Consider the following 57,671-nt stretch of genomic DNA (forward strand, 5'->3'; position numbering starts at 1 on the left):
CGCCGGGCTTGCGGGTGTGATCCTTGCCTCCGGCTTTGGTGCGGGCCAGCCGCTCGAAGGGCTTGGCTGGGAGCTTTCTGCGATTGCATCCGTTGTGGTGGGCGGCACTTTGCTGACGGGCGGGGTCGGCTCGATCCCGGCAACGCTGGCAGGCGCAGTGCTGCTTGGGCTGATCTTCAACATCCTGAATTTTGAAAACGGCCTTGGGGTGATTTCCCTGTCGGCCTATTGGCAGTCGGTCATCCGTGGCGGCTTCCTTTTGATCGTTGTGATTTTGCAATCCCGAAGCGGCGGCGGCTTGGCCCGGCGGCGCGGCACGACCTGAGCTTAACCAGTTGACCCACGACGGAGCGTTCCGATGAAGATTACCAAACTGACCACCTATATTGTCCCGCCGCGCTGGTGCCTGCTCAAGATCGAAACGGATGAGGGGATCTCCGGCTGGGGTGAACCTGTGCTCGAAGGTCGCGCATTGGCGGTCGAGGCGATGGTGAACGAGCTGGCCGATTACCTGATTGGCAAAGACCCCTTGATGATCGAGGACCATTGGAACGTCCTTTATCGCGGCGGGTTCTATCGGGGCGGCGGCATTCACATGTCGGCCATTGCGGGTATTGATCAGGCGCTGTGGGACATCAAGGGCAAGGCCGCTGGCCTGCCGGTGCATGCGCTGTTGGGTGGCAAATGCCGCGACAAGATCAAGATCTATTCATGGATCGGAGGGGATCGCCCTGCGGATGTGGCCCAAAACGCGCGGGATGTGATGGCGCGGGGCTTTCAGGCAATCAAACTGAACGGCTGCGAAGAGATGCAGATCATCGATTCAAACGCCAAGATCGACGCGGCGGTGGCCACCATCGGCACAATCCGCGATGCGGTTGGCTATGATCTGGGCATCGGCATCGACTTTCACGGGCGGGTCCAGAAACCGATGGCCAAAGTGCTGGCTAAAGAGCTGGAACAATTCCGCCCGATGTTTCTGGAAGAGCCGATCCTGTCAGAAAACAGCGAGGCCCTGCGCGAGATCGTCAATCATGTCTCGACGCCCATCGCGGTGGGGGAACGGCTTTATTCTCGCTGGGATTTCAAGAAGATCCTGCAAGACGGCTATGTGGATATCATCCAGCCGGATCTGTCCCATGCGGGCGGCATCACAGAATGCCGCAAGATCGCCTCCATGGCGGAGGCATTCGACGTGGCATTGGCCCCGCATTGCCCCTTGGGGCCTGTCGCGCTGGCTGCCTGTCTGCAAATTGATGCGGTGTCGCACAACGCCTTTATTCAGGAACAATCGCTGGGCATCCATTACAACAAGTCCAACGATATCCTCGATTATCTGGTGAACAAGGATGTGTTTGCCTATGAGGACGGTTTTGTCAAAATCCCCGATGGCCCCGGATTGGGTGTCGAGATCGACGAGGATTACGTCAAAGACCGTGCCAAGGTGGGCCATCGCTGGCGCAATCCGATTTGGCGGCACGAAGACGGAAGTATCGCGGAATGGTAACCGGCACCGGCCCAGTATGCGATCCGGCCGCGTCTCTGGCCGGAAAATCCGTCTTGATCACCGGCGGCGGCAGCGGCATCGGCGCGGCCTTGACCCTTGGCTTTTTATCGGCGGGGGCCAAGGTGACAATTGTCCAGAACCAAGACGGCAGCGCCTTTTGTGATCAAGCAGAGCAACAAACCGGAACCCGCCCGCATTTCATCAACTGCGATCTGACAGATGTGCCCGCCCTCAAACGCAGCTTTGCGCAGACCCGCGAGGTGCAAGGGCCGCTTTCGGTGTTGATCAACAACGCCGCCAACGACCAGCGTCACAGCACCGAAGAGGTCTCCGAAGAGTTTTGGGACTGGTCCCAATCCATCAATCTCAAGGCACAGTTTTTTGCCTGTCAGGCCGCTGTTGCCGATATGCGCAGCATCGGCGGCGGCGCGATCATCAATCTGTCGTCCATTTCCTATATGATGGGCAATGCAGGCTATCCGGTCTATGTGGCGGCCAAGGCGGGCATCACCGGTATGACCCGTAGCCTCGCCCGTGAGTTTGGTCCAGATAACATCCGCATCAACGCCCTGATCCCCGGTTGGGTGATGACAGAGCGGCAAAAGACCCTTTGGGCGACCGAAGACGCCGTGGCAGCGCACATGGAGCGTCAAGCCATCAAACAGGTTCTGATGCCGCAAGATATGGTGGGTCCGGCGCTGTTTCTGGCATCAAACATGAGTTTCGGGATGACCGGGCAGGCGCTTGTTGTCGACGGCGGCGTGGTGGCCACTGGATGACCCGCAACCTCGCATCATCGCCCCTGCGCCAAATAAGAAAGAAAACCATTGGTTGATCACATCGCAACATCACCGGCCCTTTCAGGGGCGTTCGATCCCATCGAGATTTCGAAGGGGGGGCTGACCGCAACAATCCTGCCGTTCGGGGCCAGCCTACAGGATCTCAGGTTGGACGGCGTGGATCATCCTCTGGTGCTGGGTCTGGCTGATTCGACGGACTATCAAACCGGCGCGGCTTACTTGGGCGCAATCGTCGGGCGCTGCGCCAACCGCATTGCGCAGGGGCGCTATGATCTGGCGGGCCAGACCTTTCATACCGATCAGAACTTTCTGGGCCGGCACACGCTGCACGGCGGGGCTGGCAGCGTCGACAAAATGGTGTGGTCGGTGGTCTCCCGGACCAAGTCAGCGCTCGCTTTGCAACTGCATCTGCCGGACGGCCATCTGGGCTTTGGCGGGGCGCTGGACGTTCAGGTCCGCTACAGCGTTGAGGCACCGGCCACCCTGCGGCTTGAGATTTCGGCACAGGGGTCTGCCGCAACGCCATGCAATTTCGCGCCGCATTTCTATTTCAATCTCGATGGGGCAGGCACGGTGAAAAATCACACGCTTGCCATCGCGGCAGAGCAGTACTTGCCCGTGGATGGTGATTTGATCCCCACTGGCGAGATCGCGGCGGTTTCAGGCACGCCTTTTGATTTCCGCGCGGCGCGGCAGATCGGTGATCATCCGTTTGACCACAATTATTGTACCGCCAAGGGCCGTGCAAGCTGCCGCCCGATCTGTACACTGGCCGCACCGCAATCGGGAGTATCGATGACCCTGTCCTCGACCGAGCCGGGATTGCAGGTTTACAGCGGCGAATTTCTGGATGAACCCGCCGCCAAAACCCTCACGGGGCAAGCTTACTGCCCCTTCGAGGGATTGGCGCTGGAGCCGCAAGGCTGGCCCGACGCGCCGAACCAACCCGGCTTTCCAAACGTGATCTTACAGCCCGATGAAACCTATCTGCATGTATCGGAATATGACTTCAGTCGTGATTAGGCGTTGCCGCTAGACCGAGGCCTCTAACAATTGTTTGGAATAGGGATGCGCGGCTTCCATCGCTCGCAATGCCGCGACATCAAGCACTTCGACGATCTCGCCGTCTTTCATCACCGCCAGCCGGTCACACATATGACCCACCACAGACAGATCGTGCGACACCATCAGATAGGTCAAACCGCGATCCGCCCGCAGATCAGCAAGCAGGTTCAGGATCTCGGCCTGCACCGACACGTCCAGTGCCGAGGTCGGCTCATCCAGCAAAAGCAGCGCCGGTTCCGGGGCCAGAGCGCGGGCAATAGCAACCCGTTGCCGTTGACCACCCGACAGCTGGTGCGGATAGCGAAAGCGGAATTTTTGCCCCAACCCCACATCATCCAACAGTTTGACCACACGGCTGTCGATGTCTTTGAAACCATGCAAATGTAACGTTTCGCCCAGCACCTGATCCACCGAATGCCGCGGATGTAGGGACGCATAGGGATCTTGAAAAACCATCTGCACGGTTTTGAAGAACGTTTTGGGCCGGGCCTTGCCGATCTGCTGGCCATCGACCGTGATTGCGCCAGACCAATCGGGCGCTAATCCGGTGATCGCCCGCAGGATCGTCGATTTGCCCGAGCCGCTTTCGCCGACGAGGCCAAAACTTTCGCCGCGCGGGATCTCAAAACTGGCGCCGATGACGGCATCCACACGGTCGCGGTTGCTGCCGAACCAGACGTTGAGGTCTTGAACGGTTAACATGCTCATATCCGGCCACTCACACTTGGGGCAGTGGACCATTGCGGATCACGCTGCAACACTTCGAGCCGCTTGCGCGGTGCATCCAGACGGGGCAGGGAGTTCAGCAAACCACGCGTATAGGGATGCTGCGCCTCGTGCAGTTTGTCGGCATCGCAGACCTCCACAATCCGGCCCGCATACATGATCAACACCCGGTCACAGAAATCCGCAACAAGGTTCAGATCGTGACTGATAAAGATCAACCCCATCCCGCGCTCTTTCACCAGCCGGTCCATAATATCCAGCACCTGCCGCTGCACCGAGACATCCAGCGCCGAGGTCGGTTCATCCGCGATCAGGATCTCGGGGTTGGGGATCAGCATCATCGCGATCATGATCCGCTGCCCCATGCCGCCTGACATCTCATGCGGATAGGCCCGCATAACCCGTTCGGGATTGCGGATCGACACGGCCTCAAGCATCTCAAGCGATTTGGCATAGGCCTCCGATTTGGAGGCTTTGGAATGCAGGCGGTAGGCTTCCATGATCTGATCGCCGATGGTCATCACCGGATTGAGCGAGAATTTCGGGTCTTGCATCACCATTGAAATCCGCTGACCGCGCACGGCGCGCATGTCTTTCTCGGATTTCTGCATCAGGTCCACACCTTCCAGCTCAATCTGATCGGCCTCCACAATGCCGGGCGGGCGGATCAGCCGCAGGATGGCACGGCCAGTCATGGATTTGCCCGAGCCGCTTTCGCCGACAATGCCCAGCCGTTCACGGCCCAGAGTGAAGGACACCCCGCGCACCGCGTCAAAAACGCCCTGACGGGTGGGGAATTTGACCCAGAGGTTTTCAACATCAAGAAGGTTGGTCATCATTCGCCCGCCTTTGGATCAAGCACATCCCGCAGCCCGTCACCCAGAAGGTTAAAGGCGAGGGACACGGTGAAAATCGCCAGTCCCGGCATGGTGGCGACCCACCAGTGATCAAGGATAAACCGCCGTCCTTCGGAAATCATTGCGCCCCATTCCGGGCTGGGCGGCTGTGCGCCAAGGCCAAGGAAGCCAAGGCCCGCGGCGGCCAGGATGATGCCCGCCATGTCCAGTGTCACCCGCACGATCAGCGAGGAAATGCACAACGGCCAGATGTGCTTGGTGATGATCCGCAGGGCGCCCGCACCCTGCAATTTGATGGCGCTGATGTAATCGGACGACCGGATCGTCAGGGTCTCGGCCCGTGCAATCCGCGCATAGGGCGGCCAGGCAGTGAGCGAGATTGCCAGCACCGCGTTTTCGATGCCGGCCCCCAAAGCGGCGACAAAAGCCAGCGCCAGAACAAGCCGCGGAAAAGCGAGGAAGATGTCGGTGATCCGCATCAAAACGGTATCCGTCCAGCCGCCAACATAGCCTGACACCGTCCCAACCAGCAGCCCGGCTATGGGCGCAATTAGCGCCACCAAAGCCACGATATAAAGCGTAATCCGCGCCCCATAGATCAGCCGCGACAGGATATCCCGGCCCAGACTGTCTGTACCCAGAATATGCCCCTCTGCCCCAAGCGGGGCCAAGCGGTTGCTGAGTTCCTGCACAAAAGGATCATGGGGCGCGATCAGGGGCGCCCCGGCCGCAACAACCACGAGCGCGACCAAAATACCCAAGCCAATCATCGCCATGGTATTGGACCGGAACGAAAGCCAGCCCTGATACAGCGCCGACATCTTGGCGTGGCGGCGCGAGGTGGGTGTTTCCGTCAACAGCCATTCGCGCAACGTTTGTGTTTCAGCCATCTATTTCGCCCTCGGATCAAAGACCTTGTAAAGCAGGTCAGAGAAAATATTCAGCAAGATGAAGATCAGCCCAACCACCACAGTGCCGCCCAGAACGGCATTCATATCTGCGCTGAGAAGGGCCGTGGTGATATAGCTGCCAATGCCCGGCCAAGAGAAAATAATCTCGGTCAGAACCGACCCTTCGAGCAGGTTGGCATAGCTCAGTGCGATCACGGTGATCAGTTGCACGCGGATGTTCTTGAACGCGTGCTTCCAGATCACATCCCATTCCGACATGCCCTTGACCCGCGCTGTGGTCACATATTCGGCGCTCAGCTGTTCAAGCATGAAAGACCGCGTCATCCGGCTGACGTAGGCCAGTGAATAGTAACCCAGCAGAGAGGCGGGCAGGATGATGTGGGAAAAGGCATCTTTGAACACGTCCCAATTGCCATCGAGCGCCGCATCCACAAGGATCAGCCCCGTCACGCTTGGCACCACATCCACATAAAAAATGCCCACACGGCCCGGCCCGCCGACCCAGCCCAGAATACCGTAAAAGACCAAAAGCCCCATCAGACCCAGCCAGAAGATCGGCATCGAATAGCCAACAAGTGCGACAACGCGGGCGATCTGGTCGATCCATGATCCTTTGCGCACCGCGGCCAGAACGCCAAGCGGCACCCCAAGGATCACCCCAAAGAAAATGCCCAGCGTGGCCAGTTCCAAGGTTGCGGGAAACACCCGCGCGATGTCTTCCGAGACGGGTCTGGCATTGAGCAGCGATGTGCCAAAATCCAGATGCAGCACATCCCAGAGATAATATGCAAATTGCACCAGCAGCGGCTTGTCCAGCCCAAGCTGTTGGTAAACGGCGTCATAGGTCGATTGCGAGGCCCTTTCGCCCACAATCGCCAGCACAGGATCAATCGGCATGACGCGGCCGATGATAAAGGTGATGAACAAAAGGCCCAGCATCGTCACCGCGATGGAGCCCAGCGTCAGCAATGTGGCCTTGGCAAAAGGCAGAACATGGCTGGCAAGAGGCGCCCGCGATGGGCGCCTCCCGTTGTTGTCCTCAGAGAGGGCCATTTACTTTGTCACCTGCCAATAAGCGGCGGATGTCACAGCCTGACCTGTGGACCAGTTGGTCACATTGTCACGCAGTGCAGATTGTTCGATCTGCTGGAACATAACCACAAAAGGCGAGATTTCGCGGAATTCCTGTTGGATATCCAGATACATCTGAACCCGCTTGTCCCGGTCGTTCTCGGTCACTGCTGCGGCAACCTTTTCGGTCAGACCGCCCGCATCCCAACCGGTGCGCCATGCCAGAAGGCCGGTCGCATTGGCCGCGTCAGAGTTGTCAGGGTTGTAGGCAAAGGTGCCTGCGTTGGTCTGCGGATCAGGATAATCCGGACCCCATGCCCCAAGGTAGACATCCAGTTCCCGCGCGCGGTAACGGGCAAGAATCTGTTTGGCTGTTCCCACGGTGATGTTGACCTTGATCCCGGCCTGCGCTGCCGCGTTCTGGAACGATTGACCGATCTCAATACGCTCCTGCGCTTCGCGTACACCGATCTCAACTTCGAGGTTCTCTACACCGGCAGCGGCCAGCAGTTCTTTGGCTTTTTCGATGTTGTAAGAGAACGGGTTCTCGTCCGAGGCACCCAGATAGGTGGCAGGCAGGAAGTTCTGGTGAATGGTATACTGCCCCTTGAGGAAGCTGTCGCGCATACCTTCATAGTCGATCAGGTATTTGAATGCCTGACGGACTTCTGGCTTGGACAGCTCAGGATGCTTCTGGTTCAGTGCCAGATACATCAAACGGCCTTTCAGCTCGTCCACCACCTTGACGCCATCAGCGCCGGTTGCGCCTGCGATGTCTTCTGGGTTCAAGTTACGGGCAATGTCGATATCGCCGCGTTCCAGCAGCAAACGCTGCGAGGCGCTTTCAAGCACGTGACGTACGATCACACGCTGCATGGCAGGGGCGCCGCCGTAGTAATCGGCATTGGCTGACATTGTGACGCTCTCGTTTGGCTTCCAACCGTCCAGCTTGTAGGGGCCGGAACCTGCGGAATTTGTCTTGAGCCATGTGTTGCCCATGTCGCCGTCAACTTCGTTGGCCATGACCACTTCTTTGTCGACGATGCCGCCGATGGTCGCAGTCAGGCAGTTCAGCACAAAGGAAGTCGCATAGCGCTTGTCCGTCGTGATCATAAGCTTGTTGCCGTCTGCGCGGATGGTATCCGCCGCGTTCTCAGGCGTAAATCCGAACTGCGTCAGAATGAACGCAGGGGTCTTGTTCAGGATCACCGCACGTTGCAGCGAAAACGCCGCGTCCTCGGCCCGCACCGGATTGCCGGAATGGAACTTGACCCCCTCACGCATCGTAAAGGTGATGGTCATCCCGTCTTCGGAAACTTCCCAGCTTTCGGCGAGATCAGGCTTGTAGCCCGCGCCCAGATCCAGCGGATCAAGATTGACCAGACGGTTGTAGACGTTGCGGCTGATGTCGGAGCCTGCAAATTCAAAGCTTTCGGCCGGGTCAACGGTTGTCACATCGTCAATCCGGTGGGCAATCACCAGCATGTTGGCCGGTGTCTCGGCATGGGCCGCAAAGGACGAAACGCTGACCGCGATGCCAACCGCAGCGCTCGTCAATAATCGGTTAATAACATTCATTTTTAGAACCTCTCCCGTTCAGTTACGTTATCAAATGCACGTGGCTTGGGCTTATTGGCCCCAGGTTTTTTCAAGCACACGCATCCAGTTTCCGTGACAAAGTTTGGTCATCAACGCATCGTTGTAACCGTGATTTGTCATGGCCTGTCTCAATTGGGGCAGCCCTGCACAAGACGTAAGCGCCTCAGGAACAATGGCCCCGTCATAGTCAGAGCCAAGACCCACACGGTCTTCGCCCAGATGTTCAATCAGATGATCCAGATGGCGCAGCATCTGCGTTAGCGGCACCTCTGCCAACATGCGCCCGTCATCGCGCAAGAAGGCCACCGCAAAGTTAAGCCCGACCATACCATCGCTTTCGCGGATCGCGGCAAGTTGTCTGTCGGTCAGGTTGCGGCTGTGCGGGCAGATGGCATGGGCGTTGGAATGGGTGGCCACCAATGGCTTGGTCGAATGCCGCGCCACGTCCCAAAAGCCGGCCTCGTTCAAATGCGACAGATCGACCATGATGCCCAACTCGTCGCAACGTTTGACCAGACGCAGCCCGTGATCGGTTAGCCCCGGCCCGATATCTGCGGTGCTGGGATAGCGGAAGGGCACCCCGTGACCAAAGATTGTCGGCCTGCTCCAAACCGGCCCGATAGACCGCAGCCCGGCCTGATAGAGAACCTCTAGCGTGTTCAGCTCGGCATCAATCGCCTCGGCGCCTTCGATATGAAAGATCGCGGCCATTTTGCCGCTGCCCAATGTCGCCCGCAGCTCTGCCGCTGTGCGGCACACCTTGAGCGCACCGCGCTTTTCCAGATCAAACAGCACCGCCGCCTGCGCCATGACCACGGGAAAGGCATCCTCCCAATCTATAGGTTCGGGCAGAGGCAGGTCATAAGACGCCTTCGACATTTCCTCGAATTTGAAATCAAGATCGGTGGGCGAGGGGACATAGACCGCAAAGAACCCGCCGCCAAAACCGCCCGCAGCCGCAGAAGGCATGTCGATCGCACCCTCGCGCCCGGAGATAAAACTCTCTGACGCGGCAAGACCTCCGGCGCGGTGTAATTTCAAAAGAACATCATTGTGCCCGTCAAAGATGACGGGATGTGTTGTATCGGTCACGATTGTTTTGTCCCCCAGGATGAGGCACAGCTTATGCCAGAAATTCTCATAGACCACAGGTAATGACATGATATTGTCTCATACACTGATGAGGATTCCGCAGCACACCTATGGTTGTCAAAGCATGGCATAGTCTGCCCGAGTACCAAGCGCTTCGGGCGTTGATGGAAAGCGGGACCACCTCCAAGGCGGCGGTCCGTCTGGGGCTTTCGCAATCCGCAATCAGCCGGTCGATATCCAGCCTTGAGGCCCGCACCGGCAAGATCTTGTTTGAGCGGGACGGCGGCAGGTTGCGGCCAACGGGTGAGGCCGCACAGCTCAATCGCCGCCTCGATCCCTTGTTTGAAGCGCTGGACCGGATCGACGGTCCCCCGCAGGTCGCACAGGAAACCCTGCGGATCATCGCGCCGCCCACCTATGCCCACCGATTTTTGGTGGAACATATTGCCAGCTTTCTCAAAACCAATCCGCATTTCTTTGTCAGTCTAGAGGTGGCCCCGTCCGAAGACGTAATCCGCGGTATTCTGGAAAACCGCTTTGATCTGGGGCTGACCGGGGTGGAGCTGTCGCGCGACGGCGTCAAGCTGACACCCTATCGCCGCTCTGGCGCGGTCTGTGCCATGGCCGCAGATCATCCGTTGGCAGCGCAGGACGTGGTGCACCCCCGCGACCTGCATGATCAGGCATTGGTGGCGCTGTCGCATCGTCACGCGCGGCGGGCGCAGCTGGAAAAGGTGCTGCATCAGGTTGCCAGCAAGCCGCGGATTGTCGCAGAGGCGTCTACCTCATTTGCGGCGGTGGATCTGGCAAAGGCCGGGCTGGGCGTGACGGTCGTGAACCCGTTTCCGATTGTGCAGTACCGGTCTGATGATCTGGTGTTTCGCCGCTTTGAAAGCCAGATCGAATACCGAAGCTATTTCGTCTCGCCCGATCACCGGCCCGCGCCAAGCGTCGCCCGCGCGTTTATGCGCCACCTGCGATTGCACACTGCCAAGGATCTGTTTTCCGAAAAAGCCTGATTGGTCCAGAGGCGCTGCAATTTCATGGCGAAGTCATAAGGCCCGTGGCAAACTGATGCTCCGAAGGATCCAAAGCGGCGTTCTAAAAGGGCTGCATTTTTTCGAAATTGATCACTGTTAGCGCTATCATTGCGTAAAATGCTGTGCTATTGGGCGAAAAAGGGTCCTTCGATCCGCTGTGCCGCAGGGCCGACTTGGGCCGTGCCAATCGTTTACCGGCCAATGGCCACCCGCAAAGGACCACGCACCATGGTATCGCGCGTCATCCCTGTAGACCCCTTTGATCTGGTCATTTTTGGCGTCACCGGCGATCTCGCCCGCCGAAAAATCCTGCCCGGATTGTTCCACCGGTTTTTGGTTGGGCAAATGCCGCAGGAGGCCCGGATCATCGGCGCAGCGCGGTCAAAAATGACCGAAGAAGAGTTTCGCGCATCTGTGCGGGACACCTTGCTGGAGTTCGCCAAAGAAGCGCCGGACAACGCAGAAACGCTCGATCTATTCCTCGAACAGCTTAGCTATGTTGCGGTGGATGCAACGGGGACAGGGGGCTGGCCGGAACTGGCCAAGATGCTGCGCCCCGGTTTGGTGCGGGCGTTTTACTTGTCGGTGTCACCAAACCTGTTTGGCACCATCGCGGCCAAGCTGAACGAACATGATATCGCCACGCCCGAAAGCCGGATTGTGGTCGAAAAACCCTTTGGTCATGATCTGGCCTCGGCGCAGGCGCTGAACGCCGATCTGCGCCGCAGCTTTGCTGAACATCAGATCTACCGGATCGATCACTATCTGGGCAAAGAAACCGTGCAAAACCTGATGGCGCTGCGATTTGCCAATTCCCTTTGGGAGCCGCTTTGGAACGCCACCCATGTGGATCATGTGCAGATCACGGTGGCCGAAAGTCTGGGCGTTGAGGGGCGCGGCGAATACTACGACAAGTCCGGCGCGATGCGGGACATGGTGCAAAACCACCTGATGCAGCTCTTGTGCCTCACCGCGATGGAACCGCCCTCGCGCTTTGTTCCCAATTCGGTGCGCGATGAGAAAGTCAAAGTCATCGAGGCGCTGGAACCCGTGGCGCAATCCGACATTGTGCGCGGCCAATACCGTGGGCGCGATGGCGAAGGCAGCTACCGCGATCATGCAGGTGATGACGCCAGCACCACCGAAAGCTTTGTCGCGATGAAGGTGAATGTCGGCAATTGGCGTTGGGCCGGAACACCGTTCTATTTGCGCACGGGCAAGAAGCTGCGGGCGCGGACCTCTGAGATCGTCGTCGTGTTCCGCGACCCGCCCCATATGATTTTCCCCAAATTCGACAACCAGCGCGGCAATGCCCTGATCATTCGTCTGCAACCGGATGAAGGCATCACCCTGCGCACCACCATCAAAGAGCCGGGGCCGGGCGGTATGCGTCTGGCCGAGGTAACGCTGGACATGACCTTTGCCGAGGCACTGGGCGAACATGCCGCGCCGCAGGACGCCTATGAGCGGCTGATCATGGATGTGATCCGCGGCGATCAGACCCTGTTTATGCGCGGCGATGAAGTTGAGGCCGCTTGGGGCTGGGCCGATCCGATCCTGGACGAATGGAGCCGCAGCAGCACCACACCCGAACCCTATGACCCCGGAAGCTCCGGCCCCGAAGACGCGCTGATGCTGTTGCATCGCGATGGCCGCCGCTGGCGCGAAATTGGTTGAAAGGACAGACCATGACACTGCATCCAACCGTTAAATCCGTTACTGACCGCATTATTGAACGCAGCGCGCCAACCCGCGCCGCCTATCTGGAGCAGATGCGTGCCGCGCAAGGCAAAGGTCCGGCCCGCGCCCATCTGTCTTGCAGCGGTCAGGCCCATGCCTATGCGGCGTCGGGCGAGGACAAAGATGCCTTGGCGCAGACCAACGCCGGCAATTTGGGCATTGTCACCACCTACAACGACATGCTCTCCGCGCATCAACCCTTTGAAACCTATCCCGAACAGATCAAAGCGGCGGTGCGGTCCATCGGCGGCACCGCGCAGGTCGCGGGCGGCGTGCCTGCGATGTGCGATGGCGTGACCCAAGGCGAGGCAGGGATGGAGCTGAGCCTGTTTTCACGCGATGTGATTGCGTTGGCGGCTTCTGTCGCGCTCAGCCACAATACCTTTGACGCGGCGGTGTTTCTTGGGGTCTGCGACAAGATCGTACCGGGCCTCGTGATCGCGGCGCAGGCTTTTGGCCATTTGCCGGCCGTGTTCCTACCCGCAGGTCCAATGCAAAGCGGTCTGGCCAATGATGAAAAGGCCAAGGTGCGGCAGAAGTTTGCAGAGGGCGAAGTGGGCCGCGATGCCCTGATGGCCGCCGAAATGGCCGCCTACCACGGCCCCGGCACCTGTACCTTTTACGGCACTGCCAACACCAATCAGATGTTGATGGAATTCATGGGCTTGCACCTGCCCGGCGCCAGCTTTGTCAGCCCGAACACCCCGCTGCGCGAGGCCTTGACGGTGCATGGGGCCAAACAGGCGCTGGGCCTGTCGGCTTTGGGCGATAGCTATACGCCGGTCTGCGATATTCTGGATGAACGTGCCTTTGTGAACGGGATTGTCGGGTTGAATGCCACGGGCGGCTCCACCAACCTGCTGATCCATCTTGTTGCCATGGCCAAGGCGGGCGGTATCATACTGGATTGGCAAGATTTTTCCGACCTGAGCGATATTACGCCGCTGATGGCGCGGGTCTATCCAAACGGGCTGGCGGATGTGAACCATTTCCATGCCGCGGGCGGTCTTGGCTATATGATTGGCGAGTTGCTGAAGGCCGGTCTACTGCATCCCGATACCAAGACGGTGGCAGGGACGGGATTGGCTCATTACACCCGTGACCCCAAACTGCTGGATGGCGAACTCTCTTGGCAGGACGGGCCTGACGCCTCTCTCAACCCCGGCATTCTGCGCCCGGTGGCCGAAGCCTTTGCCCCGACAGGTGGCCTACGCCGCCTGACCGGCACCCTTGGCACCGCCGTTATGAAGGTTTCCGCCGTCGCGCCGGAGCATCAGATCGTCGAAGCGCCCGTGCGGGTCTTTGCCGATCAGGACAGCGTCAAAGCGGCCTTCAAGGCGGGCGAGCTGACCGGTGATGTCATCGTGGTGGTGCGGTTTCAGGGGCCAAAGGCCAACGGCATGCCAGAATTGCACAGCCTCACACCGCTGCTGTCGATCTTGCAGGGACGCGGGCAGAAGGTCGCGCTGGTCACTGACGGGCGCATGTCGGGTGCATCAGGCAAGGTGCCCGCCGCGATCCACGTTTGCCCCGAAGCCTTGGACGGCGGCCCGATTGCCAAATTGCAGGACGGCGATGTGCTGCGCGTGGATGCGGTGGCAGGCACATTGCAGATCCTCACAGAAGGGGTGGCGGACCGCCCTGCCGCCGCCGCCGATCTGTCGGGAAATCAGGCCGGTACGGGCCGTGAACTTTTTGCCATGTTCCGCAACACCGTGGGTGCAGCGGACAGCGGCGCAACGATTTTTGGAGGTTGATCCATGACCCTGAGTGCAAAAGACGCAAGCCGTCAAACCCGCGCCATCTGTGAATTGGCTCCGATTGTTCCAGTTCTGGTGATCGACGATCCGGCCACTGCGCGGCCTTTGGCCGAGGCGCTGATCGCGGGCGGTTTGCCCGCGCTTGAGGTCACTTTGCGCACACCCGCCGCGCTTGAGGCCATTTCCATCATGGCGCAGGTGCCGGGCGGCCATGTCGGGGCAGGCACGTTGATCACCCCCGAAGACGTCCGCGCGGCCAAAGCGGCTGGCGCGACCTTTGGCGTGTCTCCGGGTGCAACGGATGACTTGCTGGCGGCCTGCGCCGATCAGGACATGCCGCTTCTGCCCGGTGCGGCCACGGCAAGCGAGGCGATGGTCCTGTTGGCACGCGGCTATGACATGCTCAAGTTTTTTCCTGCGGAAGCCTCGGGCGGCGCGCCTGCACTCAAGGCCATCGGCGCCCCCCTGCCACAGATCAGCTTTTGCCCCACTGGCGGCGTCAGTCCTGCCAATGCGGAAAGCTACCTGTCACTGTCCAATGTGATCTGCGCAGGCGGCAGTTGGGTCGCCCCAAAGGATCTGGTCGCTGCGCAGGATTGGGATGGCATCACCCAGTTGGCCCGCGCCGCCTCGCAACTGGGGCGTTAACGCACATCCCATATGTGCGGATTATTGCCGCTTTTGTCTCGAAAGCCCGCAGATCACGGAAAATTGCCAGATTTAGTGGTCTGATCGGCCCTCTGCCGCAAGAGACAGTTTGCGGCTTCGGGAGAAATCACGCTAAATCGCCCTAAGTGCTTCGACAGAGGTTTGACCGTGGACAACCGCGGCGGTGGTGTAGCGAAGGGCGATTGAGTGCGTGTGATGTCTATGGTTTTTCGGGCCGGACGGTTGGCTGTGCTGACCGCCCTTGTGTCAATGGGTGTGGCTTTTGCGACTGAGGCGGCGGAGGTGCGCATCACCGGTGTGCCCGAGGGCGGCGACCTTTATCAAACCCTCTCCGGCGGATCGCTTTTGGTTGAACAAGGACAGGCAGAGACGCCTCCCTCCACGCAGGAAACCGTCGCGGCGGCGCAGGCCGATTATGGGCGTTTGCTGGCGGTGCTGTATGACAACGGATATTTTGGTCCCGTCATCAAGATCACGCTGGATGGGACCGACGCAGCGAACATTCCTCCCGTCAGGCCGCCGCGCCGCATCGACCGCGCGGTAATCTCGGTCACACCCGGCCCCCTGTTTCGTTTTGGCGGCGTGCAAATTGCCCCGTTGGCCCCCGACACAGAACTGCCCGAAAGGTTTGCCAAAGGGCAGGTCGCCGGTTTGGGAGTTTTGAAAGAGGCAGTGGCAAGCGGCATTGATGGATTGCGCGCGCAAGGCCACGCCAAGGCCGCACTGGCAGATCAACAACTGAGCGCACGGCATCCGGACAAGACAATCACCGCCAATTTGCGTCTCGCGCCGGGGCCAAAGCTGCGCTTTGGTGCGTTGCAGGTGAAGGGCAACAAAGATGTGCGCACAAAGCGCATTCGCCAGATTGCCGATCTTCCTGTGGGCAAGGTGTTTTCGCCCGACGATCTCAAACTGTCGCAGCGCCGTTTGCGCCGCGCGGGCGCGTTCAGCTCTGCTGCCTTGATCGAGGCCGAGATGATCGGGCCGGACGATACACTGCCAATCACCGCCCAAATCACCGAAGCGCCCAAGCGCCGGTTCGGTTTTGGCGCAGAACTGTCCTCGCTTGAGGGGCTGACGCTGAGCGGGTTCTGGCTGCATCGGAACCTGCTGGGCGGGGCCGAAAGCCTGCGGCTGGAGGGTGAGGTCAAGGGCATCGGCGGCAATTCCGGCGGCGAGGATTATCGTTTGTCCGCACGATTTGACCGCCCCGCGACCTTTAACGCGGATACGGATTTTTATGCGCTGGCCAGTCTCGCGCAGTTGGACGAGGTTAACTTTTTCTCGCGCCAGCTCGACCTTGAGGCGGGGATCAAACGCTATGCCAATGAACAGCGCACCTATACGCTGGGCCTTGGTTTGCGCCGGGCCGAAACCCGCGATGCCTTTGGCACCAACCGCTATACCCTGCTGACCCTGCCATTGTCGGCAGAGTTTGACTATCGCGACGACCGGCTGGATGCCACATCAGGCTATTACCTTAAGGCCGCCGTCACCCCCTTTGTCGCGCTCAGCGGCTCAGACAACGGGTTGCGGACTTATGTAGACGGCCGTGCCTATCGCACCTTTGGCAGCACCCGCCCGATCACTTTGGCGTTTCGCGGGCAGTTCGGATCGGTCTACGGCCCGGATCTGAGCACGGCACCGGCGGATTATCTGTTCTATTCGGGCGGCGGCGGCACGGTGCGCGGGCAACCCTATCAGGCGCTGGGTGTTGATCTGGGCGGTGGCAACGTTGTGGGCGGGCGCAGCTTTGTCGGCCTGTCGGCAGAGGCGCGTGTCTCACTGACCGACAGCATCGGTTTGGTTGGCTTTGCCGATGCCGGGTACATCGGCGCAGAGGAATTCATCGACGGGTCTGGCGAATGGCATTCCGGTGCAGGGCTTGGCCTGCGTTATGCTACGGGCATCGGACCGATCCGTTTTGACGTGGCAGTGCCAACCTCGGGCCCGGACACGGGCGAGAATGTGCAGGTCTATATCGGTATCGGGCAGTCGTTCTAATGGGTTATTTCCGTCTCCTTCTCGCATGCGTGGTTTGGGCCATTGGCCTGACGGCGGCTTTGGCCCAAGACGATGACAAAGGCTTTCTGACCCGCAGCATCCAAGACGCCCTCAGCGGGGCAGGGCGCGACGTCAGTATTGATGGTTTCAAAGGCGCGCTGAGCTCTTCGGCATCGTTCGACCGGATGACTATCGCCGACCGGGACGGGATCTGGCTGACGCTTGATGGTGTGGAACTGGTCTGGAACCGTTCGGCGCTGCTGCGCGGGCGGCTTGAGGTGGAAAAACTGACCGCGCAGAAACTGGATATCCCGCGCCTGCCATTGCCCGAAGAAAACACATTGCCACAAGCAGAGGCTACCCCGTTCAGTCTGCCGGAATTGCCGGTCTCGGTGGAGCTGGCGGAATTTGCGGTGCAGCAGATCAACCTGGGTGCGCCCCTGCTGGGCGAGGCGGCACAGCTTTCTGTGCAGGCGTCCGCGCGTCTGACGGACGCGGTGGCGGATGTGGATGTGACGGCAGATCGCACAGACGGCAAACGCGGCAGTTTTGCAATCCGGGCCAATTTTGCCCGAACGGACAACATCTTGGATTTGCTGGTCAAACTCAGCGAAGGCGAGAAAGGCATCGCGGCCAAGCTGCTCAATCTGCCGGGGCAACCTTCGGTGGATTTGCAAGTGGCAGGCAAAGGGCCACTGGATGATTTTGCCACCGACGTGACCGTCGCGACCGAAGGGCGGGAACGTCTGGCCGGACAGATCACCCTCGGCGCACAGGCCCCGCGCCGTGCCTCTGGCACCCCCGACCGGCGCATTCAGGCCGACATTGGCGGCGACATCACTGCTTTGCTGGCTCCCCGATACCGCGCGTTTTTTGGCGATGACGTGCGCCTGACCTTGGATGCGGTGCAGGAGGCCAGCGGTGCTTTGGCGGTGGATGCTTTTGCCCTCACTGCGCAGTCGGCGCAGGTCCGGGGCAAGTTGGCGCTGAACGCGGAAAGCTGGCCGGTTCTGATCGATATTGATGGCCAGATCGTAAGCCCGGATGGCACGCCCGTGGTTTTGCCTGCCGGCGGCGCAGGTCTGAGTGTGGACAAGGCCGACCTCAAGATCGCCTATGACGCAGCCAAGGGTGATGCCGTTAAAGCGGTGTTCGATACCACAGGTCTGGTCACGGGCGGCACTACGGTGCGGCAAAGCCGGATCGCACTGGACGGAACATTGCAATCGGCGCAGGGCAGTCTGCGGGCCTTTGACGGGGATGTGACGGTTGAGGCTGCGGGCATTGCGCTTTCTGATCCGGCTTTGTCCGAGGCGTTGGGAGATCAGATCACCGGCGCGGCGGCCGTGTCTTATGCCGAAGGTCAACCAACCCGAGTTGACGGGCTGACCTTGACGGGCACCGATTACGGGCTGTCCGGTATGGCGGTGGTTCAGGGGCTGGCCGAAGGCTTTGCCACCCAGTTGGATGTCTTGCTCAAGGCCGATGATCTCAGCCGGTTCTCGGCTTTGGCGGGGCAGGAATTGGACGGGCGCAGCGATTTGGCCCTGGCCGGGCGGGTGACCCCGCTCAGCGGCGAATTTGATGTGCAGATCAAAGGCACGACACAGGATCTGGCCATTGGTGTGGCGCAGGCCGATGCCTTGCTGCGTGGGCGCACGGTTCTGGATGTGCTTGCCAAACGCACCGCCGATGGCACCTTTTTGCGCGATCTGTCTCTGCGCAACGCGGCGCTGAACCTCAGCGGCGATGCCGAATTGCGCAGCGAAGACAGCCGCGCCGAACTCAATGCCACACTCAAGAATATAGGGACGGTCCTGCCGCAATACAGCGGACCGGTGCAAGCGGCAGTGGTCGCAACCCAAGACACAAGCGGCTGGCGCATCGAGGCGCAGACCGATGGACCTTACCGGGCCGTTGCCACAGTGAACGGCGCGGTGACGCCTGCGGTGGATTTCCGGTTTGATCTGGATGTGCCGGAGGTGCGCCCGCTTGCTGAACAGCTTAAGGGACCACTTAAGGCCAGCGGCACTGTCAAACAAACCGACAAAGGCTTTTTCATCGACACGGCGGCAAGCGGTCCCTTTGGTGCCAAGGCGCTGGTCGAAGGGTTGGCTACGGGTCCGGACATTGCGCTGACCTTTGATGTTTCCTTGCCCGATGTGCACCCCCTGGCGCCCGGTGTCTCTGGCCCCTTGGTCGCCAAAGGCGTGCTGCGGCAGACACCACAGGGGATCGCGGTAGATACCAACGCCACCGGCCCCTATGCAACCCGCGCCTCCGTTCAGGGAGTCGTGACAGGCCCGAATGCGGCAGTGGACTTTACGCTGGCGATGCCAAACATCGGGGCGGTGGTGGACAAGGTGAACGGGCCGCTCAACCTCAGTGGCAGCGCCCGCAAGCAGGGGAACGGCTGGCGCGTCGATACGGACGCCAACGGCCCGTCTGGCACTCAGGCGAACTTTGCGGGGCTGGTCAACACGGACGGCACGATGAACGCAACACTGCGCGGGGATGTGCCGCTTGGGCTGAGCCGTCCATTCCTTGCGCCGCGCAATTTGCAGGGGCAGGCCCGGTTTGATCTGGCGATCAATGGCCCGCCCGCTCTGTCCTCGCTCAGCGGCACAGTGCAAACGAACAATGCGTCTTTTACCACGCCCAACCTGCGCGTCGCTTTGAACAATATCGCGGCACGGGTTCAACTGGGCGGCAATCGCGCGGTGATTGATGTGCAGGGACAAACGGTCAACGGCGGCACCCTGCGGGCAGAGGGGGCGGTGACCCTCACCCCCGCTTTGCCTGCCGATCTGAACATTGCGCTGCGCGATCTGGTGTTGATTGATCCGCAGCTTTACCAAACCTCACTGCGGGGGGTATTGCGCCTTGCCGGACCATTGACAGGCGGTGCAAGGATCAGCGGCCAGATCGACGTCGGCGAAACCAACGTAAGCGTGCCATCCACCGGCATGACCAGCATCGGTGACATCCCGCGGATTAACCACATCGGCGCAACACGGCCGGTTCTGTCCACCCGCAGAAAAGCCGGATTGAACGGCGCCAGCGCGGGCACGGATCCCGCTGCACAGGCCAGCGGACCGGGCTTTGGACTGGACATTCAAGTGAACGCGCCGCGCCGTATCTTTGTACGGGGCAGAGGGCTGGACGCGGAACTGGGCGGCAATCTCAAGGTGACAGGCACTACAAACCGGGTGATCTCAACCGGCGCGTTTGAGCTGATCCGGGGGCGGCTCGATATTCTGGGCAAGAGGTTCAATCTGGTAGAGGGGTCGATCTTTTTCCTTGGGGATTTGATCCCCTACATCCGGTTTGTGTCTTCGACGGATACCAAGATAGGCGAGGCGCGGGTGATCGTGGATGGCCCTGCGGATGATCCCAAAGTGTCGTTCGAATCCACACCGGACGCGCCGCAGGACGAAGTGCTGGCCCAGCTTCTGTTCGATCGCAACCTGTCGGATATTTCCGCCTTTCAGGCGCTGCAGCTGGCAGGGGCGGTGGCCACCTTGGCTGGCCGTGGCGGCGGCGGTGTGATCTCGAACCTGCGCGACGGCTTTGGGCTGGATGATTTTGATGTCACCACCAACAGCAACGGTGCAACCGCAGTGCGGGCGGGCAAATATATCTCAGAGAACATCTATACGGATATCACGGCGGCCTCTGATGGAACGGGCGAAGTCTCTTTGAACCTTGATCTTACGCCGAACCTCAAGGCCAAGGGCACGCTTGGCTCTGACGGGAACAGCGGTCTGGGGATCTTCTTTGAGAAGGATTACTGAGGGTCAGCTGTTGGGCTGAAACCGGCCAAAGCGGCCCTGATCAAACATCAACCCGGCACCTTTGCCGCGCCGCTCTGTGACCTCGGTGACTCTGCCCAGAACGATCGAATGATCGCCAGCAGGATGCACCGCAAAAGTCTCGCATTGGAACGCGGCCAGACAGCCCGCCAGATGCGGCGTGCCATGATCACCAGTGGTCCAGTCAAAGCGGTCAAAACCGTCACCATTGCGTGCAAAATGATCGGCAAGCCGTTGTTGATCATCACCCAGCACGTGAATGCAGAAATGCGAGGCCTGCACAAAAGCGTCATGGCGCTGGGAGCGCAAAGCGGGCGACCAAAGTACCAGCGGCGGGTCAAGGGAGATCGACGAAAAGCTATTGGCCGTCATGCCAATCGGCCCCATCGGGGTATCCACTGTCACGACGGTCACACCTGTGCCGAACCGCCCAAAAGCGTGGCGCAGGGCCGCCCCATCATCAGATTGCGGGGCAAAAGTGATCACATCGTCATCCATCGCGCCAAGCGGTGCCACGGCTGCCTGTAATTGTCCATAACGCGCCATAAGAGGTTGCGCCTTTTCTGCTCTGGATCGGTTTCTCAGACCTTCTATCTAGGGCGCGAATGCGCATTGCGCAGGGTCAAAATGCGGCATTTCCAAGAATTCTTCGCCCTAGTGGCGCAGAAAAAGCGCTCCGTGTAGGATATGGAACCGGGAAAAAGTGAATATTAACCACTTTTCAACGAATGCGCTTTAGCGATCAAACGGGCCGCTATTTGACAGCCAATCAGCCGCTCCGGAGCATTTGTGCAAGACAGCAATTATCTCAAGGCAGAACTGACCGATCTGATCCAGTCGGACGAAAGCACCTGGAACTTTATCCAGCAAGGTTCGCTTGACGGGATCTGGTATTGGGATCTGGAAGACCCCGAAAACGAATGGATGAGCCCCGAGTTGTGGCAATTGTTCGGGATTGATCCCGCGACCAAGGCGCATTCCCCGGATGAATGGCAGGATATCATCTTTCCCGAGGATCTGGCACTGGCCCTCAAGAATTTTGAGGCCCATTGCGCCGATCCCGATTGCCCCTACGATCAGGTGGTGCGTTATCGCCACGCAGATGGATCGATTGTTTGGGTACGATGTCGGGGCCTCGCGATCCGCGATGAAACAGGCAAGCCGATCCGCATGTTGGGCGCCCATACCGATCTGACCGCCGTCAAAAAATCCGAAGAGAATGCGCGCGAAGGGTGGCGTGCGGCAGAGCTGGCAAATTCAGAGTTGAAATCATTTGCCTATTCGGTCTCCCATGACATGAAAGCCCCGGCAAACACGCTCAAACTGCTGTTGGACGAGATGGAGCATCTGGGATTTGGCGCAGAGGGGGATGAGGCCAGGTCCATTCTCGATATGGCACAAAAGACAGTCGCGAGGATGCAAACCCAGATCGACGATATCCTTGATTACACAAGTGTTATTGGTCTGGAGCCGGAGCTGGAACCGCTGGATCTTTCTAAAGTCGCCGCCGAGGCCGTGGCCGCGTTGCAGGCTGATATCCTGGTGGCGAACGGCGAGGTCAAAATTGGCCCGCTGCCTTGGGTAAACGGGGCCGCCACCCAGATGAATATCCTGTTCCAGAACCTGATCAGCAACGGGATCAAGTTTCGCCGCAAAGATGTGGCCCCAGCGGTGCGCATCGATGCGGATATTGATCCGGTCGATGGCAAAGTCACCGTTCGGTTCACCGACAATGGCATTGGCATCTCAGAGGCCGACCAGCCGCGCATCTTTGCGCTTTTCCAACGGTTGCACACCCGAGAGAACTTTGCCGGCACCGGCATTGGGCTGCCGCTGTGCCTGCGGATTGCGATGATCCACAAAGGCGCCCTTGAGGTGGCTTCCACCCCCGGTGAAGGCACCTGTTTCTCGTTGGTCCTGCCAGGGCGATCTGGCGGGGAAGCCAAATGACGGATCAAAACACCATCGGCTGCGCGATGATTGTCGATGACGAGCCGTTTGATCAGATGATGTACGAGCGCATCCTGAAACGGTCAGGCCTGGTCGATCAAGTGATTGGCTTTCAATATGCGGCCGAAGCGCTGGACTACCTGGCGCGGCCGGACCGTTCCAAGGTCGATGTGATTTTTCTGGATATCAACATGCCACGCATGAACGGTTTTGAATTTCTGGAAGCGGCGAACCGTGATCTTGGCCCGGCGTTTGTCAAAGTCTGCGTTGTTATGTTGACCACATCCATCGCACCCGAAGATCGCGCCCGTGCAGCCAGTTATGACGCCGTGCGCGATTTCATTTCCAAACCGCTTGGCAAGGATGACGTGGTGCATGTCGCAAATCTACTGGCCGAAGTACAATAACGGATCAAAGGATAGGGGGCCGGACGGCCCCCATAAATAGCGATCAGCGGTTCATCCGGTTCTCGATCAGATCATCCACCACCGATGGATCCGCGAGCGTTGATGTGTCGCCCAAAGCGCCATAGTCATTCTCGGCAATCTTGCGCAGGATACGCCGCATGATCTTGCCAGACCGTGTTTTCGGCAAACCGGGCGCCCATTGAATCAGATCGGGCGAGGCAATTGGCCCGATTTCCGTGCGCACCCAATTGCGCAACTCAAGGCGCAGCTCTTCGCTTGGCTCTTCGCCGCCCATCAACGTCACAAAGCAATAGATGCCCTGACCCTTGATCTCATGTGGATAGCCGACCACCGCCGCCTCTGCCACCTTAGCGTGAGCGACCAACGCGCTTTCCACTTCGGCGGTGCCCATCCGGTGCCCTGATACGTTGATCACATCATCAACACGGCCCGTGATCCAGTAATCGCCGTCGGCATCACGCTTGCAGCCATCGCCAGTGAAATAATAGCCGGGGTAGTCGGAAAAATAGGTTTTCTCGAACCGCTCATGATCGCCCCAAACGGTGCGCATCTGACCCGGCCAGCTGTCTGCAATGCACAGCACGCCCTCAACAGGATTTGCGGTCAGCTCTTCTGCAGTGGTGGGTTCCAGCACCACGGGTTTGATCCCGAAGAACGGCTTCATCGCCGCGCCGGGTTTCATGTCATGGGCGCCGGGCAGGGGGGTCATCAAATGCCCGCCCGTTTCGGTTTGCCACCATGTATCGACAATCGGACAGCGCCCGCCGCCCACCACGTCGTTGTACCAGTTCCATGCCTCGGGGTTGATCGGCTCCCCCACCGTTCCCAGCACCTTGATGCTGCTCAGATCGCATTTGGTCACAAAGTCATTGCCTTGCCCCATCAACGCCCGAATGGCTGTCGGCGCGGTATAGAACTGATTGACCTTGTGTTTCTCGCAAACCTGCCAGAACCGGCTGGCATCGGGGTAGGTTGGCACCCCTTCAAACATCAGCGTGGTCGCGCCATTGGCAAGCGGCCCATAGACAATATAGCTGTGTCCCGTGACCCAACCAACGTCCGCTGTGCACCAATAGATATCGCCCTCATGGTAATCAAAGGTGATCTCATGGGTCATCGCCGCATAGACCAGATAGCCGCCTGTGCTGTGCACCACGCCTTTGGGCTGTCCGGTAGAGCCGGAGGTGTAGAGGATAAACAGCGGATCTTCGGCGTTCATCTCTTCGGGCTCACAGGTGTCGGCGGCATCCGCTGCCAACGCATTGTAATCAAAATCGCGCCCGTCCACCCATGTGGTCTGACCCCCCGTGCGTTTGACCACCAACAGTTTCACACTGTCTGAACAATGCAACAACGCCTGATCGGCATTGGTCTTGAGCGGCGTGGCCCGCCCGCCGCGCGGGGCGTAATCGGCGGTGATCACCACCTTGGCCTCCGACCCATTGACCCGCGCCGCCAAAGCATCAGGCGAAAATCCAGCAAACACAATCGAATGGATTGCGCCAATGCGTGCACAGGCCAGCATGGCATAGGCCGCCTCGGGTATCATCGGCATATAGATGATCACGCGGTCGCCTTTGCCCACCCCCATATCGCGCAGGATGTTTGCCATCTTGCACGTTTGACTGTGCAGCTCACGATAGCTGATGTGCTTGGCGTCCTCGTCTGGGCTGTCCGGCTCCCAGATGATGGCGGTTTGATCGGCGCGGGTCTCCAGATGCCGGTCAACGCAATTGGCCGAGACATTCAGCGACCCGTCCGCGTACCAGTTGATATGGACGTTGCCCAAGGTGAAATCGACGTCCTGCACCTGACTGAACGGTTTGATCCAATCCACACGCGCCGCTTGCTCGCGCCAGAACCCGTCTGGATCATCCACGGAGGCCTGATACATCTGGGCATACCGCTCTGCGTTCACATGGGCATTTGCGGCCATCTCGGCGGATGGTGGATAGGTCTTAGCGGCGTCGTCGGACATGATGGTCCCCTCCCTTGGTGATCTGTCGTCTGTGATGCGCCGGGCTGGTGGCCCATTGCATCCCTCCTGCGAGGATCATAGCGGGCTGAGAAGGGAAGGGAACACGCAACTGCGACCCCCCGCAGGCAAGGCAGATCAATTTGCAGACAATCGAACAGTTCCTGATTGCCCGCGCGGCGCCTGAGGCGTCGGAGAAATGCAAGGCAAGACAGGTGGCGCTTAAATCTTGTGCAGCGATCGGGCTTGGCAGTTTCGTCTGGGCGGGCTAGCTTTGATCCCAAGCGCACGAAAGTGTTGCGCGTATCAATGGGAGAGACATCAATGACCAAATACCTGAGCGGTGCAGCTGCCTGCGCCCTGAGCCTTGCCTTTGTCACCGAAGCGGCCGCGACCGAATGGAATGTGTCGGTCTGGGGCAAACGCCGCGCCTTCACCGAACATGTTGAAAAACTTGCAGAACTGGTTTCTGAAAAAACCGGCGGCGAATTCACCATGAACGTCAGCTATGGCGGGCTGAGCAAGAACCGCGAGAACCTCGACGGGATTTCTATCGGCGCGTTCGAGATGGCGCAGTTCTGTGCGGGGTATCACCGTGACAAAAACCGCGTTGTGACCGTGCTGGAGCTGCCGTTCCTGGGCGTTGAAAACCTGGAACAAGAGGTTGCCGTGTCCAAGGCGGTCTACGCGCACCCAGCGGCCACCGATGAGATGGCGCAGTGGAATGCCAAACTGCTGATGACCTCGCCAATGCCGCAGTACAACCTTGTCGGCACTGGTGATCCGCGCAGCACACTGGCCGATTTCGAAGGCATGCGCGTGCGTGCCACCGGTGGTCTGGGCAAAGCGTTTGAGGCGGTTGGCGGTGTGCCAACATCCGTGACCGCGACCGAAGCCTATCAGGCGATGGAATCGGGCGTTGTGGACACGGTTGCATTCGCACAGCACGCGCACCTCAGCTTTGGCACCATCAATCAAGCCGATTGGTGGACTGCAAACCTGAACCCCGGCACTGTGAACTGCCCGGTGGTGGTGAACATCGACGCCTACGAATCCCTGTCCGACAAAGAGCGCGAAGCGCTGGACAGCTCAGTCGATGAGGCGCTCGATCACTATCTGGCCAACTACGGTGCATTGCTTGAAAAATGGGACAGCGTGCTGGCCGAAAAAGGCGTGCAGAAGGTTGAGATCGCCCCAGAGGTGATCGCAGAATTCCGCGCCAAGGCCGCCGATCCGATCCGCGATGCATGGATCAAAGACATGGAAGCGCAGGGCCTGCCGGGTCAGGAGCTTTATGATCTGGTTGTGAAAACGCTGGCCGACGCCAAAGGCAGCTAAGCGTTTCGGGGGCGGGGTAACCCTCGCCCCAATGCAACAGTCGTAGGGCGGGGTTCACCCCGCCTTACCCTTCCCAAAAAAGGATGATGCACATGGCTGGATCTGCCGCAGTGCTGGAGGATTCCAGTGTTCTCAGCAAACTTGACCGGGCCTTGCTTCCCATCGAACGCTTTTGCGCCTTGCTCAGTGGATTGGCGATCTTTTCGCTGATGTTTCTGGCGGCTTATTCCGTTACGGGCCGCAAGTTTTTCGCCTCTCCTTTGGCGGGCTATGTCGATTACATCGAAGCGGCGATGCCGATTATCGCTATTATGGGCGTGTCTTACGTGCAGCGGGATGGCACTCATATCCGTATGGATATGCTGGTTGGCGCGCTCAAAGGGCGGCTGTTGTGGCTGTTTGAGCTGATCTCGGTGCTGCTGATGCTCTTGCTGATTGTCGCCCTGACCTGGGGCGCATGGGAACATTTTGACCGCTCGTTTGATTGCGCGCGGCCCCTGTGCAGCCGCGACAGTTCCATTGATATCGGCATTCCGATCTGGCCCAGCAAACTGGTGGTGCCGGTCGCGTTTTTTGTACTCAGTTTGCGTTTGACCTTGCAGGCCTGGGGCTATGGCCGCGCCTTGGTGCTGGGGCTCAATAACCCCGTGGCGGTGCCGTTGAACCTGACGGTCGCGGAACAAGCCATGCACGAGGCCGAGATGCTGGAAGGGGCCGATTGATGGAACCCATTGAAATTGGCCTTTGGGTCTCGGGCGGGATGCTCTTGTTGGTGGTGCTGGGCATGCGCGTGGCCTTTGCCGCGGGTCTGGCGGGCTTTGTCGGGCTGGTTTGGCTCCGCTGGAACGGGTTTGATTATGACCCGGACCGTTTTGGAAAAGCGCTTGAAATCAGTGTGAAAATCGCCGGTCTGACGCCCCATTCCAAGGTCAGCGCACAGGTGCTGTCGCTGATCCCGGTGTTCATCATGATCGGCTATCTGGCCTATTACGCCAAATTGACCACGGCGCTGTTTGAGGCCTGCAAACGCTGGTTTGCCTGGGTGCCGGGCGGTCTGGCGGTCTCAACCGTGTTTGCCACTGCCGGGTTTGCCGCGGTGTCTGGCGCGTCTGTGGCCACGGCGGCGGTTTTTGCCCGTATCGCCATCCCTGAAATGCTCAAGATCGGGTACAACAAACAATTCGCCGCGGGCGTCGTGGCGGCGGGCGGCACGCTGGCCTCGCTGATCCCGCCATCGGCCATTCTGGTGATCTATGCGATCATCGTGGAACAGGACGTGGGCAAACTGCTTTTGGCGGGGTTCATTCCCGGTGCGTTCTCGGCGGTGGTCTACGCAATGTTGATCATTGGCATCGCGGTCATCTTCAAATCTGTCGGACCGCCAGTCAGCGGCTTTACCTGGCGCGAACGCTTTGAATCCCTGCCGCCAGCCCTGCCGATAGTCGCGGTGGTCGTGATCATCATCTTCTTTGTTTACAACCCCTTTGGCGATGCTTGGGGCACCCCCACCGAAGGCGGCGCAGTGGGCGCATTCATCATCTTTCTGATGGCGCTTTATCGCGGCATGCGCTGGGGACAACTGAAAGAAGCGCTGCTGGAAACAGCGAAACTGACGGTGATGATCTTCACGATCATCTGGGGCGTGCTGATCTATGTGCGGTTCTTGGGCTTTGCCGAATTGCCCGATGCCTTTGCCGATTGGATCACTTCGCTGGAGATGTCACCACTGGTGATTTTGGTCTGCATTCTGCTGGCCTATGCGGTGCTGGGCATGTTCATGGATGCGATCGGGATGCTGCTGCTGACATTGCCGGTGGTCTATCCGGCGGTGATGGCCCTGAACGGCGGTGAGGCGGTTGCGGCGGCTGACAGTGCCTTTGGCATGTCCGGTCCGATGTGCGCGATCTGGTTTGGTATTCTGGTGGTGAAAATGGCGGAGTTCTGCCTGATCACCCCGCCGATTGGCCTCAACTGTTTTGTGGTTGCTGGCGTGCGCGAAGACCTGACCGTGCAGGACGTTTTCCGCGGCGTTATGCCGTTTTTCATTGCCGATGCGGTGACCATCGCCTTGCTGGTGGCCTTTCCGGGGATCGTGCTGTGGCTGCCCTCACTGGTGGGCTGACCGGAGCGAAACATCGCTGCTCTTTGACCTTTGGGCCCGCGCCAGCTAACACCTGCGCGGGCCTTTTGCCTGTTTGATTGACCAAAGCCATTTTGATGACGACGCGATGACCCTGTCTTTTGACATCTATACCGAACAACTGGGGCTTGCTGCCGGGCTTGGCATCTCGCTGTTTGTTTTTATCGGCCTGAACCGGCGTTTGTTTGAACCGGTTGAGCGGCGCATGCACATCTGGGCGATGATGGCGTTTTTCGCAATAAATGCGCTGGATATGCTCGATTCCATTTTGTTTGACGGGCCGTTCACCGGGCCCGCGGCCCTCTACCAATGGCAGGATGTTCTGATCCCCGGTTTTATGGTGTCGCTGTATTTCTTTGTGCGCGGGCTGACCAGTTCTGACCCGCGCCTGCGCCAGACCGATTGGGTACATGTGCTGCCCTTCGCCTTTGCGCTGCTTTGCCTTGCGCCCAGTCTGGCCTTGCCGGGGCAGATGCGCATCGGGCTGGATGCGCTGAACATCCGCCTGCCTCAGCAGCGGTTGATTGCCTTTGGTGAAAATGCGTTCTGGATTTTGTGGATACTGGTTCTGATCCTCTATGGCGGCATCTGCATCCGGCGTCTGATCCGGCACAAACGGGTCATTCGGGATCTGTTTTCCGATCTGACGGGCAAGACCCTGCGCTGGCTTGACGGTCTGGTCGCGACAATCCTGTTGCTGGCGCTGATCGTTATTGTCGATGAAATCTTGATCCTTTCAGGCCTGCCAAAATTGCGCAGCGGGATGGTTGGCGTGGCTTTCGATCTGGTGCTGGCCATCGCCTTTGGTGTTTTTGCGCTGCGGGCAAATCCGCCGTTGCCCAGATGGTCAAAGGACATCAAGACCGATCAAAAAACCCAGATACCAAAACCAGAACAGCCCCAAGAGGCGGGCGCATCCTACGCCAGATCGGGCCTGCAAGCCGAGGATCTGGAACGCTATGCCAAGCGGCTGGACGCGCGGATGTCCAAGGATCACCTGTGGCGCGATCACGATCTGAACTTGCGCAGCCTCGCTGCCGCGATTGCGGTTCCGCCGATCCACCTGTCCGAGGTGCTGAACAGCCATCTGGGTCTGTCCTTTTATGACTATGTGAACCAATTCCGCATCAAAGACGCTTGTGACCTGTTGGCAGAGCCGGGCCTCTCCATTTTGGAGATCAGCGAGACTGTGGGCTTCAACGCCAAGTCCACGTTTAACGCGAGTTTCCGGAAAGTGACGGGGCAAACGCCGTCCGAATGGCGGCGCAGGCACCTTTAACACCGCAATGTAACCCATTGAAAACAATCGGTCAGGCAAGTGGGCGCGTACCAGCCAGCTTGTCCGTACGTTGTTTCCAGCCGGTCCGGTCGCCGCGCCAGCCCGCTGTTGCCATATCCGTTTCAGATCAAAGGCGAGGATGTTCCAAAGGCGAACAAATTGCTCGCGGTCTGAGGCGGCGCAGTGCTGGCCTCACTTCAAAAAACAAAAAACTGGAGATCACACCATGAAACATCTGACCCTGCTGAGCTTGCCTTGTGTGGCCTTGATTGCGGGCTGTTCAGGCACCGGTGCGCAGCATCAGCCCATTGTTGATGGCACGCCGTCTGCCGCATTTCACAGCGATCTGACCGCTTGCCAATCGGTGGCCAAATCGCGCCGTTGGGACAATGCTGAAACACGGCAAAACGTTATGCTTGGCACCGCGATGGGCGCTGCCATGGGGGCTGCGGACAAGGACGGCGGGACGGCGCTTGGCGGGGCCGTGGCGGGCGCACTTGCAACAACCCTTGGCGGCGCTGTCAAATCCCGCGATGCCTGCCGGCACATCGTTGTCACCTGCATGCAGCAGCGCGGGCACCGGGTTGTTGGATAGGGTCGGCCATGGCAAAGTTTCTCAAAAACCGCCCTCTGGCCACCACGGCCGTTGTCGCCCTTTGGCGGCATTGGTGGAACGGCAGGCCGCTATGACCGCGCGTGGCAAACCGCATTTGAACATCGTGCAGCAGCGGGGAAACCTGCCTGCACAGATCGCCTGTCAACAACGGAGGATTGGCTGATGCCAACCGTTTTTATCGCCGGTGCAACCGGCTATCTGGGCCGCTTTCTGGCGGCGGAATACAAGGCGCAGGGTTGGCAGGTTAGGGCGCTGGTCCGCGATGCAGGCCGGGCCCGTGCCTCTGGCCTTGTGGCCGATGCGATGATCGAGGCAGAGGCCACTCAGGCGCATACCTTGGTAGGCACCATGGCCGGGGCCGATCTTGTGGTCTCGGCTTTGGGGATCACGCGCCAACGCGATGGGCTGACTTATTGGAACGTCGATTATCAAGCCAACGCCAACCTTTTGGCAGAGGCGCTGAAAGCCGGGGTCACGCGGTTTGCCTATATCCACGTGCTGGGCGCAGAACAGATGCGCCATGTGCCATTGGTGGCGGCCAAACAGGCCTTCGCGGACAAGCTCATTGCCGCGCCCATCGCCCATACCATTATCGCGCCCTCAGGGTATTTCTCGGACATGTCGGATTTTTTGGATATGGCGCGATCCGGGCGGGTCTGGCTGTTTGGCAGTGGGCAGAACCGGATCAACCCGATAGACGGCCAAGATCTGGCACAGGCCACGGTGGAGCTGACCCGCGCCGGGGCAGAGATGGCACATGTCGGCGGTCCGGATGTTTTGACACACAACCAGATCGCCGAACTTGCCTTTGCCGCTTTGGGCAGGCCAGTGAAAATCACCCATCTGCCCGACGTGTTGCGGCGTATTACGCTCAAAGTCCTTCCTTGGATCACGCCGCGCCACATCTCTGGCCCTGCGCAGTTTTTCCTCACCGCAATGGGCATCGACATGGCCTGTGAGCGTTACGGCACCATCCGGCTTAAGGAACATTTCGCTGATGTGGCGGCACAAACCCCGACAAAGACATGATGGGCAGGGCGGCAATTGGGTGCCTATGCGCCGCTCTATTGTTGCCCCGCGCATTTTGTTCTAGTTCACGGGTCTGATCCTGACTGCCCAAAGAGCGCCCATGCACGACCTGCCCAACACCCTAGATCGGCACGCCCGCCTGTCCGTCGCCCCGATGATGGACTGGACCGACCGCCATTGCCGGTACCTGCACCGATTGCTGAGCCGGAATACGCTGCTCTATACGGAAATGGTCACCTCGCCCGCTTTGGTGCGGGGCGGGGCGCTGCATTTGCTGGACTTCAACGCCTCTGAACACCCTGTTGCCCTGCAACTGGGCGGATCGGATCCGGCTGAGCTGGCAGAGGCGGCGCGGCTGGGGGCAGAGGCTGGATATGACGAGATCAACCTCAATGTGGGTTGCCCGTCCGATCGGGTGCAATCGGGGCTGTTTGGTGCGGTGTTGATGGAGAACCCCGCGCTGGTGGCCCGCTGTGTGTCCGCGATGCGGGCGGCGGTGGATGTGGATGTCACCGTCAAATGCCGGATCGGGGTGGACGACCAAAACCCCGAAGAGATTTTGCCAGAGTTTCTGGCGCGGGTGATTGCAACGGGATGTACTCGTGTGAGCATTCATGCGCGCAAGGCCTGGTTGCAAGGGCTGTCCCCCAAGGAAAACCGCGACATCCCGCCGCTGGATTATCCGCTGGTGCACCGCATGAAAGAGCTGTTTCCAAATCTGCACATCTCGGTCAACGGGGGCATTACCACGCTTGATGAGGCTGAGGCGTTTCTGGATGCCGGCCTCGACGGAGTGATGATCGGGCGCAGCGCCTATCACAGCCCGGCAGATATTCTGTGCCAAGCGGACCGGCGGATTTATGGCGACGGTGCCGACACGACCCCAGAAGAGGCCGTGCGGGCCATGGTGCCCTATATTGAGGCGCATCTGGCAGAGGGCGGGCGTTTGCACCAGATCACCCGTCACATGCTGGGTCTCTTTGCGGGTCGGCCCGGCGCACGCATCTGGCGGCGGACGCTGTCCGAAGGGGTCAGCAAACCGGGGGCCGATGTGTCACTTGTGCTTGAGGCGCTGGACCAGATCGAGACACTGGCACAGACCCGCGAAGCGGTGTAGCAAAACCTAGACCTTGAGGGAGAGTGCAAATGCCAGAGACCGATTTGCTGTTACAAATGGCGCTGATGTTGATGGCCATCGGTGCCTTCGCCGGGGTGCTGGCCGGGCTGCTTGGCGTGGGCGGTGGCATCGTTTTGGTGCCTGCGTTTTTCTACGCGTTTCAGACCCTTGGCTATGATGGCCCGCAGCTGATGCAGATGTGTCTGGCGACCTCGTTGGCGACAATCATCGTCACCTCGCTGCGGTCGGTGCACAGCCACAACAAAAAGGGTGCGGTGGATTGGCAGATCCTGCGCAGCTGGGCGCCGGGGATCGTGATCGGCGCAATCATTGGCATGCTCTTGGTGGCGCAACTGCGGTCCGGCACCTTGCAAGCGATCTTTGGCGGTCTGGCCTTGATCGTGGGCCTCTATATGGGATTTGGCCGCGCGGAATGGCGGCTGGGTCAGGCGATGCCAACGGGCGTTTTGCGGGCGGTTCTATCCCCCGGTGTTGGGTTTCTATCGGTTCTGATGGGCATCGGCGGCGGCAGCTTTGGCGTGCCGTTGATGAGCCTGTTTAACACGCCCATTCACCGTGCCGTTGCCACCGCCGCCGGGTTTGGTGTGTTGATTGCGGTGCCATCCGTGATCGGTTTCCTGTTCGTGGATATGCAAGCTGGCAAACCGCCGTTGACCATCGGAGCGGTCAATCTCGTGGCCTTCGGCATCATCATAGCGATGACCCTGATCACCGCGCCTTTGGGCGTGAAGCTGGCCCATGCGATGGACCCCAAGCCGCTCAAACGGGTGTTTGCGGTGTTTCTGGTTCTGGTCGCCGTTAATATGCTGCGCAAGGCACTGGGGTGGTAACGGATCTGGAGACCGAAGGCTTTGATGTCTTCGATCCGGACGAGGCGACGCTGACATGGGCTGCGGCTGCGCTTGAGGTGGCCAAAAAACTTGCTGCTGATCAGGACATTCAAAACGCCAATCTGCGCCATGGCAAAACGTGGTTTGTCGGTGTGGATGTTTTGCCGAATGCCTCCGACGGGGCAATAGAGGCCGTGCCTCTTAAGGGGCCGTGGCAGGATCACATTGAGCCGCCCGCGCAGTGGCACCGTGCCCAACTTTCAATCGTTTATCCCGGCTATCCCAAACAGGACGTCGATGAAAGCGAGGGCAACCACCGTTACCGGATCACCCGCTTTGCTGCCCATGTGGACGGGTTGCTGCCGATGGGGCCGGATCGCCGGAGATTTATGCAAGAACCACACGGGTTTATTCTTGGTCTGCCGCTGAACCAAAGCGATGCTGCGCCGCTGATGGTCTGGCCCGGAAGTCATAAGGTTATGGGGCGGGCATTTCGGGCGGAGATTGGCAACCGCGACCCAAAGAGTGTCGATATCACAGAGGTTTACCATGCTGCCCGCCGCAAAGTGTTTGACCGTATCACGCCCCGGCCAGTAACTGCCGCGCCGGGACAATCCATTCTGTTGCACCGACATCTGTTGCACGGTGTCGGGGTCTGGGGGCCACAAGACACCGCGCCGCCAGAAGGCCGGATGATCGCCTATTTCAGACCGGAAATTGCACCATCCGATTGGCTTGAGGTCTGACAAATCTACCCGCATAGGTGGCAATTGCGCCCACAATCACCTTGGGGTCGCCACAATGTTGCCATTTCGGAAACGATAATAGCCAGTGTCGAAACAATGCTATTGAGGCATCACGCTATGAAAATCATTCTGACAGGACCGCAAGGCAATCTGGCATATTACGCCCAGAAAACACCGCGCAGAACCAAACGTGCGTTTGGCTTTCAAGGGCGGTTCAAGCATCAGCAAGCGCTTGGATTTGCACGGCTTCCGGCATTTGGTGCCAATGGCAACCACGCGCCCACGGGCCATGAAGGGGCTGCGACGTCCAATCTGGCTCTGGATTTGCTGTTCAACATCGCTGGCAAGCGCTAGGCCCACCAGACCAATCGACGCTACCGCCGCGCCATCCGCGCGGCACGTCCGCCGCGCCGTTTGCCAAACGCACCGGCCCGCGAGGGCAGTTCCGCCATCACCTCGCGCCGCTCTTCGGGGCTCATGCGTGACCAGCGGCCAATCTCATCAATAGATCGCAAACATCCGGTGCACAGCCGCGCCTCGGGATGCACCACGCAGATTTTGATGCAGGGGCTTTCGACCTCGTCGCGCTTCCAGATCTCGTCTGTCATTCCTGATCTCCTTGCCGACGCAGCACCGCCATCCGGTCCAGCACCCCTTGCAGGATATATCCCGCCGCCACATGATCGATCACCTCTGCGCGACGTTTGCGTGTCGTATCTGCCTCAAGCAGGGCCCGTTCGGCGGCCACGGTGGACAGACGTTCATCCCAGAATGTGATCGGCAGAGGGGCAAGTTTGTCAAAGTTGCGTGCAAAGGCACGAGTGGATTGGCAGCGCGGCCCCTCCGAGCCATCCATATTGCGTGGCAGGCCCAACACCAGACCGCCAATGCGCCGGTCCTTGATGATCTCGGTCAGCCGTGCCGCATCCAGCCCGAATTTCTTGCGCCGGACGGTTTCAAGCGGCGAAGCGACACTGTGAAAGCTGTCACTGACCGCAACACCAATGGTTTTCTCCCCCAGATCCAGACCGATCAGCGCCTGCATCGGGGGCAGGGCGGCAACAAATTCGCTCATGTCTTCGTAGATCATTCCGCCACCCCGGCCTGACTGCCCGCGTTGCGGATCATGTCCAATGCGCCGGGGTTTCCGGCAAAGACCTCCATCGCATTGTTAAAGATCGCCAAGGCCTGTTCGCTTTGGCCCAAGACCCCGAGCGAGGTGATCAGCCGCGCCCAGTCTTCGGGCGGGCCGCCTTCGGTGGCCAATCTGTCCGACAGGCCCGCGACCATGCCGCCGATCATCTCCATCCGCTCAGCGGCGGTCATTTCTCCGGCGGCTTCGATATCTTCGGCGGAGGGGCCTTTGGCCGCGCCATTGCCGATTGCGGGCAGGCTATAGCGGGTTTCACCGGCAAGCGCGGCAACCTCCATGATCTGGCCCTTGATCGGTTCAATCCACGGGGCATCCGCCGGGCCGCGCCGCAGCAGCGCGTTCCAGATGCGGAAGGAAACATCCGGCCGGCCATTCTGTACCATCATCAGCCCGACGTAGTATCGCGCCCGCCCATCGTCGGGATCCAGTTCCAGCGCGGTGCTCAGCGCATTCTCCGCCTCGGGGGATACATATCCACCCGCCGACATCACCATCAATTCGGCATAATCGGTGATCTCGCTGGCGCTCGCGTCTGCACCTTTGATCTGTAGCACCCGGCGCTGTGCCTCGGCGGCACCGACAAAATTGCCAATGCTGGCCTCGTTCTGCGCCAGCAACTGTTGCCCCTGCAAATCGTCCGGCCGCTGCGCTACGGTTTCGCGCAGTTTTTCCATCAGCTCCAGATAACGCGGGCTGAGATCTTCCGAAGGGGGCAGGGGCGGCATCCGTTCCAACGCCTCTTGCTGGCCGGGGCGGGTTTTGCGCATCTCTTCGGCAAAGGCGATGCGGTCCGCCAGCGCCAGATCGCCATACCCCGGCTGCCCGATCTGGAAATACAGCGCCAGACTGCCCCCAACCACCAGCAATGCCACCAATCCAACGACCACAGGTTTCGGTCCCGCGCCTGCCGCACCGCCCGATTGCAGCGCCGTATCAGCGGCCAGAATGCGGCGTGAAATCTCTGTCTTGATACGGCCCGCGTCCTCGGCAGGCACAACCCCGCGCGCCACGTCCCGCTCAACCTCGGCCAATTGATCGCGGTAGACCTGCATGTCAAAGGCCGCCGCATCGGCGACATCTCCGCCATCATTGCGGATCAACGCCCGGATCAACAAAAGCGATACAACAGCCGTCATGGCCAAGGTGATGATCCAGAATGTCATGTGTCGCCCTGCTAGATTCTTTGTCCCACACACCTAATCAATGGGACCGTATGAAAAAAGGGGACAATTCGCCCACCTCGCCCGGACAGAGTGCCGCGCCATTTGGCAATTCACATCCATGTCGCAAATCCGTCAAGGAATGCCGTGGCGAGTATCCTTTTTTCTGGGTATATCTTCAGAACAGAAACAGCCGTCCCGGACGGCATCGAATCTTATTCCGTGGCCCATTCTAGGGGTGCCGGTTCCCTGTCGGAGAAGACCGCAATGAAGAAATACTCCGTTTTTGCCGTGGCCCGCGAGGCGATGCGCCATCACACTGGTTGGAACCGCGCATGGCGCGATGCGCAGCCCAAGAAACACTATGATGCGATCATCATTGGTGCCGGCGGGCATGGTCTGGCAACTGCCTATTACCTGGGCAAGAACTTTGGCATCACCAATGTCGCGATCCTTGAAAAAGGTTGGCTGGGGGGTGGCAACACCGGCCGGAACACAACGATCATTCGGTCCAATTACCTTCAAGATCCTTCTGCGGCGATCTATGAAAAGGCCCGGTCTTTGTACGAGACCATGAGCCAGGACTTGAACTACAACGCCATGTTCTCGCCGCGCGGTGTGATCATGCTGGCGCAAACCGAACATGAGGTGCGCGGTTACAAGCGGACCGCCCATGCCAACATGTTGCAGGGTGTGACCACCGAGTTTATCAGCCCCGAAAAGGTCAAGGAACTGGTGCCGATCATCAATCTGGATGGCCCGCGCTATCCGGTTCTGGGCGGCCTGTGGCAAGCCCGCGGCGGCACAGCGCGGCACGATGCGGTGGCCTGGGGCTATGCACGAGCCTGTTCCGACATGGGCATGGACGTGATCCAGAAATGCGAAGTCACCGGCATCCGGCAGGAAAACGGCAAGGTTGTGGGCGTCAGCACCAACCGCGGCGATATCGACTGTGACAAGCTGGGCATGGTGGTTGCAGGGCATTCGGGCCATCTGGCGGATATGGCCGGTTTCCGTCTGCCAATCGAATCTGTTGCGCTTCAGGCGTTGGTGTCAGAGCCGATCAAACCCTGCATGGACGTGGTTGTGATGGCCAACACCGTTCACGGCTACATGTCGCAGTCTGACAAGGGTGAAATGGTCATCGGTGGCGGCACCGACGGGTACAATAACTACACCCAGCGCGGCAGTTTCCACCATATCGAAGAAACCGTGCGCGCACTGGTCGAGACCTTCCCGATGGTGTCGCGTCTCAAGATGCTGCGCCAGTGGGGCGGCATTGTGGATGTAACCGGCGACCGCTCGCCGATCCTCAGCAAAACGCCGGTTGAGGGCATCTTTATCAACAGTGGCTGGGGCACCGGCGGGTTTAAGGCGATCCCCGGATCTGGCTGGGGTTTTGCCGAGCTGATGGCCAAAGGCCATTCGCCGTTGACCGAGGCCTTTGGCCTGAACCGCTTCCAAGAGGGCCGGTTCATTGACGAAAGCGTTGCTGCGGGCGTGGCGCACTGATGAGCCTATCCTGTTCATGTCAGGACCAAATGTCAGCCCTGCGGAACCTTTCCGCAGGGCGGGGCGTTGTTGTTGCGATATCCAATTCCAAAGGAGACGCACAATGGCACACCCCGATCACACCGTTTCGGAACGCACAACCACAACGACCACCGCAAACACCGGCGGCGCAGGCATGGGCTTTGTCCTTGGCGCCGTTGTCGTGGTTGTCGCGGTCTTGGCCTATGTTGTCTTTGCGGGCGGCGAAAGCGGCGGCGCAGATGACGTCAACATCACCATCGAAGGGGCAGGCGACGCCGTCCAAGGCGCAGCCGAAGCCGTCCAGGGGGCCGCAACAGCCTCGGAATGATTTGTCATTCCTTAACCCTTTCATGACATGGATCAGTCCCGCAGCTGGGGCTGATCAATCAACCGCCGATACGTCGTTTTCTGTCAAAACCGCATCGGCCATTCCCAGCCTAAAGTCCAATGGCAGGCAGCAAATGCTTGCTTCAAATGCGCATGATGGCATCCTTGATGCATCAGCACAGGAGATCGAACCATGGCTGGAGAGACCATTCACAACGGCGGAACCAAACGCGGTGTCATCATCGCATTGGTTGTTCTCGGGGTCTTTGTCGCGGGCATTGCAATGCTCGGCAACGGCTCTGCGCCCAGTGGCACCTCCTCAGGCACAGCCGCGTCAGACAGCAACTGACGCTGGCACAAGCCTGACAATACCGTCCCCGCCAGCCCGGCACTTTGCCCGGCTGCATGGGGTTGCTTTTGCAAAAATCAGATCAACGGTGATGCGTATCCGTGCGGATCACACCGGTGATATGCTCACGCAGGCTTTCGGTGTGCGGGTCCGCTTGCCGCGCTCTGTTCAGGTCATGCTTGAGCAGGGTGCGTTTGGTGCGCCATTCGTAAATCGCGATGCCGACACCGGCCAGCGCCACGGCGCCCAGAAGAACATACAAAACAATCATACACTCAAGATGGGCTTTCCTTGCCCAATTCTCAAGCCCGGAGCCGCGCTATGCTGATCCTGACCTGTCCCGTTTGCGGGGTCACCGCAGAAGAAACCGAATTCCACGCCGCTGGCGAAGCGCATCTGAAGCGTTTCGGCCCCGGTTCAACGGATGACGAATTTGAAAGCTATCTGTTCATGCGGGCCAACCCCAAGGGCGTGCATTTCGAACGCTGGCGCCACAACAACGGCTGCGGCAAGTGGTTCCATGTGGCCCGCGACACCACCACGCTTGAGGTGTTCACCAGCTATTCCGCACAAACGGTCTCTCCGCCGCAGGAGGTTCTCGATCTGATCGAAGACCGCCGACCCGGTTGGTCCAAAGGCAGCGGCGCGTGATCGCCGGGTTGTCACTCACCACTTTTCCTAATCACTCCGCTATCAAGGAGCCCCGCTCATGAGCACAAGACTTGCCACAGGTGGCCGCCTGCTGAACACTGACAAACCGGTCAATTTTGCTTTTAATGGCAAACAGATGCGCGGTTATGAAGGCGATACACTGGCTTCGGCCTTGTTGGCCAACGACCAGATGTTGATGGGCCGTTCGTTCAAATACCACCGCCCGCGCGGGGTTGTCGCCTCTGGTGCGGAAGAACCCAATGGATTGGTCAATCTGGGTTCAGAGGGCAAGTTCGAGCCGAACCAGCGTGTCACCACCACCGAGATTTTCGAAGGATTGGAGGCAACCAGCCAGAACCACTGGCCCAGCCTTGAGTTCGATGTGGGGGCGATCAACAAGCACCTCAGCCGATTCTTGCCCGCAGGTTTCTATTACAAGATGTTCATGTACCCCCGCGCTGCGTGGAAACATGTGTATGAGCCGATCATCCGTCATTCAGCCGGTCTGGGCAAAGCGCCCAAAACCACGGATGTGGACACCTATGAGCATTTCTATGCATTTTGCGATGTTCTGGTCGTGGGTGGCGGTGTGGCCGGGCTTGAGGCCGCGCGCACCGCGGGGCGCAGCGGCGCTAAGGTGCTGCTGCTGGAACAGACCGAACATTGGGGCGGACGTGCGCCCGTGGATGGCGGCACCGTTGACGGCAAACCAGCCGCCGAATTTGTCGATGATCTGGTGGCCGAATTGCAGGGCATGGACAATGTCCAGATGCGCAGCCGCACCATGGGGGCAGGGGTCTATGACCACGGCTATGTGTTGGGCTATGAACGCCTGACAGACCATGCACCGCAAAAATCCGGCCCGCGCCACCGCCTGTGGCGTATCCGTGCCGGTCATGTGATCACCGCCACCGGTGCGATTGAGCGCCCGCTCAGCTTTGCGGGCAATGACATTCCCGGCGTGATGCTGGCCGCTGCTGTGCGCGATTATGTGGTCAACTGGGGTGTGTCCATTGGCGACCGCACCGTGGTTGTGACCAACAATGACAACGCGTATCTGACCGCGATTGCCCTGAAACATGCGGGCCTTGATGTGCCTGCGATCCTCGATGCGCGGGTGCTGCCGCAAGACAGCATGCTGATGGAACAGGCCAAGGCACTGGGCATCCGTGTGATGATGGGCCATGCGATTGCATCGGTCAAAGGCGGCAAGCGGGTCACGGGCGTGACCGTCTGTTCGCAAGCGGGCGAAGGCGCTGCTTTGGAAGAGATCGCTTGCGATGCGGTGGCCATGTCCGGCGGCTGGTCGCCTGTGGTCCACCTTTGGTCCCATTGCGGCGGCAAGCTGCGCTGGGACACGGCGCAGGCCTGCTTTAGCCCTGATCTGGACAATGCGCCAAAAGGTGCGGATGGCATGGGCTTTGTGACCCCGGCGGGCGCGGCATCTGGCATGTTCCCTCTGGACGATGTGCTCTGTGATGCCCATGCGGCCGCCGATGGTGTTGTGACCAGCCTTGGTTTCAAATTGCCCAAGGATGTTACGGCCCCAAGCGCTGAACGCCGCGAAGAGGCACCCATGGCCCCGGTTTGGCTGATGCCGCAGGGCGCAAGCGTCAAACTGCGTGAAAAAACCTGGCTGGATTATCAGAACGATGTGAAAGTGTCCGACGTCCGTCTGGCCGCACAAGAAGGTTTTGTCTCGGTCGAGCATGCCAAGCGTTACACCACTTTGGGCATGGCAACTGATCAGGGTAAGCTCAGCAACATCAACGGCTTGGCCACGTTGGCCGGGGCGCTGGATGCGGATATTCCGACCGTGGGCACCACCACTTTCCGCCCGCCGTATCACCCGATCTCGATGGCTTCCATCGGCGGTGAGGCGCGCGGGCCGGTGTTCCAACCCATCCGCCGCACACCGATGCATGATTGGCACGAAGCCAACGGCGCAGAGTTTGAACCCGTTGGCCAGTGGCGCCGCCCCTATGCCTTTAAACGCGGCAGCGAGAGCACCCATGACGCGGTCAACCGTGAGGTCAAGAACACCCGGACCAACATGGGCCTGCTGGACGCCTCCACCCTTGGCAAGATCATCGTCAAAGGGCCGGACGCGGGCAAATTCCTCGACATGCTGTACACCAACATGATGTCGACGCTGAAGCCGGGCAAATGCCGCTATGGTCTGATGTGCAGCGAGAACGGTTTTCTGATCGACGATGGCGTGGTTGCCCGTGTCGATGAGGACACATGGCTGTGTCACACGACCACAGGCGGCGCGGAAACCATCCATGGTCACATGGAAGAATGGTTGCAAACCGAATGGTGGGATTGGGACGTTTACGTGGCCAATGTGACCGAACAATACGCACAGGTCGCGGTTGTGGGCCCCAACGCCCGCAAATGCCTTGAGAAACTGGGCGGCACCGATGTCTCCAAAGACGCGCTTGGCTTTATGGAGTGGGTCGATGGTGAATTGGGCGGCTTTAAATGCCGCATTTACCGGATTTCCTTCTCGGGCGAGCTGTCTTACGAGATCGCTGTGGATGCCAGCCATGGGCAGGCCTTCTGGGATGCGTTGATGGTGGCGGGCAATGATCTGGGCGTGATGCCTTACGGCACCGAATGTCTGCACATTCTGCGCGCCGAAAAGGGCTTTATCATGATCGGGGACGAGACCGACGGCACCGTGATCCCGCAGGATCTGGGTCTGCACTGGGCCTTGTCGAAAAAGAAAGAAGACTATCTGGGCAAACGGGCACAGGAACGCAGCCACATGGCCGATCCCACCCGTTGGAAGCTGGTTGGCCTTGAAACCACGGACGGCAGCACCTTGCCGGATGGCGCCTATGCGGTGGGCGAAGGCACCAACGCCAATGGCCAGCGCAATATGATCGGTCGGGTCACATCGACCTATCATTCGGCCAATCTGGACCGCGGCATTGCCATGGGTCTGGTGCTCAACGGGCCGGACCGCATGGGCGAGGTCATCGACTTCCCCGGCACCGATGGCAAAACCTACCACGCCCGTATCGTGGACCCTGTATTTTATGACAAAGAAGGGGAGAAGCAGAATGTCTGAGCCCGTCACAGCCCTCAACAATGCCAGTGAAACCAATGGCATCGCCGCGATCCGTGAGTTGGGCCCATTGGGCATGATCACTCTGCGCGGTGATCTGTCTGCGGCCTATCTGCGCACCCTGACAACAAAACTGACAGGGGTGAAATTCCCCGATGTGCGGGAATGTCATAGCGAAGGCGAGAATGGCCTTGCGTGGATGTCACCGGACGAATTGCTGGTGATGTGCTCCTATGCGCAGGCCAATGATCACGTCGCCCGCATGAGCGAAGCCCTGTCTGGCAAACATGCACTGGTGGCCAACGTGTCCGATGCCCGTGCGGTGTTTGAGGTCAAAGGCCCCCATGCCCGCGACGTCATCGCCAAATTGGCTCCGGTGGATCTGACGCCAGAAGGGTTCACCCCCGGCATGTTCCGCCGCAGCCGGATGGCACAGGTGCCTGCCGCCTTTTGGATGCGCGATGCGGAAACCTTTCAGATCATCTGCTTCCGATCAGTCGCGCAATACATGTTTGACCTGCTCAAGATCGCGGCACAACCGGGGTCGGAAGTCGGGCATTTCTGACACCCGAAACGCAAGTTTAGCGATAGATTTGAAAATGGGCGGCGTTACCAAGCGGTAATTTGCCGCCCCTTTTCACTTTTGGGTTGTGTCTCGGGTGTGCAGTGATATGCATACCGTGAAATACAACTGAAAGATGAATGAATGACCCGTTTTCTCCTTGCCGCCATGACGGCTTTGATTTTGCCAACTGGCGCGATGGCTGAAGCCTACGATTGTGAAACCAAGCATTTTGGTATTGGAGGCTGGGTGCCTGAGCGGATCATTCTTGCGTATGACACCGAGGCAGAGGTCGGATCGGCCTTTGATGCGATGATCAATCATCTTCACAAAGCGCCCATTCCAGTTGATTGGGCCGCGCGCTCGGAGACGTCTTTTACTTTCAAGTGGAAGTTAAGAGGCCTCAAGGCGACAAACGGCGGCAAAGGCATCAACAGCTATCGCGTGACGCTTTTTACATCTCTGAACAAGTTCACTTTGAGCGGGCAGCGTCATGGTTATGACAATGTGATTAGCGCCTCGGGCACCTGCAAAAAGATCAAATAGACTAGGATGGTGTGATGAAGAGTCTTTTGTTTTCTGTCGTTGCGATGGTTTCCCTCGCCACCAACGTCGCGGCCGCCCCAGCCTTCTTGTACGACTGCGACCTGCAGGGCACCGATCAGGCGCATGGCTGGATCACGCCCAAGATGGCCTTTGTTGTTGAAAAACAGGGCGAGGTTAAGGTTGTGGACGGTGTGGTGCTGCACTTTAACAAAGCGCCCCTTGCAACCAAAGTCTTGAGGAACGACGACAAACGGATGATCCTCAGATGGGTGGTGACAAACGCAAAAGCCGACAGTGGGCGCACCTTCAACAACTTCAGATACCGCGCCTCGATCAGCAAAAGCTCGGGCAAGGTCGAAGTCACTGCAATACCGGCCCATTTTGACACCGGGGTTCGTGCGACAGGGGTTTGCAAGAAACGGACGAAATAGTGCCGGCAGCGGCCATTTGCACGACTGGACCTTGACGAACGCCCTTCTGGCACTCCATGTGATGCAGACGCAATTTCTAATCAGGAGGCCCACCTCATGGCTTTTTCACTTCCCGATCTTCCCTACGCACACGATGCTCTTGCCTCAAAGGGCATGAGCGCCGAAACCCTCGAATTCCACCACGACAAGCACCACAATGCCTATGTTGTGAATGGCAACAAAGCGATTGAGGGCACCGAATGGGATGGCAAATCGCTCGAAGAGATCATCAAGTGCACCTATGACGCGGGCGCGGTTGCGCAGAACGGTATCTTCAACAACATCAGCCAGCTTTGGAACCACAACCAGTTCTGGGAAATGATGGGGCCGGATGGCAACGCGATGCCGGGTGAACTGGAAAAAGCGATCAACGAAAGCTTTGGCTCCGTCGACAAGATGAAAGACGAATTCAAGGCCGCTGGCGCGGGTCAGTTCGGCTCTGGCTGGGCGTGGCTGGTCAAAGACGCCGATGGTGGTCTGAAGGTCACCAAAACCGAAAACGGTGTGAACCCGATCTGCTTTGGTCAGACGGCGCTTTTGGGTTGTGATGTATGGGAGCATTCCTACTACATCGATTTCCGCAACGCGCGTCCTGACTACCTGTCGAACTTCCTCGACAATCTGGTGAACTGGGAAAACGTGGCCTCGCGCCTCTGATTGTCAGTTGGGCTCTCCCAGTCACTGACGCCCGCCGCATCGCGGCCGGTTGAGTGAACTGGGAAAACGTGGCCTCGCGCCGGTTAACCCTCTCTAAGCTATTCGCAGCGTGCCGCTCGTTCGGCACGCTGCGCCCCCAACCAACTCTGGCCTTAGGCGCTCAATTGCATCCGCCGGGTTGCTGGCATCTTTCTTTTCACATCATTTAAATTCTCCAACGGGCCCGTGACCGTCAGGCGATTTACCTGACCTGAGCTTGGCGCTACCCGGGGGGCTCCGTCCATGTTTCCGGGATGGGAAACAGCCTTCAAACAGACCTCGCGATGGAACTTCTCCGCCCTCCCAACGTTGGTTTTCAGATGGAAATACAACAAACAGGAGGCCCCCATGGCAGAGCGGCACCGCTCCCAAGACGGCAGCAAAGACAGCGAGAAAATCCTCGGTGACACCACCCAAATCAGCCAGCAAGGCCGTTCCGGCGGAGATTTGCAGCGCGACGTGGCCACGCAGGACGAAGAAAAACGCGCCACCCAACGCCCCGCTGGCGCAACCCGCGTCACTGGCAAGGACAAACGCAACCACGGAGATGCAGCATGACCCAGATCGACAACGGCACATGGGTTCTGATCGCGGACGGCGAGAAGGCCCTTTTCCTCGAAAACAAAACCGATGGGCAAGATCCCTTCTTTGAGGTCTTCCGCGAAGAGGAACAAGACAACCCGCCCAACCGCGAGCAAGCTGCAAATCGGCCCGGACGGTTCAACGATGGCCCCTCGGTGCATCGCTCAGCGGTTGCTGACACCGACTGGCATGAGCTGGCCAAAGACCGGTTTGCCCATGACCTCGCCGATATTCTGTACAAACAGGCCCACAAAGGCCGGTTCAGTAAGTTGGTGATTGTTGCGCCGCCCAATACGCTGGGTGAGTTGCGGCAGGAACTGCACCAGGAGGTCACGCAAAAGGTGATCGGTGAAGTGCCCAAAACCCTGACCAATCACCCAATCGATGAGATCGAAAAGATTGTGAGCACCGAATTGGCTGCAGCCTAAGGGGCTAACATTCGGCGGCGGGGCAGGGCCCTCGCCGCCAAAGACTGCTTTTCACGTTGAAAAATGTGGCAAACGCGCCACACGGCGAGGCAAGCGCAGGCAGGGTGCCAAAAGGGCCCTCACGCGGTTCTCGAAGGTATTCCTTGCCGCGTGATATTCGGCCGTCGTTCCGTCAAGACAAGGCGGACCGCCTCGCCGATCTTCTCGGGCGCCAGACGCCGCAGCACGCCAAAACCGCTGACCATTATGTACCCAAACGGTAAGGCAACCGCAGCGCTCTTGACCGATGTCATCTCTCAGAAGGTACAGATCAAAGGTCAGGAAAAATCAGCCTGGATCTTGACTAGGGCCGCCGCGGCACTGTCGCAGATTGTGATGTAATCGAGCACGCTTGCATCTGCAAAGCCGCGCGCCACAACATGTTGCAGCAGCGTCATCAGTGGATCCCAATAACTATTTGTATTCACAAGATAAACGGGCTTGTCGTGCAGTCCCAGTTGCCGCCATGTCAGCACCTCAAACAGTTCATCCAAAGACCCCGCGCCGCCGGGCAAAACCGCCACAGCATCGCAGTTCATGAACATCACTTTTTTGCGTTCATGCATGGTTTCGGTCACCACATAGCTGGTCAAATCGGTCTTGCCGACCTCCCAATCCACAAGGTGTTTTGGGATCACGCCAAAGGTGGTGCCGCCCGCCGATTGTGCCGCGCGCGCGACGCTGCCCATCAGGCCAACATCGCCAGCGCCATAGACCAACCGAAGCCCCGCCTTGGCCAATCCGCGGCCCAGCATTTCGGCATCGGCGGTAAAGGCCGGATCGTCGCCGGGGCGTGATCCACAATAAACGCACAAAGATTTCTGAACCATGTCGCCTCCTGAGCCAAAAAAAATGCCGCGCTAAGGGGGCGCGTTTTGACCCCTGTTAGACTGCTTGCTAGAAAGGCTCAACCTTGGGGGAACGAAAGTCATGAGCAAGTTTTTGGCCGGTCTGGGCGGCGCGTCCGGCGCCGCGGTGGCGGGTGCTGTTGGAGTGGTCATCGCAGGTGCGGCGGCCTGGGTCCAGTTTGGCCGCGAAGACCCCGCGACGGTGATCCCGGCGGCGCAAGTGAAACCAGCGCCGGCGCCTGCGGTTCAACAGACCGAAACTGCCGAAGTGCCAGAGACCGAAACGGCCCCTACGCCCTCGGTCGAAACAGCGGAAGCCGAGCCAGAATCCGTCTCACCAGATCCTGCCCCGGAAGAAAAGGCCACCGAATCCGCAATGGCCGAGATCCCGGCGCCCCCGGCCTTTGACGAGGTGCGCCGCGAAGAGGACGGTATGACGGTGATCGCAGGCCGCGCCGCGCCGGGCGCTATTGTTCAGATCCTTCAGGACGGTGTCGAGATCGCAAAGACGACCGCAGACGGATCGGGCAAATTTGCTGCCTTGATGATGATCCTGCCGGATGGAAAGCCCCACGCCCTGTCGCTGATGCAGATGGTGGATGGCAACGAAATCCTGTCTGACGGTGAGATCATTCTTGCCCCCCTTGCCGCACCTGTGGTGGTTGCCGAAGCGGCACAGGAACCCGAAACGCCGGAACCCGTGGCTGAGGCAGAGACTGTAACTGCGCAAGCCGCCGAACCCGTCACGCCAAAAGCTGAGGATGCTGAAACGGCCCAGATCGCGGACGGGACGGATCCCGTTACACCGCAAACCTCGCAGACAGCGCCAGAAGCAGCCACGGCTGAAAGCGGAGCGGAGCGGGATACGGAAACTGCCGAATTGGCCGAACCGGTAACAGAGGCCGCCGTCCTCCCCGCGCCAACGCCGGAGGCATTGCCAGACACAACAACCGACACGCCGGACCCCGCGCCAGAAGTTGCAGCCGCCACGGTTGAGCCGGCCAATGATCAGGCCGAAACCGCGATCGCCCAACCCGAAGCCGAAACGCCAATCGACCCGGCACCAGCGGTTGTTGCTGCGGTAGAGCCCGCAACAGATCCAGCGACAAAGCCCGCCGCGACCGCGCAAGAACCGACCGCCGCGCCAGAAGAAACTCCTCCGCAACCGGCGGAAACCACGGTCGCCGAAACCGCGCCCGCGCCTGAGGCAACCGCAGAACCGAACGTTGCTGACGCGCCTGTCGAGGACGCCCCTGCACAGGTCGCGGTGCTGAAATCAACTTCAGAAGGGGTTGAACTGCTCAATCCCGCAACGCCAGTGATCGACAACAGCGTCGCCCTCGACACGATCAGCTATGCAGACAACGGTGACGTTCTGCTGTCGGGCCGGGCAAAAGGCGACACCCGCAACGTGCGGGCCTACCTCAACAACACCGCCATCGCCGATTTCCCCGTTTCCGCTGACGGGCGATGGGGCGGCACGGTCCAAGGCATCGCGGCGGGTATCTATACCTTGCGGGTCGATGGACTTGCGGCATCAGGCAGCGTGACCCACCGGCTTGAAACCCCGTTCAAACGCGAATCCCAAACGGTTCTGGCCGAAGCCACACAAGACCTCGAAGGGCCGATCAAGGCCATCACTGTCCAAAAAGGCGCAACGCTCTGGGCCATTGCCCGGGATCGCTACGGCGATGGGCTGCTTTATGTACGGGTGTTTGACGCCAACCGGGATGCGATCCGCGATCCGGATCTGATCTATCCCGGACAGGTCTTTGATCTTCCTGACTGACGGAATAGGGGGCCAGCCCCCACCGCCGCTGCGCGGCGCTTCCCCCGGAGGTTTTTCTGGCCAAATGAAGACAAGAGCGCCTCTTTCTTCATTTGGCCTTTAAACCTCTGGGGTCCGGGGCAAGGCCCCGGGTGTTTGCCACGGAGACAGGCCGTGGTGTTTTACGCCTCAAGGGCCTTGATCATGTCCACACGGATGGCGTGGCGTCCGCCTTCAAATTCGGCGCTTAGGAAGGCGTCAACGATGCTCAACGCCAGACCTTCGCCGATCACCCGTGCGCCCATCGACAGGATGTTGGCGTCATTGTGCTGGCGGATCATTGCAGCCGAGAACGTGTCAGAGCAGACGCCGCAGCGCACGCCTTTGACCTTGTTGGCGGCCATCATGATCCCTTGGCCGGTCCCGCAGAGGATGATCCCGAATTGGCAATCACCGGATGCTACTTTTTGTGCCGCCGCTTGACCGTGATCGGGGTAATGGGTGCTTTCAGGTGTTGCCGGGCCGATATCCACGGCCTCCCACCCAAGCGAAGTGATATGCGCGGCAATTGTTTGGCGCAGATCAATGGCCGTGTGATCACTTGATAGTACGATCCGTTTTGTGTCGGTCATGGCAGGGGAGTCCCGTTTTTCAAGGCAGATTGGAATGTGCCGCCCTTGGATCATCTGCACATGGGTTTGTCAATTTTGAAGGCCTGCCTGTGCCGCCGATTGACAGCCTTTCGGTTTTCTTTGAGGGTTTCATCCGACCAATCGTGGAGAGAGCTATGCCCATCCCCCAGAAAATGAGCGGCGTTGTATTGGCAGGTCACGGCGGGCCGGAGATGTTGGAGTGGCACGATGACCTGCCTGTTCCAACGCCGGGGCGTGCTGACGTCGTGGTCAAGGTCGGTGCAGCGGCGGTCAACAACACCGATATCAACACCCGTCTTGCATGGTATTCCAAGGGCGCGGCTAAGGCAGATGATGCCACCTGGTCAGGCAAGCCGCTGACCTTTCCGCGCGTTCAGGGTGCCGATATCTGCGGGCAGATTGTTGCGGTTGGGCAGGACATAGGCCCGTCCCGGATCGGAGAGCGGGTGTTGATCGAGCCGTGCCTGCGCGAGGCGGATGGCGCGGCCCTGGATAGGGCATGGTACATCGGGTCCGAATGTGACGGTGGATTTGCCCAATACACCAAGGTGGCCGCAGGCCATGCCTATGCGATCAACAGCGATCTGACGGATGTTGAGCTGGCCTCTTTTCCCTGCTCCTATTCCACGGCGGAAAACATGTTGACCCGTGCAAAGGTCTGCAAGGGCGACCGGGTGCTGGTCACCGGCGCATCGGGCGGCGTGGGATCGGCGGCGGTGCAACTGGCACAGGCCCGCGGCGCCGAGGTGATCGCGGTCACCAGCGCTGCCAAGGCGGAGGCATTGACCCGCCTTGGCGCCGTCCAAACGCTGGACCGCGGTGATGATTTTGTTGCGAATGTGGGTGAGGGCTGCATCGATGTGGTGATTGATTTGGTCGCAGGGCCAAGCTGGCCTGTTCTGCTTGATCTGCTGCGCCCGGGCGGGCGCTATGCGGTGGCAGGGGCCATTGGCGGGCCAATGGTGGAGCTGGACGTGCGCACGCTTTACCTCAAAGACCTCAGCTTTTTCGGCTGTACAGTTCTGGAACCAGAAGTGTTTGGCAATCTGATCGGGCGCATCGAGCGCAAGGAGATCGCCCCATTGGTGGCACAGATCCATCCCCTTGCCGATATTGGCGTTGCGCAAAAGGCGTTTGGCGAAAAAGGTTACATCGGGAAAATCGTCTTGAAGGTTGATTGATTGGTCCGTCGCGGTGCCGTCAATGGCGCGGGAAATGCGCACCGCCACTGGCAACTGCCGGATCAGCGGCCTATGTAACGGGGAACCCGAATTGGAACTCCTATGCCCTCTGACACTGCCCGCGCCGCATCCGCCAAAACCGGCGATCCCAAAAAACTGTTGAGCGATGCCGAACTGGCCGATCAGGCGGAACGCCAATCGGCGCTTTTGGTGCTGCGCAAGGTGGCGCCCTATCTGTGGCCGTCCAACATGCCATGGGTGAAGCACCGGGTGGTTTGGGCGATGGTGGCACTGGTGGTGTCCAAGTTGATTTCGGTCGCCACGCCGCTTTTTTACAAGGGCGCGGTGGACGGGTTGGCCGCAGAAGGCGTGCCGATGCTGGCGTTGGGGGCGATTGGCCTGACCATCGCATACGGCATGGCGCGGTTGATGACGGTGGGCTTTCAACAACTGCGCGACGCAATCTTTACCCGTGTGGCCCAAAGGGCCCTGCGGATGCTGGCGCTTGAGACCTTTAACCATATTCACCGTCTCTCAATGCGCTATCATATCACACGCAAGACCGGCGGCTTGTCGCGGATCATTGAACGGGGCGTGAAGGGGGTCGAGTTTCTGCTCAGGTTCCTGTTGTTCTCGATTGGGCCGCTGATCCTTGAGTTGTTGCTGATCGGCGTGATCCTGACGATCCTGTTTGATGCGTGGTATCTGGCCATCGTTGCGGGGACCATTGGCCTTTATGTCTGGTTCACCTTTGCCGTGACCGAATGGCGGGTGAAGCTGCGCCGCCAGATGAATGATCAGGACACCGATGCCAATCAAAAGGCCATCGACAGCCTGCTGAATTATGAAACCGTGAAATACTTTGGCGCCGAGGCGCGCGAGGCCGCCCGATATGACGCGGCGATGGAAGGCTATGAGGTTGCGGCGATCAAGACCAATTACTCGTTGGCGTTCCTGAACTTTGGCCAATCCCTGATCATCACCTGCGGTTTGGTGGGTGTGATGGTTCTGGCTGCGGTTGGCGTGCAGAACGGGACATTGACGGTGGGCGATTTTGTCATGGTCAACGCCTATATGGTTCAGATCACCGTGCCGCTGAATTTCCTTGGCACGGTCTATCGCGAAATCCGGCAGGCGCTTGTGGACATGGGCCAGATGTTTGGCCTTTTGGAACAACCGGCCGAGATACAGGATCGCCAGAATGCGGCGGATCTCAAGGTCAACGGCGGGCAGGTGACACTGGAGAATGTGGTCTTTGGCTATGACCCCGATCGTACCATCCTCAGCGGTGTCAGCATTGATGCAAAACCGGGGCAAACGGTTGCGATTGTCGGGTCTACCGGATCGGGCAAATCGACCATCGGGCGGTTGCTGTTCCGGTTTTACGATGTGCAGTCGGGGGCGGTGAAAATCGACGGGCAAGATGTGCGGGACGTGACCCAGCTGAGCCTGCATCAAGCCATTGGCGTGGTGCCTCAGGACACGGTGCTCTTCAATGACACGATCCGCTACAACATCGCCTATGGCCGCGATGGGGCCAGCCAGGAGGAGGTCGAAGCCGCAGCCAAAGACGCGCAGATCCACGACTTTATCGTGGGCCTGCCCGATGGCTATGACACCACGGTGGGTGAGCGCGGGCTGAAACTGTCAGGCGGCGAAAAGCAACGGGTGGGCATTGCGCGCACCTTGCTGAAAGATCCGCCGATCCTGCTGCTGGATGAGGCGACCTCGGCGCTGGACAGTGAGACAGAGCATGAAATTCAGGACGCTCTGATGCGGGCCGGGCAGGGGCGCACGGTTCTGACCATTGCGCACCGGTTAAGCACGATTGCGGACGCAGATCTGATTGTGGTTCTGGAAAAAGGCGCCGTGGTCGAGCAAGGGCGGCATGATGAGCTCATAGAGCAGGATGGCCGCTATGCGCAGCTGTGGCATCGCCAGCAGGCTGAAGAGGGCTAACCGCCGCTTCATCGCGGGCGCCTGAGTTTGTTGACGGGGCAGGATTGAGTTTTTCTTGCCAAATGAAGCAGGGGGCGGTGGCCTGCTTTGGCAGCTGTGTTCGGTGCTGGGGCGGTGCACATGTTTTAGTATTCACAAAAGCAACGGCCCGCAGTGTTGATTCACTGCGGGCCGTTCGGGTTTTGGTTGTTGGCGAGGGCCGCAGCCTTCGCATGACCGGAGCAGTTATCCTGCCGGTGTAGGCGACGCGGCGGCGCTGTCGTCCCAAATGATCTCTTGGGCGTTCATGCGACGGGCGTCACGTTGCAGCGCCCAGTCTTGTGCGGCGCGGCTGGCGCGGCCCAGTGACATCTTGGCCAGCAGACGCGCCACCCAACGGATGTAGGTTGTCGCCCAGACCCGGATTGCCAGCATGGACGGGGTGACGATCAAAGTCAGAACCGTCGCAATCCCAAGGCCGAAGACCACAGCCGTTGCCAGCTGTTTCCACCACAGCGCAGTTGGGCTGTCGATGGTGTAACCGCCATCGGCGAAGTTCAGGCTGAGGCCGAACATCATCGGGGCAAGGCCCGCCATGGTGGTGATGGTGGTCAGCAATACAGGCCTGATCCGCGCCTGCGCTGTACGAATGATAGCCTCAATCCGGGGCATATAGCGTTCATATTCCTGAAAGGTGTCGATCAGGATGATGTTGTTGTTCACCACGATCCCTGCCAAGGCGACGATCCCCGTGCCGGTCATGATGATCGAGAAGGTCTGGTCCATCACCAGCATCCCGATCAGCACGCCTGTGGTCGACAGAACCACCGCGAGCAGCACCAGAACCGCGTTATAGAAGGAGTTGAACTGCGCCAGCAGAATGATGAACATCAAACCCAGTGCCGCCGTGAAGGCCGAGCTGAGGAAGGCTTGGCTTTCGGCCTGATCTTCCTGATCGCCGGTCCATTCATAGGTGACGCCAAGGCCCAGCGGTTTGGTATCCAGCCATTTGGTGATCTCTGCGATCCGTTCATTGGGGTTGATCGGAACCAGGCGGAAATCGCCAGCGGTAAGCCCGGCCTGCAAATCTGAATCGCCTGCGGCTTCTGCGCGGTTGGTGATCTTATACGCGATACCGTCCGCCGAGGTGATGTCGGCGTCATTGCCTGCGGGCCGCAGGGTGGCGAGGGTCACCGTGGTGTCGGTGCGGTCGGTGCCGCTGGCCTTGACCAGTTTCATCAGGCCGGGTGCCACATCCGCCTTAACATCGAGATAGCGTTTTTGATCCACGCGGTTGACCTCTGCCAGCTTTGGCACGGGCGTGCGGGTGATGAAGTTGCTCAGCGGGATCAACCCGTCAGCTGTGCGCACCTTGAGCGTGTCCAGTGTGCTGAGCACCCGGTCTTTCTCGGGCAGGCGCACGCGGATTTCGATCTCTTCGTCCGAGCTGTCGACCCGCATGGTGTCGAGCAGCAGCCCGCGCGTGACCAACTGCACCATCGCGCCCACGGTCAGAACATCCGCGCCGTAGCGGCCCGCTTTTTCCACATCCACGTCGATTTTCCAGTCGATGCCGGGCAGGGGGCGGGTGTCTTCGATCAGGGTCAGACCGGGGGTTGCCTCATATTGCTGCCGCGCCATGGCGGTGGCTGCGATGAGGTCCGAATAGCTGTCGGACTTCAACCGCAGATGCACCGGTTTCCCCGAGGCAGGCCCGCGGGCCTGCGCCAAAATTTCGACCCGAATGCCGGGGATGTTTTCCAGCTGTTCGGTCAACTCGGCGATGATGACATCGCCGTCATAGGCCGGATCCTGCGTTTCGCGCCGCACTTCGAAGCCCACAAAAGGCACCGTGAACAAGACAGTGCTGCGGTTGGGGCGATCCTCCCACGGGATGGTTTCAAGCTGGACCTGCCCAATGCTGTCTTTGGGTGTGACCGCGCCGCCGGTGTTACTGTCCAAGCCCCCTTCGCCAGCAAAGGCAAAGGCCGTCTGGATGCCCGGATGCTGCAAGACGATGTCTTCGGCCTTTTGCAAAAGCGCATCTTTTTCATCAAGGCTCAGGTTCCCGCGGGCCAGCACATAGACGATGGCTTGCTCCGGTTCGGATTCCACAAAGAACTCAACCCCTTTGGAGTTGTTGGAAAAGTAGATCAGAACCGATCCGACAAAGACAAACACAATGCCCGCCATCGCCAGCGGCATCACCGGATTGCCCGCGATAAAGGCTATCACCCGGCCAAAGCCGTTGCGGCGGTAGCCCGCGTTGATCTTGTCCGGGGTTTTGCGGAACAGTTTCGAGGTGACCCAGCGGCCACCGCGCCCCAGTCGGGTAAAGACGCCAAAGAACGCCAACAGCCCCAGCATCGCGCCCGACAGCCCCACTGCCAGCAGCGCGGCCAGCACGACCACGCAGAAGAACACAACGGCAAAGGTCGGCACCACGGAGCCAAGCACATTCAGCGCGTTCATTTCGGCAAACCGTGCAGAGATCACAGCAAAGAGCGGCGACATGCCTGCCATTGGCACCATGATCATCGCCAGTGCAACAGGGAACAGCAGAATATGCAGATACCAGCGCAGGCCAGCAATGGCTTCCATGTTGTTGGCCATCCAACGCTCAAGCCGTCCGGTGACACCGCCCAGAACCGGCAGGTACACCAAGGCCACAACCAGCGAGGCAGACAGAACAAAGATCAGCGTCACGGGCAACATGCCCATGAATTCACCGGGCACACCAGGCCAGAACAGCATGGGCAGGAAGGCACAAAGCGTCGTCGCGGTGGAGCTGATGATCGGCCAGAACATCCGCTTGGCCGCGTCAACATAGGCGTGCATTGGGCCAACGCCCTCTTGTTGGCGGGCATCGGCGTATTCGACCACCACAATCGCGCCATCCACCAGCATGCCGACCGCGAGGATCAGACCAAACATCACGATGTTGGAGATCGAGATCCCCATTAATGCAAGAAAGGCGAAACACAAAAGGAACGAGGTCGGAATGGCAAAACCAACGAGCAGTGCCGCGCGGATGCCAAGTGCGGCCAGCACCACGATCATCACCAGCGCCACGGCGGTAAAGACCGAGCCAAGCAGCTGTTGCACCATGCTGTCAACGATGCGGCTTTGGTCGTTCGAGGTGCCAACGGTCACCGCCGCCTGAAGACCATCAGGCCATTCGGCGCTGCGTTCCGCGACGATTTCTTTGACCAGTTGCGCGGTGTCGATCAGGTTAAACCCCTTGCGTTTGACCACCTGAAGCGCCAGCGTCTTTTCGCCGTTAAAGCGGGCTGTGCCTTTGCGGTCTTCGAAGGTCAGGTTGATCTCGGCCAGATCGCCAAGCGTCACAACCCGGTCGCCATTGGTCTTGACCGGCAGGGCATAGACATCGCGGGGCTCGTCAAAGGACGACGGGATCTTGACCGCAAAGGAGCCTTGATCGCTTTCGATCTCGCCAGCGGCGATCAATTGGTTGTTGTTCTTGACCACATTGATCAATTCGCCCGCCGTCACGTTGTAGGCTTCAAGGCGCAACGGGTCGATCAAAACCTCCAGCATCTCGTCGCGGTCTCCGGCCAGACCGGCCTCAAGCACCGCATCCAGCGCCTCAAGATCATCCTGCAAGTCACGAGCAACCCGCGCCATCGTGCGTTCAGGCACTGGGCCGGTCAGGTTGACAATGATGATCGGGAATTCGGAAAAGTTGATCTCGTTGATCGTGTATTTTTCCGCGCCTTCCGGGAAATTCGCCTCGGCGGTCGACATCGCATCGCGGACATCGGCCATGATCTTGGTCTTATCCCAACCAAATTCAAACTCCAGCGCCACACCGGCGTAGTTTTCCGCCGCCGTGCCGGACATCTGTTTGAGACCATCCAGATCGGCCAGTTCAGTTTCCATCGGCTTGACCAGCAGTGTTTCACTGTCTGCTGCTGAAATACCAGGGAAGGGGACCGATACAAAAAGAGCCGGGATTTCAATGTCCGGCTCACCTTCTTTGGGAAGTGTGGAATAGGAATATCCGCCCACCACAAGGCTGAGCAGGATAAAGGCCATCACCATCCGGGCACGGCCAGCGGCCCAATCGACGATACCGGTCATTGGCTCAGCTCCTCCCAGGTCGGTGCAACAGTGACGCCAGCGGTGACATACTCCTGGCCAACCACGATGATATCGGCTTCAAGCGGCAGGCCGGTGATCCAGATGCCTTTCGGTGTGTCGCGCATGATCTCGACGGGGGCAAAGGCCACCACAGCGGCGTCATCAATCATCCGGACGCCCAATGCACCATCATCATTCAGCGTAAGCGCAGATTGTGGAATAAGATGCGCTTTGACCCCGGCGGAGGCGATGCCGATCTCGGCGGTCTGGCCATCGCGGATCGCCAGATCACTGTTCGGCACGTCAATTTCCACGCGGAATGTGCGGGTTTGCGGATCGGCAGAGCGGGACAGGAACACCACTTCGCCAAACACTTGTTGACCACCAGCGGCCAGTTGCGCACCGGCGCGGGCACCAAGGCTAACGCGGTTCACTTCGGTCTCAGGCACAAAGCCGACCAGTTTGATCGGATCCAGCTGGATGATTGTCGCGCAAAGCGCACCGGGCTGCAGCAAGCTGCCCAATTCAGCCGTGTCACTTTCCAGCAAACCGCCAAAGGGCGCACGAATGGTCAGGCGTTCAATTTCTTTCTCAGCGCTGGCCACCGATGCGGTTGCCGCTTCGATGCTGGCCTTGGCCGAGGACAGACCAGACGTGGCAGAGCTGACCGACGCCTTGGCTGCCGCCACGGAGGCATCAGCAGAGGCCACACGCGTTTGCGAGGCAAAGCCATCCTGAATAAGGCGTGTGGCGGCGTTTTGGTTGATCTTGGCTTCTTCCAATCGCGCACGCGCTTCTTCCACGCGGGCTTCTGATTCTGGAACGCGCGATTGCGCTTCGGTCAGGCGGGCGCGGGCCTCTTCCAACGCGGAGCCGCGCGTGCCGGGGTCCAGCACACAGAGCGCCTGACCCTCCACAACACTGGAGCCTTTGCGCAGCGGCGCTGAGGCGACAATGGCGGAGGTTTCAGATTTCACATCGACCTGCCGTGCGGCGGCTGTTTGTCCGCGCAGGATCACCGCGCTGTCCACTTGTTCTGCGATCACTTTGCGCACCAGAACTTTGACAAGGTTCTGGGATGCGGCATTTTCCGCGTCCGCCTCGCCGGTGTTCAATGTATTGGTTTGTGTTTCTTCGGCATCGCCGCTCATGCCCAAAAGGGCCATCAGCTGTGGGCGGGCCAGAATTGACATTGCCAAAAGAACGGTCACGACCAAAGCGGCCAAAATGGAGAAAATGCGCATCTGAGTGCCTCGCAAAAATATGATGGACCAATCCATTCAGGAGCGGCCATGGGCACTATTTAGGGTATGTTATCTAAACTGACTAGTTTAGGTGCGCATTTTTTTTATATTGAATCGATTGCAAGCCGGAAAATCAGGCAGATAGAGGGCGGGCAAGGCCTTGGCTTGATGCGGTAGGCAGGCTAAGAGGGTCAAAATCGAAGGCCGGGGGCAGGCGCAATGAGCGATACCGACAGTTTCATCGAAG

Annotated in this window: 53 protein-coding genes (2 of these 53 running past the window's edge); 37 read left to right on the top strand and 16 right to left on the bottom strand. The window is 59.4% G+C overall.

Translation table 11 applies throughout. The annotated features are described in order from the left end of the window. The 4 genes in view from C8N31_RS15585 to C8N31_RS15600 are tightly spaced (at most 48 nt apart) and all read left to right on the top strand, a layout consistent with a single transcriptional unit that may run on beyond the window. A protein-coding gene (locus C8N31_RS15585) for an ABC transporter permease (protein WP_231476829.1) crosses the window boundary here: on the top strand, nt 1-325 show its 3' end. Its footprint begins 650 nt before the window's first position; the window shows 325 of its 975 coding nt (coding positions 651-975); the start codon falls outside the window, past its left edge; the stop codon is at nt 323-325. Between the two features lie 33 nt (nt 326-358). Further along, nucleotides 359-1,507 carry a galactonate dehydratase gene (gene dgoD, locus C8N31_RS15590; RefSeq protein ID WP_025048654.1) on the top strand — a complete coding sequence of 383 codons (1,149 nt, stop codon included), beginning with the start codon at nt 359-361 and terminating at the stop codon, nt 1,505-1,507. Further along, complete coding sequence (locus C8N31_RS15595; RefSeq protein WP_025048655.1) at nt 1,501-2,286, top strand: SDR family NAD(P)-dependent oxidoreductase; 786 nt, start codon at nt 1,501-1,503, stop codon at nt 2,284-2,286. The genes dgoD and C8N31_RS15595 overlap by 7 nt, the downstream gene beginning before the upstream one ends. A gap of 48 nt (nt 2,287-2,334) precedes the next feature. After that, the gene (locus C8N31_RS15600; protein ID WP_025048656.1) at nt 2,335-3,330 is read left to right on the top strand and encodes an aldose epimerase family protein; all 996 of its coding nucleotides are present in this window, start codon (nt 2,335-2,337) and stop codon (nt 3,328-3,330) included. A gap of 9 nt (nt 3,331-3,339) precedes the next feature. On the opposite strand, the gene C8N31_RS15605 is transcribed toward C8N31_RS15600, so the two are convergent. Genes C8N31_RS15605 through C8N31_RS15630 form a run of 6 tightly spaced genes read right to left on the bottom strand, consistent with a single transcriptional unit; the run spans nt 3,340 to nt 9,628 of the window. After that, nucleotides 3,340-4,080 (bottom strand): ABC transporter ATP-binding protein, encoded by a 741-nt coding sequence (locus C8N31_RS15605; RefSeq protein ID WP_025048657.1) that lies wholly within the window; start codon nt 4,078-4,080, stop codon nt 3,340-3,342. Next, on the bottom strand, nt 4,077-4,934 hold the full coding sequence (locus tag C8N31_RS15610) for an ABC transporter ATP-binding protein (RefSeq protein ID WP_025048658.1): 858 nt from the start codon (nt 4,932-4,934) through the stop codon (nt 4,077-4,079). The genes C8N31_RS15605 and C8N31_RS15610 overlap by 4 nt, the downstream gene beginning before the upstream one ends. Then, the gene (gene nikC, locus C8N31_RS15615) at nt 4,934-5,845 is read right to left on the bottom strand and encodes a nickel transporter permease (protein ID WP_025048659.1); all 912 of its coding nucleotides are present in this window, start codon (nt 5,843-5,845) and stop codon (nt 4,934-4,936) included. The genes C8N31_RS15610 and nikC overlap by 1 nt, the downstream gene beginning before the upstream one ends. After that, complete coding sequence (locus tag C8N31_RS15620) at nt 5,846-6,919, bottom strand: ABC transporter permease (RefSeq protein ID WP_025048660.1); 1,074 nt, start codon at nt 6,917-6,919, stop codon at nt 5,846-5,848. Further along, on the bottom strand, nt 6,920-8,515 hold the full coding sequence (locus C8N31_RS15625; RefSeq protein WP_025048661.1) for an ABC transporter substrate-binding protein: 1,596 nt from the start codon (nt 8,513-8,515) through the stop codon (nt 6,920-6,922). Nucleotides 8,516-8,566: 51 nt separating this feature from the next. Beyond that, the gene (locus C8N31_RS15630; protein ID WP_025048662.1) at nt 8,567-9,628 is read right to left on the bottom strand and encodes a dipeptidase; all 1,062 of its coding nucleotides are present in this window, start codon (nt 9,626-9,628) and stop codon (nt 8,567-8,569) included. Nucleotides 9,629-9,738: 110 nt separating this feature from the next. On the opposite strand from C8N31_RS15630, the gene C8N31_RS15635 reads away from it, so the two are divergent. The 6 genes from C8N31_RS15635 (at nt 9,739) to C8N31_RS15660 (ending at nt 20,635) form a co-directional block, all read left to right on the top strand. Continuing rightward, the gene (locus C8N31_RS15635) at nt 9,739-10,647 is read left to right on the top strand and encodes a LysR substrate-binding domain-containing protein (protein WP_025048663.1); all 909 of its coding nucleotides are present in this window, start codon (nt 9,739-9,741) and stop codon (nt 10,645-10,647) included. 249 nt (nt 10,648-10,896) lie between these two features. Then, nucleotides 10,897-12,345 carry a glucose-6-phosphate dehydrogenase gene (gene zwf, locus C8N31_RS15640; protein ID WP_025048664.1) on the top strand — a complete coding sequence of 483 codons (1,449 nt, stop codon included), beginning with the start codon at nt 10,897-10,899 and terminating at the stop codon, nt 12,343-12,345. A gap of 11 nt (nt 12,346-12,356) precedes the next feature. Next, complete coding sequence (gene edd / locus C8N31_RS15645; protein ID WP_025048665.1) at nt 12,357-14,165, top strand: phosphogluconate dehydratase; 1,809 nt, start codon at nt 12,357-12,359, stop codon at nt 14,163-14,165. Nucleotides 14,166-14,168: 3 nt separating this feature from the next. Continuing rightward, complete coding sequence (gene eda, locus C8N31_RS15650) at nt 14,169-14,816, top strand: bifunctional 4-hydroxy-2-oxoglutarate aldolase/2-dehydro-3-deoxy-phosphogluconate aldolase (protein WP_025048666.1); 648 nt, start codon at nt 14,169-14,171, stop codon at nt 14,814-14,816. Between the two features lie 270 nt (nt 14,817-15,086). Then, entirely contained in the window at nt 15,087-16,841 is a 1,755-nt protein-coding gene (locus tag C8N31_RS15655) for an autotransporter assembly complex protein TamA (protein WP_420834950.1), read from the top strand. A gap of 29 nt (nt 16,842-16,870) precedes the next feature. Further along, nucleotides 16,871-20,635, top strand: a complete 3,765-nt coding sequence (locus C8N31_RS15660; RefSeq protein WP_231476831.1) for a translocation/assembly module TamB domain-containing protein — start codon at nt 16,871-16,873, stop codon at nt 20,633-20,635. Between the two features lie 3 nt (nt 20,636-20,638). Here C8N31_RS15660 and C8N31_RS15665 read toward each other — a convergent pair whose 3' ends face one another. Beyond that, nucleotides 20,639-21,199 carry a flavin reductase family protein gene (locus C8N31_RS15665; RefSeq protein ID WP_338063692.1) on the bottom strand — a complete coding sequence of 187 codons (561 nt, stop codon included), beginning with the start codon at nt 21,197-21,199 and terminating at the stop codon, nt 20,639-20,641. A gap of 243 nt (nt 21,200-21,442) precedes the next feature. Between C8N31_RS15665 and C8N31_RS20405 the strand changes: the two genes are divergently transcribed. Then, nucleotides 21,443-22,603 (top strand): sensor histidine kinase, encoded by a 1,161-nt coding sequence (locus tag C8N31_RS20405; protein WP_025048670.1) that lies wholly within the window; start codon nt 21,443-21,445, stop codon nt 22,601-22,603. Next, nucleotides 22,600-23,010: a response regulator gene (locus C8N31_RS15675; protein WP_025048671.1), complete on the top strand. Its 411-nt coding sequence runs from the start codon at nt 22,600-22,602 to the stop codon at nt 23,008-23,010. The genes C8N31_RS20405 and C8N31_RS15675 overlap by 4 nt, the downstream gene beginning before the upstream one ends. Before the next feature lie 43 nt (nt 23,011-23,053). Here the strand turns inward: C8N31_RS15675 and acs are convergent, their stop codons facing one another. Beyond that, nucleotides 23,054-25,009 (bottom strand): acetate--CoA ligase, encoded by a 1,956-nt coding sequence (gene acs / locus C8N31_RS15680; protein ID WP_025048672.1) that lies wholly within the window; start codon nt 25,007-25,009, stop codon nt 23,054-23,056. 321 nt (nt 25,010-25,330) lie between these two features. Here acs and C8N31_RS15685 point away from each other — a divergent pair, with 321 nt between their 5' ends. The 10 genes from C8N31_RS15685 (at nt 25,331) to C8N31_RS15730 (ending at nt 34,476) form a co-directional block, all read left to right on the top strand. Further along, entirely contained in the window at nt 25,331-26,344 is a 1,014-nt protein-coding gene (locus tag C8N31_RS15685) for a C4-dicarboxylate TRAP transporter substrate-binding protein (RefSeq protein WP_025048673.1), read from the top strand. 92 nt (nt 26,345-26,436) lie between these two features. Then, nucleotides 26,437-27,066 (top strand): TRAP transporter small permease subunit, encoded by a 630-nt coding sequence (locus C8N31_RS15690; RefSeq protein WP_025048674.1) that lies wholly within the window; start codon nt 26,437-26,439, stop codon nt 27,064-27,066. After that, nucleotides 27,066-28,466, top strand: a complete 1,401-nt coding sequence (locus tag C8N31_RS15695) for a TRAP transporter large permease (protein WP_025048675.1) — start codon at nt 27,066-27,068, stop codon at nt 28,464-28,466. Before C8N31_RS15690 ends, C8N31_RS15695 begins: the two co-directional genes overlap by 1 nt. 106 nt (nt 28,467-28,572) lie before the next feature. Continuing rightward, entirely contained in the window at nt 28,573-29,763 is a 1,191-nt protein-coding gene (locus C8N31_RS15700) for an AraC family transcriptional regulator (RefSeq protein WP_146173143.1), read from the top strand. Nucleotides 29,764-29,989: 226 nt separating this feature from the next. After that, nucleotides 29,990-30,358 carry a glycine zipper family protein gene (locus tag C8N31_RS15705; RefSeq protein ID WP_025048677.1) on the top strand — a complete coding sequence of 123 codons (369 nt, stop codon included), beginning with the start codon at nt 29,990-29,992 and terminating at the stop codon, nt 30,356-30,358. 183 nt (nt 30,359-30,541) lie between these two features. Beyond that, complete coding sequence (locus C8N31_RS15710) at nt 30,542-31,408, top strand: SDR family oxidoreductase (RefSeq protein WP_025048678.1); 867 nt, start codon at nt 30,542-30,544, stop codon at nt 31,406-31,408. Between the two features lie 100 nt (nt 31,409-31,508). Further along, a complete protein-coding gene (gene dusA, locus C8N31_RS15715) occupies nt 31,509-32,525 on the top strand; it encodes a tRNA dihydrouridine(20/20a) synthase DusA (protein ID WP_037918627.1) in 1,017 nt (338 codons plus the stop codon). Between the two features lie 29 nt (nt 32,526-32,554). Then, the gene (locus C8N31_RS15720) at nt 32,555-33,376 is read left to right on the top strand and encodes a sulfite exporter TauE/SafE family protein (RefSeq protein WP_025048680.1); all 822 of its coding nucleotides are present in this window, start codon (nt 32,555-32,557) and stop codon (nt 33,374-33,376) included. Next, nucleotides 33,370-34,122, top strand: a complete 753-nt coding sequence (locus C8N31_RS15725; RefSeq protein WP_025048681.1) for a hypothetical protein — start codon at nt 33,370-33,372, stop codon at nt 34,120-34,122. Before C8N31_RS15720 ends, C8N31_RS15725 begins: the two co-directional genes overlap by 7 nt. Before the next feature lie 117 nt (nt 34,123-34,239). Beyond that, nucleotides 34,240-34,476, top strand: a complete 237-nt coding sequence (locus C8N31_RS15730) for a hypothetical protein (RefSeq protein ID WP_025048682.1) — start codon at nt 34,240-34,242, stop codon at nt 34,474-34,476. Between the two features lie 20 nt (nt 34,477-34,496). On the opposite strand, the gene C8N31_RS15735 is transcribed toward C8N31_RS15730, so the two are convergent. Genes C8N31_RS15735 through ccmI form a run of 3 tightly spaced genes read right to left on the bottom strand, consistent with a single transcriptional unit; the run spans nt 34,497 to nt 36,438 of the window. Next, the gene (locus C8N31_RS15735; RefSeq protein ID WP_025048683.1) at nt 34,497-34,730 is read right to left on the bottom strand and encodes a DUF1289 domain-containing protein; all 234 of its coding nucleotides are present in this window, start codon (nt 34,728-34,730) and stop codon (nt 34,497-34,499) included. Beyond that, on the bottom strand, nt 34,727-35,212 hold the full coding sequence (gene ruvX / locus C8N31_RS15740; RefSeq protein ID WP_025048684.1) for a Holliday junction resolvase RuvX: 486 nt from the start codon (nt 35,210-35,212) through the stop codon (nt 34,727-34,729). The genes C8N31_RS15735 and ruvX overlap by 4 nt, the downstream gene beginning before the upstream one ends. Then, entirely contained in the window at nt 35,209-36,438 is a 1,230-nt protein-coding gene (ccmI, locus tag C8N31_RS15745) for a c-type cytochrome biogenesis protein CcmI (protein WP_025048685.1), read from the bottom strand. Before ccmI ends, ruvX begins: the two co-directional genes overlap by 4 nt. A 264-nt stretch (nt 36,439-36,702) precedes the next feature. Here ccmI and C8N31_RS15750 point away from each other — a divergent pair, with 264 nt between their 5' ends. The 3 genes from C8N31_RS15750 to C8N31_RS20410 all read left to right on the top strand — a co-directional run bounded on the left by C8N31_RS15750 (nt 36,703) and on the right by C8N31_RS20410 (nt 38,644). Continuing rightward, nucleotides 36,703-37,947 carry a sarcosine oxidase subunit beta family protein gene (locus C8N31_RS15750; RefSeq protein ID WP_025048686.1) on the top strand — a complete coding sequence of 415 codons (1,245 nt, stop codon included), beginning with the start codon at nt 36,703-36,705 and terminating at the stop codon, nt 37,945-37,947. Nucleotides 37,948-38,050: 103 nt separating this feature from the next. Beyond that, nucleotides 38,051-38,296 (top strand): hypothetical protein, encoded by a 246-nt coding sequence (locus C8N31_RS15755; protein WP_025048687.1) that lies wholly within the window; start codon nt 38,051-38,053, stop codon nt 38,294-38,296. Between the two features lie 192 nt (nt 38,297-38,488). Next, nucleotides 38,489-38,644, top strand: coding sequence for a hypothetical protein (locus C8N31_RS20410; protein ID WP_156026898.1), 156 nt, complete (start codon nt 38,489-38,491; stop codon nt 38,642-38,644). A gap of 82 nt (nt 38,645-38,726) precedes the next feature. Here C8N31_RS20410 and C8N31_RS15760 read toward each other — a convergent pair whose 3' ends face one another. Then, nucleotides 38,727-38,915: a hypothetical protein gene (locus tag C8N31_RS15760; protein WP_025048688.1), complete on the bottom strand. Its 189-nt coding sequence runs from the start codon at nt 38,913-38,915 to the stop codon at nt 38,727-38,729. A 50-nt stretch (nt 38,916-38,965) separates the two neighbouring features. Between C8N31_RS15760 and C8N31_RS15765 the strand changes: the two genes are divergently transcribed. From C8N31_RS15765 to C8N31_RS15800, 8 genes are all read left to right on the top strand, one after another. Further along, entirely contained in the window at nt 38,966-39,295 is a 330-nt protein-coding gene (locus C8N31_RS15765) for a sarcosine oxidase subunit delta (protein WP_025048689.1), read from the top strand. 58 nt (nt 39,296-39,353) lie between these two features. Then, nucleotides 39,354-42,371 (top strand): sarcosine oxidase subunit alpha family protein, encoded by a 3,018-nt coding sequence (locus C8N31_RS15770; RefSeq protein ID WP_025048690.1) that lies wholly within the window; start codon nt 39,354-39,356, stop codon nt 42,369-42,371. Continuing rightward, nucleotides 42,364-42,933, top strand: a complete 570-nt coding sequence (locus C8N31_RS15775; protein ID WP_025048691.1) for a sarcosine oxidase subunit gamma — start codon at nt 42,364-42,366, stop codon at nt 42,931-42,933. The genes C8N31_RS15770 and C8N31_RS15775 overlap by 8 nt, the downstream gene beginning before the upstream one ends. Before the next feature lie 141 nt (nt 42,934-43,074). After that, the gene (locus C8N31_RS15780) at nt 43,075-43,476 is read left to right on the top strand and encodes a hypothetical protein (protein ID WP_025048692.1); all 402 of its coding nucleotides are present in this window, start codon (nt 43,075-43,077) and stop codon (nt 43,474-43,476) included. Nucleotides 43,477-43,490: 14 nt separating this feature from the next. Then, nucleotides 43,491-43,907 (top strand): hypothetical protein, encoded by a 417-nt coding sequence (locus C8N31_RS15785; RefSeq protein WP_025048693.1) that lies wholly within the window; start codon nt 43,491-43,493, stop codon nt 43,905-43,907. 96 nt (nt 43,908-44,003) lie between these two features. Then, the gene (locus C8N31_RS15790) at nt 44,004-44,603 is read left to right on the top strand and encodes a superoxide dismutase (protein WP_025048694.1); all 600 of its coding nucleotides are present in this window, start codon (nt 44,004-44,006) and stop codon (nt 44,601-44,603) included. Nucleotides 44,604-44,990: 387 nt separating this feature from the next. Further along, nucleotides 44,991-45,200, top strand: a complete 210-nt coding sequence (locus tag C8N31_RS15795) for a hypothetical protein (RefSeq protein WP_025048696.1) — start codon at nt 44,991-44,993, stop codon at nt 45,198-45,200. Next, nucleotides 45,197-45,652 carry a host attachment family protein gene (locus C8N31_RS15800; protein WP_025048697.1) on the top strand — a complete coding sequence of 152 codons (456 nt, stop codon included), beginning with the start codon at nt 45,197-45,199 and terminating at the stop codon, nt 45,650-45,652. Before C8N31_RS15795 ends, C8N31_RS15800 begins: the two co-directional genes overlap by 4 nt. A gap of 317 nt (nt 45,653-45,969) precedes the next feature. Here C8N31_RS15800 and C8N31_RS15805 read toward each other — a convergent pair whose 3' ends face one another. Then, complete coding sequence (locus C8N31_RS15805; RefSeq protein ID WP_025048698.1) at nt 45,970-46,521, bottom strand: LOG family protein; 552 nt, start codon at nt 46,519-46,521, stop codon at nt 45,970-45,972. A 100-nt stretch (nt 46,522-46,621) separates the two neighbouring features. Between C8N31_RS15805 and C8N31_RS15810 the strand changes: the two genes are divergently transcribed. After that, complete coding sequence (locus C8N31_RS15810; RefSeq protein ID WP_025048699.1) at nt 46,622-48,328, top strand: LysM peptidoglycan-binding domain-containing protein; 1,707 nt, start codon at nt 46,622-46,624, stop codon at nt 48,326-48,328. A gap of 161 nt (nt 48,329-48,489) precedes the next feature. On the opposite strand, the gene rpiB is transcribed toward C8N31_RS15810, so the two are convergent. Continuing rightward, the gene (gene rpiB, locus C8N31_RS15815; protein ID WP_025048700.1) at nt 48,490-48,939 is read right to left on the bottom strand and encodes a ribose 5-phosphate isomerase B; all 450 of its coding nucleotides are present in this window, start codon (nt 48,937-48,939) and stop codon (nt 48,490-48,492) included. 155 nt (nt 48,940-49,094) lie between these two features. Between rpiB and C8N31_RS15820 the strand changes: the two genes are divergently transcribed. Together C8N31_RS15820 and C8N31_RS15825 are read left to right on the top strand one after the other, a co-directional pair. Continuing rightward, nucleotides 49,095-50,141 (top strand): alcohol dehydrogenase family protein, encoded by a 1,047-nt coding sequence (locus tag C8N31_RS15820; protein ID WP_025048701.1) that lies wholly within the window; start codon nt 49,095-49,097, stop codon nt 50,139-50,141. Nucleotides 50,142-50,243: 102 nt separating this feature from the next. Beyond that, nucleotides 50,244-52,100 (top strand): ABCB family ABC transporter ATP-binding protein/permease, encoded by a 1,857-nt coding sequence (locus C8N31_RS15825; RefSeq protein WP_025048702.1) that lies wholly within the window; start codon nt 50,244-50,246, stop codon nt 52,098-52,100. A 225-nt stretch (nt 52,101-52,325) separates the two neighbouring features. Here C8N31_RS15825 and C8N31_RS15830 read toward each other — a convergent pair whose 3' ends face one another. Next, the gene (locus C8N31_RS15830) at nt 52,326-56,180 is read right to left on the bottom strand and encodes an efflux RND transporter permease subunit (RefSeq protein WP_025048703.1); all 3,855 of its coding nucleotides are present in this window, start codon (nt 56,178-56,180) and stop codon (nt 52,326-52,328) included. Continuing rightward, entirely contained in the window at nt 56,177-57,424 is a 1,248-nt protein-coding gene (locus tag C8N31_RS15835; RefSeq protein ID WP_025048704.1) for an efflux RND transporter periplasmic adaptor subunit, read from the bottom strand. The genes C8N31_RS15830 and C8N31_RS15835 overlap by 4 nt, the downstream gene beginning before the upstream one ends. Before the next feature lie 219 nt (nt 57,425-57,643). Here C8N31_RS15835 and C8N31_RS15840 point away from each other — a divergent pair, with 219 nt between their 5' ends. Then, nucleotides 57,644-57,671, top strand: the start of a protein-coding gene (locus tag C8N31_RS15840) for a tetratricopeptide repeat protein (protein ID WP_025048705.1). 674 nt of this gene lie beyond the right edge of the window; the window shows 28 of its 702 coding nt (coding positions 1-28); it begins with the start codon at nt 57,644-57,646; its stop codon lies off the right edge, out of view.

This window comes from Sulfitobacter mediterraneus, from assembly GCF_003054325.1.
GTDB lineage: Bacteria > Pseudomonadota > Alphaproteobacteria > Rhodobacterales > Rhodobacteraceae > Sulfitobacter > Sulfitobacter mediterraneus.

Bases quoted from the DNA above. Each gene is read 5' to 3' on its own strand.
- dgoD (WP_025048654.1), top strand. From the start codon at position 359: ATGAAGATTACCAAACTGACCACCTATATTGTCCCGCCGCGCTGGTGC.
- C8N31_RS15595 (WP_025048655.1), top strand. From the start codon at position 1,501: ATGGTAACCGGCACCGGCCCAGTATGCGATCCGGCCGCGTCTCTGGCC.
- C8N31_RS15605 (WP_025048657.1), bottom strand. From the start codon at position 4,080: ATGAGCATGTTAACCGTTCAAGACCTCAACGTCTGGTTCGGCAGCAAC.
- C8N31_RS15610 (WP_025048658.1), bottom strand. From the start codon at position 4,934: ATGACCAACCTTCTTGATGTTGAAAACCTCTGGGTCAAATTCCCCACC.
- nikC (WP_025048659.1), bottom strand. From the start codon at position 5,845: ATGGCTGAAACACAAACGTTGCGCGAATGGCTGTTGACGGAAACACCC.
- C8N31_RS15620 (WP_025048660.1), bottom strand. From the start codon at position 6,919: ATGGCCCTCTCTGAGGACAACAACGGGAGGCGCCCATCGCGGGCGCCT.
- C8N31_RS15625 (WP_025048661.1), bottom strand. From the start codon at position 8,515: ATGAATGTTATTAACCGATTATTGACGAGCGCTGCGGTTGGCATCGCG.
- C8N31_RS15635 (WP_025048663.1), top strand. From the start codon at position 9,739: ATGGTTGTCAAAGCATGGCATAGTCTGCCCGAGTACCAAGCGCTTCGG.
- zwf (WP_025048664.1), top strand. From the start codon at position 10,897: ATGGTATCGCGCGTCATCCCTGTAGACCCCTTTGATCTGGTCATTTTT.
- edd (WP_025048665.1), top strand. From the start codon at position 12,357: ATGACACTGCATCCAACCGTTAAATCCGTTACTGACCGCATTATTGAA.
- eda (WP_025048666.1), top strand. From the start codon at position 14,169: ATGACCCTGAGTGCAAAAGACGCAAGCCGTCAAACCCGCGCCATCTGT.
- C8N31_RS15655 (WP_420834950.1), top strand. From the start codon at position 15,087: ATGGGTGTGGCTTTTGCGACTGAGGCGGCGGAGGTGCGCATCACCGGT.
- C8N31_RS15665 (WP_338063692.1), bottom strand. From the start codon at position 21,199: ATGGCGCGTTATGGACAATTACAGGCAGCCGTGGCACCGCTTGGCGCG.
- C8N31_RS15675 (WP_025048671.1), top strand. From the start codon at position 22,600: ATGACGGATCAAAACACCATCGGCTGCGCGATGATTGTCGATGACGAG.
- acs (WP_025048672.1), bottom strand. From the start codon at position 25,009: ATGTCCGACGACGCCGCTAAGACCTATCCACCATCCGCCGAGATGGCC.
- C8N31_RS15685 (WP_025048673.1), top strand. From the start codon at position 25,331: ATGACCAAATACCTGAGCGGTGCAGCTGCCTGCGCCCTGAGCCTTGCC.
- C8N31_RS15690 (WP_025048674.1), top strand. From the start codon at position 26,437: ATGGCTGGATCTGCCGCAGTGCTGGAGGATTCCAGTGTTCTCAGCAAA.
- C8N31_RS15695 (WP_025048675.1), top strand. From the start codon at position 27,066: ATGGAACCCATTGAAATTGGCCTTTGGGTCTCGGGCGGGATGCTCTTG.
- C8N31_RS15700 (WP_146173143.1), top strand. From the start codon at position 28,573: ATGACCCTGTCTTTTGACATCTATACCGAACAACTGGGGCTTGCTGCC.
- C8N31_RS15705 (WP_025048677.1), top strand. From the start codon at position 29,990: ATGAAACATCTGACCCTGCTGAGCTTGCCTTGTGTGGCCTTGATTGCG.
- C8N31_RS15710 (WP_025048678.1), top strand. From the start codon at position 30,542: ATGCCAACCGTTTTTATCGCCGGTGCAACCGGCTATCTGGGCCGCTTT.
- dusA (WP_037918627.1), top strand. From the start codon at position 31,509: ATGCACGACCTGCCCAACACCCTAGATCGGCACGCCCGCCTGTCCGTC.
- C8N31_RS15720 (WP_025048680.1), top strand. From the start codon at position 32,555: ATGCCAGAGACCGATTTGCTGTTACAAATGGCGCTGATGTTGATGGCC.
- C8N31_RS15730 (WP_025048682.1), top strand. From the start codon at position 34,240: ATGAAAATCATTCTGACAGGACCGCAAGGCAATCTGGCATATTACGCC.
- C8N31_RS15735 (WP_025048683.1), bottom strand. From the start codon at position 34,730: ATGACAGACGAGATCTGGAAGCGCGACGAGGTCGAAAGCCCCTGCATC.
- ruvX (WP_025048684.1), bottom strand. From the start codon at position 35,212: ATGATCTACGAAGACATGAGCGAATTTGTTGCCGCCCTGCCCCCGATG.
- ccmI (WP_025048685.1), bottom strand. From the start codon at position 36,438: ATGACATTCTGGATCATCACCTTGGCCATGACGGCTGTTGTATCGCTT.
- C8N31_RS15750 (WP_025048686.1), top strand. From the start codon at position 36,703: ATGAAGAAATACTCCGTTTTTGCCGTGGCCCGCGAGGCGATGCGCCAT.
- C8N31_RS15755 (WP_025048687.1), top strand. From the start codon at position 38,051: ATGGCACACCCCGATCACACCGTTTCGGAACGCACAACCACAACGACC.
- C8N31_RS20410 (WP_156026898.1), top strand. From the start codon at position 38,489: ATGGCTGGAGAGACCATTCACAACGGCGGAACCAAACGCGGTGTCATC.
- C8N31_RS15760 (WP_025048688.1), bottom strand. From the start codon at position 38,915: ATGATTGTTTTGTATGTTCTTCTGGGCGCCGTGGCGCTGGCCGGTGTC.
- C8N31_RS15765 (WP_025048689.1), top strand. From the start codon at position 38,966: ATGCTGATCCTGACCTGTCCCGTTTGCGGGGTCACCGCAGAAGAAACC.
- C8N31_RS15770 (WP_025048690.1), top strand. From the start codon at position 39,354: ATGAGCACAAGACTTGCCACAGGTGGCCGCCTGCTGAACACTGACAAA.
- C8N31_RS15775 (WP_025048691.1), top strand. From the start codon at position 42,364: ATGTCTGAGCCCGTCACAGCCCTCAACAATGCCAGTGAAACCAATGGC.
- C8N31_RS15780 (WP_025048692.1), top strand. From the start codon at position 43,075: ATGACCCGTTTTCTCCTTGCCGCCATGACGGCTTTGATTTTGCCAACT.
- C8N31_RS15785 (WP_025048693.1), top strand. From the start codon at position 43,491: ATGAAGAGTCTTTTGTTTTCTGTCGTTGCGATGGTTTCCCTCGCCACC.
- C8N31_RS15790 (WP_025048694.1), top strand. From the start codon at position 44,004: ATGGCTTTTTCACTTCCCGATCTTCCCTACGCACACGATGCTCTTGCC.
- C8N31_RS15795 (WP_025048696.1), top strand. From the start codon at position 44,991: ATGGCAGAGCGGCACCGCTCCCAAGACGGCAGCAAAGACAGCGAGAAA.
- C8N31_RS15800 (WP_025048697.1), top strand. From the start codon at position 45,197: ATGACCCAGATCGACAACGGCACATGGGTTCTGATCGCGGACGGCGAG.
- C8N31_RS15805 (WP_025048698.1), bottom strand. From the start codon at position 46,521: ATGGTTCAGAAATCTTTGTGCGTTTATTGTGGATCACGCCCCGGCGAC.
- C8N31_RS15810 (WP_025048699.1), top strand. From the start codon at position 46,622: ATGAGCAAGTTTTTGGCCGGTCTGGGCGGCGCGTCCGGCGCCGCGGTG.
- rpiB (WP_025048700.1), bottom strand. From the start codon at position 48,939: ATGACCGACACAAAACGGATCGTACTATCAAGTGATCACACGGCCATT.
- C8N31_RS15820 (WP_025048701.1), top strand. From the start codon at position 49,095: ATGCCCATCCCCCAGAAAATGAGCGGCGTTGTATTGGCAGGTCACGGC.
- C8N31_RS15825 (WP_025048702.1), top strand. From the start codon at position 50,244: ATGCCCTCTGACACTGCCCGCGCCGCATCCGCCAAAACCGGCGATCCC.
- C8N31_RS15830 (WP_025048703.1), bottom strand. From the start codon at position 56,180: ATGACCGGTATCGTCGATTGGGCCGCTGGCCGTGCCCGGATGGTGATG.
- C8N31_RS15835 (WP_025048704.1), bottom strand. From the start codon at position 57,424: ATGCGCATTTTCTCCATTTTGGCCGCTTTGGTCGTGACCGTTCTTTTG.